Source organism: Streptomyces sp. NPDC031554, from assembly GCF_055580685.1.
On sequence record NZ_JBVIKX010000014.1, the window covers coordinates 56,295 to 112,563 of the forward strand.

50 protein-coding genes and 1 pseudogene (2 of these 51 only partly in view) are annotated in these 56,269 nt (G+C 72.1%); 22 read left to right on the forward strand and 29 right to left on the reverse strand.

The window, feature by feature from the left end; all coding sequences use genetic code 11:
- Together ACZ5FU_RS29665 and ACZ5FU_RS29670 are read right to left on the reverse strand one after the other, a co-directional pair.
- Positions 1-903, reverse strand: partial view of a S66 peptidase family protein gene (locus ACZ5FU_RS29665; protein ID WP_451529732.1) — the 5' portion only. The gene continues 87 nt to the left of window position 1, outside the view; only the first 903 of its 990 coding nucleotides appear in the window; its start codon is at positions 901-903; its stop codon lies off the left edge, out of view.
- Positions 904-1,255: 352 nt separating this feature from the next.
- Positions 1,256-1,900, reverse strand: a complete 645-nt coding sequence (locus tag ACZ5FU_RS29670) for a dihydrofolate reductase family protein (RefSeq protein WP_469047438.1) — start codon at positions 1,898-1,900, stop codon at positions 1,256-1,258.
- A 321-nt stretch (positions 1,901-2,221) separates the two neighbouring features.
- Here ACZ5FU_RS29670 and ACZ5FU_RS29675 point away from each other — a divergent pair, with 321 nt between their 5' ends.
- Positions 2,222-2,353 carry a helix-turn-helix domain-containing protein gene (locus ACZ5FU_RS29675; RefSeq protein WP_469047440.1) on the forward strand — a complete coding sequence of 44 codons (132 nt, stop codon included), beginning with the start codon at positions 2,222-2,224 and terminating at the stop codon, positions 2,351-2,353.
- 62 nt (positions 2,354-2,415) lie between these two features.
- Here ACZ5FU_RS29675 and ACZ5FU_RS29680 read toward each other — a convergent pair whose 3' ends face one another.
- Positions 2,416-3,189, reverse strand: coding sequence for an intradiol ring-cleavage dioxygenase (locus ACZ5FU_RS29680; RefSeq protein WP_451529729.1), 774 nt, complete (start codon positions 3,187-3,189; stop codon positions 2,416-2,418).
- 241 nt (positions 3,190-3,430) lie between these two features.
- Here ACZ5FU_RS29680 and ACZ5FU_RS29685 point away from each other — a divergent pair, with 241 nt between their 5' ends.
- Both ACZ5FU_RS29685 and ACZ5FU_RS29690 read left to right on the forward strand, forming a co-directional pair.
- The gene (locus ACZ5FU_RS29685) at positions 3,431-4,402 is read left to right on the forward strand and encodes an arabinan endo-1,5-alpha-L-arabinosidase (protein ID WP_451529728.1); all 972 of its coding nucleotides are present in this window, start codon (positions 3,431-3,433) and stop codon (positions 4,400-4,402) included.
- Entirely contained in the window at positions 4,384-5,820 is a 1,437-nt protein-coding gene (locus ACZ5FU_RS29690; RefSeq protein WP_468835912.1) for a family 43 glycosylhydrolase, read from the forward strand. Before ACZ5FU_RS29685 ends, ACZ5FU_RS29690 begins: the two co-directional genes overlap by 19 nt.
- Before the next feature lie 125 nt (positions 5,821-5,945).
- Here the strand turns inward: ACZ5FU_RS29690 and ACZ5FU_RS29695 are convergent, their stop codons facing one another.
- From ACZ5FU_RS29695 to ACZ5FU_RS29730, 8 genes are all read right to left on the reverse strand, one after another.
- Positions 5,946-7,640: a pyridoxal phosphate-dependent aminotransferase gene (locus ACZ5FU_RS29695; protein WP_468835908.1), complete on the reverse strand. Its 1,695-nt coding sequence runs from the start codon at positions 7,638-7,640 to the stop codon at positions 5,946-5,948.
- A 223-nt stretch (positions 7,641-7,863) separates the two neighbouring features.
- Entirely contained in the window at positions 7,864-9,042 is a 1,179-nt protein-coding gene (locus ACZ5FU_RS29700; protein ID WP_469047441.1) for an aldose epimerase family protein, read from the reverse strand.
- 62 nt (positions 9,043-9,104) lie between these two features.
- Positions 9,105-10,349 (reverse strand): multiple monosaccharide ABC transporter permease, encoded by a 1,245-nt coding sequence (mmsB, locus tag ACZ5FU_RS29705; RefSeq protein ID WP_451529724.1) that lies wholly within the window; start codon positions 10,347-10,349, stop codon positions 9,105-9,107.
- Positions 10,346-11,896 carry a multiple monosaccharide ABC transporter ATP-binding protein gene (gene mmsA, locus ACZ5FU_RS29710; protein WP_451529723.1) on the reverse strand — a complete coding sequence of 517 codons (1,551 nt, stop codon included), beginning with the start codon at positions 11,894-11,896 and terminating at the stop codon, positions 10,346-10,348. The genes mmsB and mmsA overlap by 4 nt, the downstream gene beginning before the upstream one ends.
- A 33-nt stretch (positions 11,897-11,929) precedes the next feature.
- Positions 11,930-13,036: a multiple monosaccharide ABC transporter substrate-binding protein gene (gene chvE, locus ACZ5FU_RS29715; RefSeq protein ID WP_451529722.1), complete on the reverse strand. Its 1,107-nt coding sequence runs from the start codon at positions 13,034-13,036 to the stop codon at positions 11,930-11,932.
- A gap of 143 nt (positions 13,037-13,179) precedes the next feature.
- Positions 13,180-14,151 (reverse strand): hypothetical protein, encoded by a 972-nt coding sequence (locus tag ACZ5FU_RS29720; RefSeq protein ID WP_451529721.1) that lies wholly within the window; start codon positions 14,149-14,151, stop codon positions 13,180-13,182.
- 181 nt (positions 14,152-14,332) lie between these two features.
- Positions 14,333-15,337 carry a zinc-dependent alcohol dehydrogenase gene (locus ACZ5FU_RS29725; RefSeq protein WP_451529720.1) on the reverse strand — a complete coding sequence of 335 codons (1,005 nt, stop codon included), beginning with the start codon at positions 15,335-15,337 and terminating at the stop codon, positions 14,333-14,335.
- Positions 15,334-16,494 (reverse strand): mandelate racemase/muconate lactonizing enzyme family protein, encoded by a 1,161-nt coding sequence (locus tag ACZ5FU_RS29730; protein ID WP_451529719.1) that lies wholly within the window; start codon positions 16,492-16,494, stop codon positions 15,334-15,336. The genes ACZ5FU_RS29725 and ACZ5FU_RS29730 overlap by 4 nt, the downstream gene beginning before the upstream one ends.
- A gap of 281 nt (positions 16,495-16,775) precedes the next feature.
- Here ACZ5FU_RS29730 and ACZ5FU_RS29735 point away from each other — a divergent pair, with 281 nt between their 5' ends.
- The gene (locus ACZ5FU_RS29735) at positions 16,776-17,669 is read left to right on the forward strand and encodes an SCO2400 family protein (protein ID WP_451776338.1); all 894 of its coding nucleotides are present in this window, start codon (positions 16,776-16,778) and stop codon (positions 17,667-17,669) included.
- A 533-nt stretch (positions 17,670-18,202) separates the two neighbouring features.
- Here the strand turns inward: ACZ5FU_RS29735 and ACZ5FU_RS29740 are convergent.
- A complete protein-coding gene (locus ACZ5FU_RS29740) occupies positions 18,203-18,652 on the reverse strand; it encodes a MarR family winged helix-turn-helix transcriptional regulator (protein ID WP_451529717.1) in 450 nt (149 codons plus the stop codon).
- 127 nt (positions 18,653-18,779) lie between these two features.
- Between ACZ5FU_RS29740 and ACZ5FU_RS29745 the strand changes: the two genes are divergently transcribed.
- Positions 18,780-19,802 carry an NADP-dependent oxidoreductase gene (locus tag ACZ5FU_RS29745; RefSeq protein ID WP_451529716.1) on the forward strand — a complete coding sequence of 341 codons (1,023 nt, stop codon included), beginning with the start codon at positions 18,780-18,782 and terminating at the stop codon, positions 19,800-19,802.
- Positions 19,803-20,078: 276 nt separating this feature from the next.
- Positions 20,079-20,888: an EI24 domain-containing protein gene (locus ACZ5FU_RS29750; protein WP_451776341.1), complete on the forward strand. Its 810-nt coding sequence runs from the start codon at positions 20,079-20,081 to the stop codon at positions 20,886-20,888.
- A gap of 121 nt (positions 20,889-21,009) precedes the next feature.
- On the opposite strand, the gene ACZ5FU_RS29755 is transcribed toward ACZ5FU_RS29750, so the two are convergent.
- Entirely contained in the window at positions 21,010-21,576 is a 567-nt protein-coding gene (locus ACZ5FU_RS29755; RefSeq protein WP_451529714.1) for a TetR/AcrR family transcriptional regulator, read from the reverse strand.
- A gap of 135 nt (positions 21,577-21,711) precedes the next feature.
- Between ACZ5FU_RS29755 and ACZ5FU_RS29760 the strand changes: the two genes are divergently transcribed.
- Positions 21,712-24,129: a beta-glucosidase gene (locus ACZ5FU_RS29760; RefSeq protein ID WP_469047443.1), complete on the forward strand. Its 2,418-nt coding sequence runs from the start codon at positions 21,712-21,714 to the stop codon at positions 24,127-24,129.
- Positions 24,130-24,227: 98 nt separating this feature from the next.
- Here the strand turns inward: ACZ5FU_RS29760 and ACZ5FU_RS29765 are convergent, their stop codons facing one another.
- On the reverse strand, positions 24,228-25,199 hold the full coding sequence (locus tag ACZ5FU_RS29765) for an aldose epimerase family protein (protein WP_469047445.1): 972 nt from the start codon (positions 25,197-25,199) through the stop codon (positions 24,228-24,230).
- Between the two features lie 15 nt (positions 25,200-25,214).
- Positions 25,215-26,117, reverse strand: a complete 903-nt coding sequence (locus tag ACZ5FU_RS29770; RefSeq protein WP_451529711.1) for an SGNH/GDSL hydrolase family protein — start codon at positions 26,115-26,117, stop codon at positions 25,215-25,217.
- Between the two features lie 300 nt (positions 26,118-26,417).
- Between ACZ5FU_RS29770 and ACZ5FU_RS29775 the strand changes: the two genes are divergently transcribed.
- Positions 26,418-26,912, forward strand: coding sequence for a DUF3145 domain-containing protein (locus tag ACZ5FU_RS29775; protein ID WP_451529710.1), 495 nt, complete (start codon positions 26,418-26,420; stop codon positions 26,910-26,912).
- A gap of 143 nt (positions 26,913-27,055) precedes the next feature.
- On the opposite strand, the gene ACZ5FU_RS29780 is transcribed toward ACZ5FU_RS29775, so the two are convergent.
- The 5 genes from ACZ5FU_RS29780 to ACZ5FU_RS29800 all read right to left on the reverse strand — a co-directional run bounded on the left by ACZ5FU_RS29780 (position 27,056) and on the right by ACZ5FU_RS29800 (position 31,991).
- Positions 27,056-28,348 (reverse strand): beta-ketoacyl-[acyl-carrier-protein] synthase family protein, encoded by a 1,293-nt coding sequence (locus ACZ5FU_RS29780; RefSeq protein WP_451529709.1) that lies wholly within the window; start codon positions 28,346-28,348, stop codon positions 27,056-27,058.
- An 85-nt stretch (positions 28,349-28,433) separates the two neighbouring features.
- Entirely contained in the window at positions 28,434-28,682 is a 249-nt protein-coding gene (locus tag ACZ5FU_RS29785; protein ID WP_366057748.1) for an acyl carrier protein, read from the reverse strand.
- A gap of 81 nt (positions 28,683-28,763) precedes the next feature.
- Complete coding sequence (locus tag ACZ5FU_RS29790) at positions 28,764-29,765, reverse strand: ketoacyl-ACP synthase III (protein WP_451529708.1); 1,002 nt, start codon at positions 29,763-29,765, stop codon at positions 28,764-28,766.
- Positions 29,766-29,781: 16 nt separating this feature from the next.
- Complete coding sequence (locus tag ACZ5FU_RS29795; protein WP_469047447.1) at positions 29,782-30,696, reverse strand: ACP S-malonyltransferase; 915 nt, start codon at positions 30,694-30,696, stop codon at positions 29,782-29,784.
- An 89-nt stretch (positions 30,697-30,785) separates the two neighbouring features.
- Complete coding sequence (locus ACZ5FU_RS29800; protein ID WP_451529706.1) at positions 30,786-31,991, reverse strand: PucR family transcriptional regulator; 1,206 nt, start codon at positions 31,989-31,991, stop codon at positions 30,786-30,788.
- A gap of 93 nt (positions 31,992-32,084) precedes the next feature.
- Between ACZ5FU_RS29800 and ACZ5FU_RS29805 the strand changes: the two genes are divergently transcribed.
- Positions 32,085-32,744, forward strand: a complete 660-nt coding sequence (locus tag ACZ5FU_RS29805; RefSeq protein WP_451776351.1) for a pirin family protein — start codon at positions 32,085-32,087, stop codon at positions 32,742-32,744.
- An 11-nt stretch (positions 32,745-32,755) separates the two neighbouring features.
- On the opposite strand, the gene ACZ5FU_RS29810 is transcribed toward ACZ5FU_RS29805, so the two are convergent.
- Together ACZ5FU_RS29810 and ACZ5FU_RS29815 are read right to left on the reverse strand one after the other, a co-directional pair.
- A complete protein-coding gene (locus ACZ5FU_RS29810; protein ID WP_451529704.1) occupies positions 32,756-34,549 on the reverse strand; it encodes a serine/threonine-protein kinase in 1,794 nt (597 codons plus the stop codon).
- 72 nt (positions 34,550-34,621) lie between these two features.
- Positions 34,622-35,458 carry a serine hydrolase domain-containing protein gene (locus ACZ5FU_RS29815; RefSeq protein ID WP_451529703.1) on the reverse strand — a complete coding sequence of 279 codons (837 nt, stop codon included), beginning with the start codon at positions 35,456-35,458 and terminating at the stop codon, positions 34,622-34,624.
- A 76-nt stretch (positions 35,459-35,534) separates the two neighbouring features.
- On the opposite strand from ACZ5FU_RS29815, the gene ACZ5FU_RS29820 reads away from it, so the two are divergent.
- Positions 35,535-36,029, forward strand: coding sequence for a MerR family transcriptional regulator (locus tag ACZ5FU_RS29820; protein ID WP_451529702.1), 495 nt, complete (start codon positions 35,535-35,537; stop codon positions 36,027-36,029).
- The gene (locus ACZ5FU_RS29825) at positions 36,026-37,051 is read left to right on the forward strand and encodes an aldo/keto reductase (RefSeq protein WP_451529701.1); all 1,026 of its coding nucleotides are present in this window, start codon (positions 36,026-36,028) and stop codon (positions 37,049-37,051) included. The genes ACZ5FU_RS29820 and ACZ5FU_RS29825 overlap by 4 nt, the downstream gene beginning before the upstream one ends.
- A gap of 117 nt (positions 37,052-37,168) precedes the next feature.
- On the opposite strand, the gene ACZ5FU_RS29830 is transcribed toward ACZ5FU_RS29825, so the two are convergent.
- From ACZ5FU_RS29830 to ACZ5FU_RS29840, 3 genes are all read right to left on the reverse strand, one after another.
- Entirely contained in the window at positions 37,169-38,044 is an 876-nt protein-coding gene (locus ACZ5FU_RS29830) for a DUF4429 domain-containing protein (protein WP_451529700.1), read from the reverse strand.
- Positions 38,045-38,110: 66 nt separating this feature from the next.
- Positions 38,111-39,328 (reverse strand): alpha/beta hydrolase, encoded by a 1,218-nt coding sequence (locus tag ACZ5FU_RS29835; protein WP_451529699.1) that lies wholly within the window; start codon positions 39,326-39,328, stop codon positions 38,111-38,113.
- 185 nt (positions 39,329-39,513) lie between these two features.
- On the reverse strand, positions 39,514-40,161 hold the full coding sequence (locus ACZ5FU_RS29840; protein ID WP_451529698.1) for a TetR/AcrR family transcriptional regulator: 648 nt from the start codon (positions 40,159-40,161) through the stop codon (positions 39,514-39,516).
- A 114-nt stretch (positions 40,162-40,275) separates the two neighbouring features.
- Between ACZ5FU_RS29840 and ACZ5FU_RS29845 the strand changes: the two genes are divergently transcribed.
- Both ACZ5FU_RS29845 and ACZ5FU_RS29850 read left to right on the forward strand, forming a co-directional pair.
- Positions 40,276-41,895, forward strand: coding sequence for an MFS transporter (locus ACZ5FU_RS29845; protein WP_451529697.1), 1,620 nt, complete (start codon positions 40,276-40,278; stop codon positions 41,893-41,895).
- A gap of 302 nt (positions 41,896-42,197) precedes the next feature.
- Positions 42,198-42,503, forward strand: a complete 306-nt coding sequence (locus ACZ5FU_RS29850) for a small hydrophobic protein (RefSeq protein ID WP_451529696.1) — start codon at positions 42,198-42,200, stop codon at positions 42,501-42,503.
- Between the two features lie 100 nt (positions 42,504-42,603).
- On the opposite strand, the pseudogene ACZ5FU_RS29855 reads toward ACZ5FU_RS29850, so the two are convergent.
- Positions 42,604-42,726: pseudogene (locus ACZ5FU_RS29855) on the reverse strand (ion channel); the annotation flags it as partial.
- Positions 42,727-42,831: 105 nt separating this feature from the next.
- Entirely contained in the window at positions 42,832-45,564 is a 2,733-nt protein-coding gene (gene aceE, locus ACZ5FU_RS29860; RefSeq protein WP_451529695.1) for a pyruvate dehydrogenase (acetyl-transferring), homodimeric type, read from the reverse strand.
- A gap of 389 nt (positions 45,565-45,953) precedes the next feature.
- Between aceE and ACZ5FU_RS29865 the strand changes: the two genes are divergently transcribed.
- From ACZ5FU_RS29865 to ACZ5FU_RS29890, 6 genes are all read left to right on the forward strand, one after another.
- Positions 45,954-46,391 (forward strand): DUF3052 domain-containing protein, encoded by a 438-nt coding sequence (locus ACZ5FU_RS29865; RefSeq protein WP_451529694.1) that lies wholly within the window; start codon positions 45,954-45,956, stop codon positions 46,389-46,391.
- Between the two features lie 203 nt (positions 46,392-46,594).
- On the forward strand, positions 46,595-47,050 hold the full coding sequence (locus ACZ5FU_RS29870) for a peroxiredoxin (RefSeq protein WP_451529693.1): 456 nt from the start codon (positions 46,595-46,597) through the stop codon (positions 47,048-47,050).
- 177 nt (positions 47,051-47,227) lie between these two features.
- Complete coding sequence (locus ACZ5FU_RS29875) at positions 47,228-47,803, forward strand: calcium homeostasis/redox stress adaptation protein (RefSeq protein ID WP_451529692.1); 576 nt, start codon at positions 47,228-47,230, stop codon at positions 47,801-47,803.
- A gap of 121 nt (positions 47,804-47,924) precedes the next feature.
- The gene (locus ACZ5FU_RS29880; protein WP_451529691.1) at positions 47,925-48,500 is read left to right on the forward strand and encodes a TerD family protein; all 576 of its coding nucleotides are present in this window, start codon (positions 47,925-47,927) and stop codon (positions 48,498-48,500) included.
- 80 nt (positions 48,501-48,580) lie between these two features.
- On the forward strand, positions 48,581-49,726 hold the full coding sequence (locus tag ACZ5FU_RS29885) for a DUF475 domain-containing protein (protein WP_451529690.1): 1,146 nt from the start codon (positions 48,581-48,583) through the stop codon (positions 49,724-49,726).
- A gap of 130 nt (positions 49,727-49,856) precedes the next feature.
- Positions 49,857-50,594 carry a TerD family protein gene (locus ACZ5FU_RS29890; RefSeq protein ID WP_451529743.1) on the forward strand — a complete coding sequence of 246 codons (738 nt, stop codon included), beginning with the start codon at positions 49,857-49,859 and terminating at the stop codon, positions 50,592-50,594.
- Between the two features lie 94 nt (positions 50,595-50,688).
- Here ACZ5FU_RS29890 and ACZ5FU_RS29895 read toward each other — a convergent pair whose 3' ends face one another.
- Positions 50,689-51,456, reverse strand: a complete 768-nt coding sequence (locus ACZ5FU_RS29895) for a TerD family protein (protein WP_451529689.1) — start codon at positions 51,454-51,456, stop codon at positions 50,689-50,691.
- 213 nt (positions 51,457-51,669) lie between these two features.
- Here ACZ5FU_RS29895 and ACZ5FU_RS29900 point away from each other — a divergent pair, with 213 nt between their 5' ends.
- Genes ACZ5FU_RS29900 through ACZ5FU_RS29910 form a run of 3 tightly spaced genes read left to right on the forward strand, consistent with a single transcriptional unit; the run spans position 51,670 to position 56,207 of the window.
- Positions 51,670-52,836 (forward strand): HpcH/HpaI aldolase/citrate lyase family protein, encoded by a 1,167-nt coding sequence (locus ACZ5FU_RS29900; protein ID WP_451529688.1) that lies wholly within the window; start codon positions 51,670-51,672, stop codon positions 52,834-52,836.
- 33 nt (positions 52,837-52,869) lie between these two features.
- Positions 52,870-55,398, forward strand: a complete 2,529-nt coding sequence (locus tag ACZ5FU_RS29905; RefSeq protein ID WP_451529687.1) for a phosphoribosyltransferase — start codon at positions 52,870-52,872, stop codon at positions 55,396-55,398.
- Positions 55,398-56,207 (forward strand): HAD family hydrolase, encoded by an 810-nt coding sequence (locus ACZ5FU_RS29910; RefSeq protein ID WP_451529686.1) that lies wholly within the window; start codon positions 55,398-55,400, stop codon positions 56,205-56,207. The genes ACZ5FU_RS29905 and ACZ5FU_RS29910 overlap by 1 nt, the downstream gene beginning before the upstream one ends.
- A 2-nt stretch (positions 56,208-56,209) precedes the next feature.
- Here the strand turns inward: ACZ5FU_RS29910 and ACZ5FU_RS29915 are convergent, their stop codons facing one another.
- Positions 56,210-56,269, reverse strand: partial view of an FmdB family zinc ribbon protein gene (locus ACZ5FU_RS29915; protein ID WP_356559505.1) — the end only. 153 nt of this gene lie beyond the right edge of the window; 60 of the gene's 213 nt are visible here — the last part of the coding sequence; its start codon lies off the right edge, out of view; the stop codon is at positions 56,210-56,212.

Here is a 56,269-nt window from a genome sequence, read left to right on the forward strand (position 1 = left end):
GTTCGGCGAGTGGTGACCGAAGTCGACCTGGGCGAGAACCGGGATGTCCCGCGGGCCCAGGACGTCGAGCACCACGTCGCGCAGGTCCGCGCGCCCTCCGCCGCCCTCGTGGGGCGCGACCTCGGTCGGGATGCCGACCACCATGCCCGCGATCCGGTCCAGCACCCCGGACAGCCGCAGGGTGTGCAGGTCGTTCCAGATCCGCGAGACCGGCCGCTGCAGCTCCTCCCAGAACAGCACGGCGCCATCGAACTGTTCGGCGGCGGGCGCGAACGGTGTCGCCTGCAGCAGGACCAGGCGGTTCAGCAGGCCGCCGAACAGCGGTCCCCGCGCGCTGCCCGGCCGCCAGGTCTCCCACGCCTCCCTCGCCGGCAGTGGCCCCGGCGCCTCGGCCTTGGTGAGCACACGGGTGTAGAGGTCGACGAGCTCGGAGCGACGCGCCTCGTCGCCCAGCGTGTACCAGTCGCCGCCGAAACCGTGGGTGGCGATGTCGGCGTGGAAGCCGACGAGGCCGGTCCTGGCGTGCAGCGCCATGTGCAGCAGCGAGATGTCGCTGTAGCCGATGATCGGTTTCGGGTCGGCCCGGATCGCGTCCAGATCGATCAGATCGAGATAGCCGATGGTCGCCTGTCCACCGGTGTGCGCGACGACGGCCCGCACCTGCGGGTCCCGGAGCAGGGCGTTGAGCTCGTCGGCCTGCTCCGCCGGAGTGCCCGAGGCCCACCAGCGGCTCCGCGCCGGGTCGACCATCGGGCTGACCCGCACGCGGAAACCCATCCGCTCGAGTATCGCCACACCGCGGGCGAGCAGGGGCTCCTCACCCGGCTCGAGCGGGCCCGAGGGCGCGGCGACGACCACGAGGTCACCGGGGCGCAGCGCGCGGGGCCGAAGGATCGCAGGCACGGGGCTTCCTCCTTGTTGATCGACAATGGCGGGCAACAAGGTCCGTGCCGCCGGTATTCCGCCGCACCGGCAGGAACGGGCCGGGCCCCGGGCCCCGGCCCCCAGGCTCCCGAGCCCCGGCCCCCAGGCTCCCGAGCCCCGGCCCCCAGGCTCCCGGGCCCCGGCCGGGCCCACCGGCCGCCTCCACACCGATCGCCTCCCCACGGACCGGCGGGCGGGCCGCCGACGTGCGGGTCACCGACGTGCGGGTCACCGACGGGCCGGCCACCGACGTACGGACCACCGACCGACGGGGGTACCCCGCCGCGGACGCCCCGCGCGGTGGCGGCCCGAACGCGACGGGGCCCTCGCGTCACCGTCGCCAGAACAGGTGGTGCGTCACGCCGCTCGGGCTGGGCACGACCTCCAGGTGGAACCGGTCGAGCAGCTCGTCGGGGGACTCCCACAGCCGCAGTCCGGACCCGAGCCGCACCGGCGCGACCGCCACGTGCAGGGTGTCGACGAGGTCGGCGTCGAGGAACTGCCGGACGACGGTGACGCCGCCGCCGAGCCGGACGTCCTTGCCCCGGGCCGCCTCCCGCGCCCGTTCGAGGACCGCGCCGGGTTCGCCGCCGACGAAGTGGAACGTGGTGTCGGAGAGCGTGAACGACGGACGCTCGTGGTGGGTCATGACGAACACCGGCGTGCGGAACGGCGGCTCCTCCCCCCACCAGCCGCGCCAGTCGTGGTCCTGCCAGGGCCCCCGCTGGGGCCCGAACTTGTTGCGGCCCATGATCTCGGCACCGATGTTGCGCGCGAAGTCCCGCGTGAAGTAGTCGTCGAGACCCCGGCTCCCCCCGGGATCCGTGCGCATGGGCCAGCTCGCCGTGGCCCCGGCCCAGGCGAACAGCCGCCCGGGATCGACATGGCCGAACGGTTGTTCGAGAGTCTGGTGCTCACCGGCACCGATCCCGTCGCTCGAGACGCCGAAGTTCATCACTCGCAGCAGTTGATCCACGGTTTTCCTCACCAGGTCCTGTCGCGTCGTCGTGCGGGGGGACCCCGCACACCATGACGTCGAACGGGACGCCGCCGGATCGACAGCCACCGGCGAATTCGTTCCAGGACGCGTCAGGGAGGAGCGGGCGCCGCGCACCCGTGCCCTGCCGGAAAATCCCGTGCCGGTCGGGTGCGCGTCTCTTTGACGTGTGCGCATGAGCGAGGACACGTGGACGGGAGTGCGCGAGCGGGTGCTCCGGCTGGCCGAACACCCGGAAGCGGAAAAGGTGTTCGGGGCGCGGGGGCACGGTTTCCGCCTCGGCCCGGTCATGGCGGTGGCATGCGGCAGCCGCAGATCTCCCGGATCGAGGGTGGCGGCACCGTGCCCGCCATCCCCCTCCTGCGGCGACTGGCCCGGGCCATGGACGCCGAACTGGCCATCGGGCTCACGCCGCACCACGAAGCCGCCTGACCGGTGAGGACGCGGCCCCGGACCGGGCGCCGCCGCACCCGCGGCGACGCCCGGCGCGGGGGTCAGCGTTCGACGCCCAGGGTGAGCGTCCCGGTGTAGCCCGCGGCGGGGGTGCTGCCCAGGGCGGTGAGGGTGAGCAGGCCCGAGGCGGCGCCTCCCCCGTCGTAGATGGAGTCCCGGGCGAGGGTGGTGCGGGTGACCGTGTTCGTCGAGTACGGCGAGACGCGCGCGACCGCCGTCGTGACCGTCTCGTTGAAGAAGAGCTGGCCGGTGTGGAGCTCCTGGCCACCGGTGAAGTGACCGTCGGAGGTCACGGTGACGTTCGTGTGGACCTTGACGTGGATGTGGACGCAGCGGCCCCGGTACCAGCCCGGGTAGACGGTCGTGATCGTCGCGACGCCGTTGGAGCCGGTGAGCACGCCGCCGCGCAGGAAGGTGCCGCTGTCGGGCTCGTTGTGGCCGTTGTTGCCGACGAAGCCGGAGTACTCGCCGAGCGCGTCGGCGTGCCACAGCTCGACCAGGGCGTTCGTGAGCGGCACGCAGGTGTCGTCGTCGACGACGGTGAGGGTCAGCTTCAGCGGGATGCCCGCCTTGGCCTCGGTGATGTCGGCGCGGACGTACTGTCCGTCGAGGTAGTAGGGCCCTTCGGTCATCTCCTTGGTGAGGGTGCACACGGCCGCGGCGGCCACGGGGGCGGTGTCCGGCGCGGCCGGGGCGGCCGGCGTTTTGGGGGCGGCGGCCGCGCCGACGGCCAGGGCGGCGGCGGTGGCACCGGTGGCGGCCAGGACGGTCCGGCGTCCGACGGAGGGGTGGGGTGTACCCGAGGTGTCTGTCATGAGCACGGCACCGTAGGGAGGGTTCCTGTCGGCGGGCTGTCAGTTGGGCAAAATGACGCATCGTCAAGTCGCTTGCAGGACAGGAGGATCGGTGAGCGCCGGGGGTGCGTGAGGTTTCGCAAAAGTTTCGGTGGCGACGCGGGCCATTGACGCGTGAGGGGTTCGATCCTACGGTCCCGTCCGACGACGCGACTGCCGTTCGACATCTCGGACGACGTACCCCCACTGAAGGAGCGTCCGCATGAGCCGCATCCCCCGCAGGGCCGCGCTGCTGGCCGTCCCGGCCGCAGTGATGCTCGCCCTGACCCCCACCGCCGCCTCCGCCTACCCCAACCCCGGCACGGTCACCGGGTCCACGGTCGTCCACGACCCGACGATGATCCGCACCTCCGCCGGCCGCTACCTCCTCTACGCCACGGGCGGCGGCCTGTCCCACCGCACCTCCACCGACCGCATCGCCTTCGGCGCGGGCGGCGACGCCTTCACCGTCAAGCCGGGCTGGTGGTCCTCGTACGGGGCGACCGAGGCCTGGGCGCCCGACATCTCCTACCGGGGCGGCAAGTACCTGATGTACTACGCCGTCTCCACCTTCGGCTCCAACAGGTCCGCGATCGGCCTGGCCGGTTCGGCCACCGGACTGCCCGGCTCCTGGAGCGACTACGGAACCGTCTACACCTCCGCCGCCTCCAGCGACTACAACGCCATCGACCCCAACCTCTTCGTCGACGACAACGGCAAGTGGTGGCTTTCCTTCGGCAGCTGGTGGACCGGCCTGAAGATGATCCAGATCGACCCGTCGACGGGCAAGCAGCTGTCGGGCAACACCACCCGCTACTCCCTCGCCTCCCGTCCGACCGGGACCAAGGCCGTCGAGGCGCCGTACATCGTCAAGCGCAACGGCTACTACTACCTCTTCGCCTCCTACGACACCTGCTGCGCGGGCACCGCATCCACCTACAAGGTCAAGGTCGGCCGCGCCACCGCCGTCACCGGGCCGTACTACGACAAGAACGGCGTCGCGCTCATGAACAACGGCGGCACGCCGGTCCTGGAGTCGCACGGTCGCTACATCGGTCCCGGCGGCCAGTCGATCATGAAGGACACCGACGGCGACCTGATCGTCTACCACTACTACGACGGCAACGACAACGGCACCCCCAAACTCGGCATCAACCTCCTGAACTGGAGCAGCGGATGGCCCGTCGCCTACTGACCCTGCTGGCCGCACTGCTGCTCGCGCTGGCCGTCGGGCAGCCCACCGCCAGTGCGGCCTCCTTCGCCAATCCCGTCAAGGCCCAGAAGGGCGCCGACCCCTGGATCACCTATCACGACGGCGACTACTACCTGGTGAGCACCAGTTGGACGAGCGTCATCACCGTCCGCAAGTCCGCCACCCTCGCCGGACTCGCCACCGCGCCCGGCGTCCAGGTCTGGCAGGGTGACGCGGCGAACCGCTGCTGCAACATCTGGGCCCCCGAACTGCACTTCCTCAACGGCCGCTGGTACCTCTACCACGTCGCCGGCCAGAACGTCGGCGACTACAACCCCACCCAGCGCACACACGTCCTGGAGAGCGCCGGCTCCGACCCCCTCGGCCCCTACACCTACCGCGGCCAGCTCAACTCCGCCTGGATGCTGGACCCGACGGTCGCGACGATCAACGGCCGGCTGTACCTGTTCGGCAGCGCGAGCGGCGGCGGGACGCAGAACCTCGTCGCGGCCCGCATGTCCAACCCCTACACCCTGGAGACCGGCTTCTCCACGATCTCGACGCCCACCCACTCCTGGGAGACGAGCGGGGGTTCCGTGAACGAGGGGCCGGAGATCCTCCAGCGCGGCGGACGGACCTTCCTCGTCTACTCCGCGAGCGGCTGCTGGACCCCCGACTACAAACTCGGCCAGCTCGCCCTCACCGGCGGCGACCCGCTCTCGGCGTCCTCCTGGACGAAGAAGTCGACCCCCGTCTTCCAGCGCAGCGACGCGAACGGCGTCTACGGCCCCGGCCACAACGGCTTCTTCACATCGCCCGACGGCACGGAGAGCTGGATCGTCTACCACGCCAACGACGCGGCGTCGGAAGGCTGCGACAACGGGCGTACGACCCGCGCGCAGAAGTTCACCTGGAACTCCGACGGTACGCCGAACCTCGGTACGCCGGTCCGCCTGGGCGCGAGCTGGGCGGGACCCTCCGGTGAGCCGTCGGCGGTCTCGACGACGTACACCGTGCGCAACCGCAACAGCGGGAAGTGCCTGGACGTCGCCGGGAGTTCCACCGCCGACGGGGCGAACGTGCAGCAGTACACCTGCAACGGCGGCGCGAACCAGCGGTGGCGGCTGGAGGACCAGAGTGACGACACCAGCAGGCTGGTGAACGTCGCCACCGGCAAGGTCCTGGACACCGCGGACTGCTCCACCGCCGACGGGGCCGACCTGCGGCAGTGGACGTGGCTGAACAACACGTGCCAGCGGTTCCGGTTCCTGGCGACGGACGGCGACCACGTCCGTATCGTCAACCAGGCCACCGGCAAGGTCGCCGACGTGGCGAACTGCTCGACGGCCGACGCGGCGGACGTGCGGCAGTGGACGTGGCTGAACAACACGTGCCAGCAGTGGCGGCTGACCCCGGCCTGACCCGCCCGGCGCCCCTCCCGTCCAGGGGGCTCAGCCCCCTGGACCCCGGCCCGCGCCCACCCGCCACCCCGCTCGGTGGACAAGGAGCAGCGGTCCCGGGTGTCTCGTCGCCGGGAGCGGCCGGGTCAGCCGACCTGGCCCATTCCCGCCGGGTTGGGCCAGCTCTGGGCGTTCGGCCAGCCGGTCGCCGCCGCGGGCGACAACCCGTTCGTGCCCCGCACCTGCGCGGCCGTCAGGCCACCGCGGGCCGGCACCCCCGGCGGGGTCGGCCCGCCGGGGCCGCCCATCGGCCCGGCGGCCGGTACGACCGGAGCGGCCGGTGCGACGGGCGCGGCCGTCGCCGGTGCCATCGCCGGTGCCATCGGAGGCTCCATCGCCGCCGCCGGAGCGACGGGCACGGGTATCTGCATCGGCGGCGGCACCGGAGCCATGGCGGCCGCCGCGGGCATGGGCGCCGGCACCGGAACCGACTGCGGGAACACCTGCGCCGCGGCCGGCACCGGCATCGGCACCGGAATCTGGGCGGCCGGAGCGACCGGCGCGGCCACGGGCATGGGCATCGGAGCCCCGCCTCCCGACGCCTGCGCCTGCGCCGCGAGCCCCTGCAGGCCCGCCCCGTTCGTCGCTCCCACCAGCCGGTCCACCGCCGCCGTACCGGAGCTGTAGCCGCTCCCGTTGCCCGGCTCCGGTACGACGGCTCCCCTCCTGGTCCCGTAGAGCACCTGTTCCAGGCCGGACACCAGGCGACGCACGTCCACCTGGGGGCGCACCACGAGCCGCAGGAAGCGGCTGGAGGATCCGATCTTGTTGCCGCACTCGCGCACCAGGATCCGGTGCTCGGTGAGCATCCGGTCGCGCACGACCGTCCCCTCGGCGCCCACGGGAAGGCGTACGAAGAGGAAGTTCCCCTGGGAGGGGTACACGGTCAGACCGGGCAGCGCGGAGAGCTGGCCGGCCATGTCGAGACGGTCCCGGCGTACCTGCATCAGGCTCTGCGCGTACTCGGCTCCGTGCTCCTTCAGCATGAACACCACGTGTTCGGCGAAGGAGTTGAGGTTCCACTTGGGCAGCATGGAGCGGATGCGGCCGGCCAGGGCCGGGTTGGCGACGAGGTAGCCGAAGCGGATGCCGTGCAGACCGAAGTTCTTGCCGAGGCTGCGCAGGACGATGACGTTCGGGCGCAGCATCGCCTCCTGGACCACCGAGGGTTCGGTCTCCGCGTCGGCGAACTCCAGGAACGACTCGTCGACGACGACCAGGTCCAGGTCGGCCATCGCGTCCATGAACTGCACCACGGCGTGCTTGTGCAGGAACCCGCCGTCGGGGTTGTTGGGGTTGCAGATGACGGCGACGCGGGTGCCGCGCGCGCGGATGAACTCGGCGTACTGCGCGAGGTCCAGGGCGAAGCCGCTGGACTCCTGGAGCGGGAACATGTCGACCCGCTTGCCGGTCTCCATGGGCTGGTCGGTCCAGCGGCCGAAGGTGGGGACGGGGACGGCGAGGGACTCGCGCACCAGCAGGTGGTCGATCCAGGTGATCAGCTCGGTGGAGCCGTTGCCCATCGCGACGGCCTGCGGCGGGAGCTGGAGCAGGCTGCACAGCTCGGCGGTGATCGTGTCGGCGCTGCTCGGGTAGTACGTGATGATGTCCCGCAGCCGGGCCGACATGTCGTCGAACATCTGCGGCGTGGGGAAGTACGGGTTGCAGGGGATGCAGAAGTCCACCGGGCCGCCCCCGTCGCCGCCCTCCCGCGTCAGCGCCGCCATCGACGGGCTGTGCGCGGCGGTGCTGCGGAACAACGAGGTGACGTTGTCGGCCATGGAACCTCCGTATGGGGCGGACCCGGCGGGGACGACCGGGTCCGTCGTCATGTGGGTGGCCCGCGCGGGGGAGCGCGGGCCACCTCTTCATACGGACGCCGCGGCGGCGCCGTTCAACCGTCGGGGAACCGGTCGGAGATCGTGTGCCGCCCGTGAAGGCGACGCCCGAGGAGGGGCCGCCCGGGACGGGGCGCCGGCCGGCGCGCGGCCGGCGCCCCGACGGTCAGCGGCCGAACGAGTGGACCGTCGTCGTGCGGTACGTCTGCCCGGGCCGCAGCACCGTCGAGGGGAACGACGGCTTGTTCGGCGAGTCCGGGAAGTGCTGCGTCTCCAGGCAGAGCGCGTCGCCCTGGCGGTAGACGGTGCCGCCGCTGCCGCCGCTGCCGACGAGCGTGCCGTCGAGGAAGTTGCCCGAGTAGAACTGCAGGCCGGGCTCGGTGGTGGAGATCGTCAGCGTGCGGCCCGAGGACGGGTCGTGCAGGGTGGCCACCGGCACGGGAGCCGTCGTGGTCCCCTTGTCGAGGACCCAGTTGTGGTCGAAGCCCTGGCCGTACAGGAGCTGCTGGTGGGCGACGCGGATGTCCTCGCCCACGGTCTTGGCGCGGCGGAAGTCGAAGGGGGTGCCGGCCACCCTCGCCAGCTCGCCGGTGGGGATCAGCCCCGAGTCGACGGGCGTGTAGCGGGAGCCGGCGATCTTCAGCCGGTGACCGTGGATCGAGCCGCTGTTCTCACCGGCGAGGTTCCAGTAGACGTGGCTGGTCAGGTTGACGACGGTGGCCTTGTCGGTGGTGGCCTCGTAGTCGACGCGCCAGTCGCCGTGCCGGGTGAGGGTGTAGGTGACCTTCACCCGGAGCGTGCCGGGGTAGCCCATCTCCCCGTCGGCGCTCGTGTAGTACAGGCGCAGGCCGACGTCCGAGCCCTTGGTGAACGGCTCGACGTCCCACACCCGCTTGTCGAAGCCCTGGGAACCGCCGTGCAGGGTGTTCGCGCCGTCGTTGACGTCGATCTGGTACGGCTTGCCGTCCAGGGTGAAGCGGCCCTTGCCGATCCGGTTGCCGTAGCGGCCGATCAGCGCGCCGAAGTACGGCGACTTCGCGACGTAGTCCGCGAGGTTCCCGAAGCCGAGGGAGACGTTCTCGTACCGGCCGTGCCGGTCGGGGATCTCCAGCGACTGGACGATGCCGCCGTAGGAGAGGACCTTCAGGCGGGTGCCGCCGTTGGACAGGGACCAGCTGTGCACCTTGGTGCCGTCGGCGAGCGTGCCGAACAACTTCCTCGTCGGCGTCCCACCGCCGGCGGAGTGCGCGCCACCGGTGGTGGCGTGCGCCGTTCCGCCGAGCGTGCTCGCGGCGATGCCCGCGGCCGCGGCTCCCGCGATGACCGTGCGTCGGTTCAGTTCCATGTGCGGCTCTCCCTTGATAAGGGCGGGCCCCGCCGGCTGTTCCGACGGGGCCCGAACCTGACTTACGAACCGGACTTGCGCTTGTTCCACACGTCGAACCCGACCGCTGCCAGCAGGGCGAGGCCCTTGATGACCTGTTGCCAGTCGGTGCCGACGCTCAGGAGGTTCATGCCGTTGTTCAGCACGCCGAGGACGAGACCGCCGATGATCGCGCCGAGGACGGTTCCGACACCGCCGCTCATGGACGCGCCACCGATGAACGCCGAGGCGATGGCCTCGAGTTCGTAGTTCAGGCCCGCCTTCGGAGAGGCCGCGTTCAGACGGGCGGCGACCACCAGACCCGCCAGGGCCGCGAGCACGCCCATGTTCAGGAAGACGTAGAAGGTGACCTTCTTGTCCTTGACGCCGGACAGCTTCGCGGCCGGCAGGTTGCCGCCGATCGCGTAGATGTGGCGGCCGAAGATCGAGTTGCGCATCACGTAGCCGTAGCCGACCACCAGCACGCCCAGGATGATCAGCACGATCGGCGCGCCCTTGTAGCTGGCGAGCAGCAGGGTCACGACGAGCAGCGCGGAGACGATCGCGACGAGCTTCAGCAGGAAGATGTTGCGCGGCAGGATCTCCAGCGAGAACTCCTGCTGGCGCTTGCGGTCCCGGATCTCCTGCAGGACCACGAACGCGATCAGGACGATGCCCAGCAGCAGGGTGAGGTTGTGGTAGTTGGTCTCGGGACCGGTCTCCGGCAGGAAGCCGTTGCCGATCTTCTGCAGGCCGCCGGGGAAGGGACCGAGGGTCTGCCCCTCCAGCAGGATCTCCGTGACACCGCGGAAGGTCAGCATCCCGGCGAGGGTGACGATGAACGACGGTATGCCGAGATAGGCGATGAAGAAGCCCTGGACCGATCCCGCCACGGCGCCCACGATCAGGCACAGCACCACGGCGACGGGCCAGGAGACGTCGTGCTGCACCGTCAGCACGGCCGCGAAGGCGCCGACGAACGCGGTCAGCGAGCCGACCGACAGGTCGATGTGGCCCGCGATGATGACGAGCATCATGCCGATCGCGAGGATCAGGATGTAGCTGTTCTGCAGCACCAGGTTGGAGACGTTGCGCGGCAGCAGCAGGTCGCCGTCGGTCCACACCGCGAACAGCACCACGATCAGGCCGAGGGCGATCAGCATGCCGTACTGCCGCATGTTGCGGCGCATGCCGTCCAGCATCAGCTGGAACAGGCCCCCGCCGGCCGCGCCCCCGCTCTTGCCGGGCGGCGCGGGGGCCGGGCTCTTGGCGGTCACATCCGTGCTCATCGGGTTACCTCTTTGTCCTTCGTCATCTGACGCATCAGCGATTCCTGCGTGGCCTCGGCACGCGGGAACTCACCCGTCAGCCGCCCCGCGGCCATCGTGTAGATGCGGTCGCACATGCCGAGCAGCTCCGGCAGCTCGGAGGAGATGAAGACGACCGCCTTGCCCTCGGCGGCCAGCTTGTCGATGACCGTGTAGATCTCGTACTTGGCACCCACGTCGATACCGCGCGTGGGCTCGTCCAGGATCAGCACGTCGGGCCCCGCGAAGATCCACTTGCTCAGGACGACCTTCTGCTGGTTGCCGCCCGACAGCTTGCCCACCGGCTCGAAGACGGTCGGCGCCTTGATGTTCATGGACGTGCGGTACCGCTCGGCGACCTGCCGCTCCTCGTGCTCGTCGACCACACCGCGCTTGGCGACCTTGCCCAGCGCGCTGAGCGAGATGTTGCGGTTGATGGTGTCGATGAGGTTGAGGCCGTAGTGCTTGCGGTCCTCGGTGACGTACGCGATCCCGTGCCTGACCGCCTCGGGGACGGTCTTGGTGCGGATCTCCGTGCCGTCCTTGAGGACCGTGCCGGCGGCGTGCCGGCCGTACGTCCGCCCGAAGACGCTCATCGCGAGTTCGGTGCGGCCGGCGCCCATCAGGCCCGCGATGCCGACGATCTCCCCGCGCCGCACGTGGATCGACACGTCGTCGACCACCTTGCGCTGCTGGTCGATCGGGTGGTGCACGGTCCAGTTGCGGATCTCCAGGGCCGGGGCCGCGCCCTGCTCCGCCTCGTGCGGGGTCCGCTCGGGGAAGCGGTGGTCCAGGTCGCGGCCCACCATGCCGGAGATGATCCGGTCCTCGGTGGTGTCGGCGGCCTTCACGTCGAGGGTCTCGATGGACCGCCCGTCGCGGATGATCGTCACCGAGTCGGCGACCTTGCGGATCTCGTTCAGCTTGTGGGAGATGATGATCGAGGTGATGCCCTGCTTCTTCAACTCCAGTATCAAGTCGAGGAGTTTGCCGCTGTCCTCGTCGTTGAGGGCCGCGGTCGGCTCGTCGAGGATGAGCAGCTTCACCTTCTTCGACAGCGCCTTCGCGATCTCCACCAGCTGCTGCTTGCCCACGCCGATGTCGGAGACGCGGGTCTCGGGGTGATCGCTCAGACCGACCCGGCGCAGCAGCTCGGAGGCGTGCCGCAGGGTCTGGTTCCAGTCGATCAGCCCGCGCTTGGCGTGCTCGTTGCCGAGGAAGATGTTCTCCGCCAGCGACAGGAACGGCACCAGTGCCAGCTCCTGGTGGATGATCACGATGCCGTGCTGCTCGCTCGCCCGGATGTCCTTGAAGTGGCAGACCTCTCCCTCGAAGAGGATCTCGCCCTCGTAACTGCCGTGCGGATGGACGCCGGAGAGCACCTTCATCAAGGTGGACTTGCCGGCGCCGTTCTCCCCGCAGATGGCGTGGACCTCGCCCTGCCGGACGGTCAGTGAGACGTCCGACAGCGCCTTGACGCCGGGAAAGGTCTTGACGATCGAGCGCATTTCCAGGACGGGTCCCGCCATGGTCGTGCCTTCCAATCCTTGAGGGGGCGGGGGCTACTTGAGCTGGTCGGCCGTGTAGTAGCCGCCGTCGACCAGGACCTTCTGGTAGTTGCCCTTGTCCACGCTGACCGGCTCCAGCAGGTAGGCCGGGACGACCTTCGCGCCGTTGTCGTAGGTCTTGGTGTCGTTGACCTCGGGCTCCTTGTCGTTCAGGACCGCGTCGACCATGTTGGAGGCGACCTTGGCCAGCTCGCGCAGGTCCTTGTAGACGGTCTGCGTCTGGTCGCCGGCGATGATCGACTTCACCGAGGCCAGCTCGGCGTCCTGGCCGGTGAGGACCGGCAGCGGCTTGTTCGCGGAACCGTAGTTGTCCGACTTCAGCGCCGACAGGATGCCGATGGAGATGCCGTCGTACGGCGACAGGACCGCGTCGACCTTCTCGCTCTTGTACGACTTGGTCAGGATGTCGTCCATGCGGCGCTGGGCGGTGGCGCCGTCCCAGCGCAGGGTGGTCACCTGGGTGAGCTGGGTCTGGCCCGACCGCACCACGAGCTTCTTGCTGTCGATGTACGGCTGGAGCACGCTCATCGCGCCGTTGAAGAAGTACTTGGTGTTGTTGTCGTCGTTGGAGCCGGCGAACAGCTCGATGTTGAAGGGGCCCTTGCCGCTCTTCAGGCCGAGCTTGTCGACGATGTAGTTCGCCTGCAGCTCGCCGACCTTGGAGTTGTCGAAGGAGGCGTAGTAGCTGACGTTCTCGCTGCCGAGGATCAGGCGGTCGTAGGAGATGACCGGGATGTCCGCGTCCTTGGCCTGCTGGAGAACGTTGTCGAGCGACTTGTTGTCGATCGCCGCGACGATCAGCGCCTTGACGCCCTGCGCGATCAGGTTCTCGATCTGCGAGACCTGCTGGTCGGGCTTGTCCTCGCCGTAGACCAGCTTGGTCTTGTAGCCCTTGGCCTGGAGGTCCTTCTCGACGTTCTTGCCGTCGGAGATCCAGCGCTCGGAGGACTTGGTCGGCATCGCGATGCCGATCGTGCCGCCCTTGCTGTCACCCTTGTTCTCCTCGCTGCCGCCCTCGCCGCTCTGGCCGCAGGCGGACAGGGTCAGTGCGAGGGAGGCGGCGCCGGCGACGGCGGCGAGTGCGGCTCTGCGGTTACCCATGATCATCATCCTTGATGTGTGTGCAGGGTTCGTTCGGTCTCGCGGTGCGACGGCGCTCCCGGCGGTTTCTCCGAAGACCGAGGAGAGGTGTGTGGGATTCTGCGCGCCTGTGTCGTCTTCTGTGAAGCAGGGTTTCCGTAACGTTATGACTGGATGTCGAACCTGCTGAGTTCGCCGGGCAGTCGGGAGCCGAGCGGGGCCATGTGACCGTCCGCCCCGTGCCGCGCGAGCAGGTCGAGGGCCAGCCGGCCGCGCCGCACCCGCTCGCGCGCCGTGGACAGCGTCACTTCGCGCAGGTGGTGGCCGTACGGGTAGATGGCGGGGGCCTTGGAGAGGCCGAACTTCAGGTACAGCGGTGCGCCGCGCCGGATCAGCTCGGCGACCTCGTACATCCGGACGTACCCGCCGAGATCGTCGGGGGCCTCGATGTACATGTCCATGGGAGCGGCCGACACCCGTCGGATCTCCGTGAGGTGATCGAGCGTCAGGTCGCTGGGCACGTTGACCGAGTCGGCGCCCAGCCGCTCGTAGACCGCGTAGGCGGCCGGGTTGACGGGGCCGATCAGCGCCGAGACCTTGAGCGTGGTGTCGGCCGGGATGAGGCCGGTCGCCCGCGCCCGGTGCAGCGTCCACAGCACGCCCTCGTCGGCGACGAGAAGGCACTTCACGCCCAGCTCCGTGGCCCGCACGGCGTCTTCGACGCATCCGGCGACCGCGTCGTGGCCGCGGGCCCGCAGGCCCCCGCCGCGCGAGTCGGTGCGCGTCGAGCCGCCGATGTCCCACGTGCCGCGCGGCCCGGTGAACAGGCACAGCTCGATGTCGCGCTCGTTCGTCGCGTCGACCATCTCGGTGATCTCGGCGTCGGTCAGCATCCACACGCCGCTGCCCTGGCTGATCCGGTGGATCGGCACGTCGAGCCGCGAGGCCTCCTTCAGGACGACGCCCAGCGCCTCGGGGCCCTCGCACGAGGGGATCTCGGTGCGCCAGCGGCCGCCGCCCGGGAAGGAGTGGGTGGAGGTGTCGGCGGGGTCCGGGGCGGGCGCGCCCAGGCCGAGCGCGGTGAGCACCTGCTCACCGGGTCGACGGGCGGCCGTAGCGGAGGCGTCGGTCGTCACAAGCTGTCCTTCGTGTTCGGTATGTCGGACGAGGTTCGCGGCTCAAGGTGTGGGGGGCGGGGGTGCACGCCGGTGCGCGGGCCGTCAGGTCGCCCGCGCACCGGCGTGCGGCTGGGGTACTCCGTCCGGACCGGGTGCGGTGCCAGGACCCGCGAGCCCGGCCCGGCCCGGACGGGAGGCGCTAGGGGCGGAGCAGCACCTTGCCCACCTTCGGGTCGCCGGAGCCGACCAGCCCGATCGCCTCGGAGAACTCGGCGAGCGGCAGCTCGTGCGTGACCAGCGGCAGCGGATCGAGCAGTCCGGCCCCGAACACCCGGACCGTGTGCGACCAGGCGTCGGGCGGCGCACCGAAGACGGTGTGCACCTCCAGCTGCCGCACGACCAGATCCGTCGGGTCCAGGCCGTCGGCGCCCGGAGCGGGGATGCCCGTCAGGACGAGCCGGCCGCCGCGCCGCAGCAGGGCGGCGGCGGTGCGGGCGGCCGAGGCGGAGCCGGCGGTCTCGATCACCACGTCGAAGTCGTCCGGCAGCTGCTGGTCCCTGGTGCGGAAGTCGGTGGCGCCGAACCGCCGGGACAGCGCCTCCCGGTCGTCGCGGGTGCCGACGACCAGCAGCTCGGCCGGCGAGCCCGCCCGCAGGAACTGCACGGCGAACATGCCCAGCGTCCCGGTGCCGACCACGGCGACCCGCTCGCCCGGCAGGGCGCGCGCCTTGATCGCGGCGGCCGCGATGCAGGCGGCCGGCTCCAGCAGGGCCGCCGCCGTGAGGTCGGCGTCCTGGGCCAGCACGTGCAGCAGCCGGGCCGGCAGGGTCAGCGTGGCCGCCATCGCGCCCGGCTGGGTGAAACCGGTCTCCTCGTACCCGTCCGAGCACAGCGTCGTCTCACCCGCGTGGCAGCGGTCGCACACCTGGCAGTTGCGGAACCCCTCTCCGACCACCTTGCGGCCGACGAGCGAGACCGGCACTCCGGCGCCCACCGCCTCGACCGTCCCGGACCACTCGTGGCCGGGCGTGAGCGGGTAACGGACGTAGCCCTCGGGCCGGTTGCCCTGGTACACCTCGCGGTCGCTGCCGCAGATGCCCACGGCGTGCACCCGCACCAGCGCCTCGCCGGGCTCGGGCGGGCGGGGCGTGTGCGCGGCGAGCCGGTGCTCGCCGGGCGCCTCGACGACGACGGCGGTGCTCACTGCCCGGTGCCCTTCGGCTTGCGCTGCTCCCAGCCGTCGGCCCACAGGTCGAAGCGGGCCTGCTGCTGGGGGAACTCGGCGGCGGCGTCCACGTCCAGCTCGACCCCGAGACCGGGGGCGTCGGAGAGGTGGAAGTAGCCGTCGACGACCTGCGGGGCTCCCTTGACGACCTTCTTGATCTCCGAGTCCGCGAAGTCGTTGAAGTGCTCGAGGACCTTGAAGTTCGGGGAGCTGAAGCCGACCTGGAGGGAGGCCGCGGTCAGGACGGGCCCGCCGACGTTGTGCGGGGCGACCAGCATGTAGTGGGTCTCGGCGGTCGCGGCGAGCTTGCGCGTCTCCCAGATGCCGCCGATGTGGCCGACGTCGGGCTGGATGATGTCGACCGCCTGGCTCTCGAACAGCTCGCGGAACTCGATCCGGTCGTGGATGCGCTCACCGGTGGCCATGGGGATGTCCACCTTGGCGGCGACCTTCTCCAGCGCCTTGAGGTTCTCCGGCGGGACCGGCTCCTCCAGCCAGGCCGGCTTGAAGGGCGCCAGCTCGTTCGCCAGCCGGACCGCGGTCGACGGCGAGAACCGGCCGTGCATCTCCAGCATCAGCTCCGCGTCCGGCCCGATGGCGTCGCGCACGGCCTCGATGAGGGAGACGGCGTACAGGGTCTGCGCGTGGTCCAGCTCGAAGTGCCCGGTGCCGAAGGGGTCGATCTTCAGCGCCTTGTACCCGCGCTCCATGACCTGCTGGGCGGCCTTGTGGTACGCCTCCGGCGTGCGCTCGGTGGTGTACCAGCCGTTGGCGTACGCCTTGACCTTGTCGGTGACCTTGCCGCCGAGCAGCTGCCAGACGGGGACGCCGAGGGCCTTGCCCTTGATGTCCCAGCACGCCATCTCGACGACGGCGATGCCGGACATCACGATCTCGCCCGCCCGGCCGTAGTCGCCGTACTTCATGCGGCGCACGAGGTCCTCGACAGCGAACGGGTCGGAGCCGAGAATGTGGTTGGCCTCGGCTTCCTTCAGATAGCCGAGCAGCGCGTCGGTGTGGCCCAGCATGCGGGTCTCACCCACACCCGTGATGCCCTCGTCGGTGTGCACCTGCACGTAGGTCAGGTTGCGCCAAGGCGTCCCCACCACGTGGGTGCTGATTCCGGTGATGCGCACGGAGATTGCCCTTCAGCTGTTCGAGATTTCGTCACACGTTCGAAATGCTGGCGTGACAGTAAGGACGGTGTGAGGGGGGTGTCAATGGGGTGGACGCAGACAGGTTTCGACAGTTTCGGACGGGGCTTTCGATTGCGGGGCGAGGCGGGGCGAGGCGGACGGCCGCGGTCCGGTCGCGGGTGATAGCTCAAGGTAGCCGCACCGGAACAGTCGGTTTCCCACACAACTTTCACAGGCGGCCCTAGGAACGTCACGCTCCGGGAACTTAGTCTTCCCGCGTCATGGATTACTGCCACCCGTGCCGTCGGCACCTCAACGGCGCCCTCGCCTGCCCGGGGTGCGGCACCCCCGCCGACCGGTCGTCCACACGGCGTCGGGAGGCCCACGAGCCGGAGCCCCACGCCCCTGACTCCGCTCAGGAACCCGTGCGGCAGGAGCGTGCTCCCGCCGCGGACCGGGGCGCACCCGAGACCGCCGAGCCCTCCGGGACCGGCGTCGGCCCCCAGGCCTCCGGGTCCGGGTCCGGGCCCGGCGTCGAGCCCGACGCCGAGGACGGCTCCGCGCTCCCCGCCGGCGGTCGCGCCGCCCGCCGCCGTGAGCAGGGCCGCGGCCGGGGCGGCGGGGAACGCGGACCGGCCGGCGAGGGCCCCGCCGGGAGCGAGGCGAGCCGTCGCGATCGCAAGGCCGCCGCGCACCGCCGTCGCCGTCGCCGCACCCTCCTCCTCGCCGCCGGTCTCCTGCTCGCCGCGGGTGGCCTGAGCCTGGCCGAACTCGGCATCGACGCACCGGGGTTCGGCTCCTCCTCGAACCCGGCGGCGGCGGGCGGGGAGTCCTCGCCGATCGAGTCCGAGGAGTCGCCGGACGTCACGGCCGAGCCCGTCGGCGCCACGAAGGGGGAGGGTGGGGCGACGGCCTCCCCGGACTCGTCGGCCTCGGCCTCGGATTCCGCCTCGCCGTCACCGTCGGCGTCGGCGTCGCCCAGCGAGTCGGAGACGGCCCCGGACGGCACGGACCCGGACCCGCAGACGGCCCCCGCCCCCGGCACGCCCCCCGCGGCCTCCACCCCGGCGGACCCCGACCCCGGCACCCCCTCGGCCGACCCGACCACCTCCGGCCCGGAACCGCAACCGTCACCGTCGGAAACGTGCAACCGGTTCCTGTGGTGGTGCACCTAGGGCCACGCCGCGGACGCGGGTCCCGGCATGCGCTCCCACGTCCCACGGAGGAAGCGCCTCCGGCGGTGTCGCCCGTCGGTCGCCCGCCCCCGGCCGCGCTCGGCCGAGCGTGCGGGGCACCCGACGCGTCGGGCGCCCTCCTCGGCCCCGCGGCCGCACCGGCCGACCCCGCCGACCCGAGCCGCACGGCACCGCCGGCCTCCTGAGGGCTGATCCCGACGACGGGCCCTGGCGGCACCGGCTCCCGCGGGGCCTGCCGCCGCTTTGCGGCGCGGCCCGGTGACCGACGGCACGGCCGGCCCGGCGGCCTGGGGCTGAGGCGGTCCGGGGCGAAGGAGGTCCGGCGGGAGGTCCGGGGCGACGGCGAGGGCCCGCTCCGGTCCGGAGTGCGCCGCTGACGCGACGGCGGACTCTCCGCCCCGTGGCGTCGTCCGGTGCGGGAGGTGTCCGGTGCGGGAGGGTCCGGCCGTCCGGCCCCGGCGGGCGGCGTCGGCCACCCGCCCCGGCGGACGGCGCCCGGCCCCGCCCGCCGCCTACCGGCCCTCGTCCGCTCCCAGCATCCGGCGCAACAGGCCCCGCAGCGCCAGCTGTTCCTCCTCGGCCAGCTCGGCGAGCGGCTCGCGGGCGAACCGCAGGGTCTCCCGCAGGTCCTTGGCCGTCCGGCGCCCCTCGTCCGTCACCGCGGCCAGCTTCACCCGGCGGTCGGCCGGGTCGGGCCGGCGTTCCACCAGCCCGCGAGCCTCCAGGCGGTCGACGATGCCCGTCACGTTGGACGGCTCGCACTTCAGCTTCACCGCCAGCTTCCGCATCGGCAGCGGCTCCAGGGAGAGCAGGCTGAGCAGCCGGGCCTGCGCGCCGGTGAGGGAGTGCCCGGCGGCGGCCTCCTCGTAGTCCTGGTGGAAACGCGCCACGACCTCGCCGATCAGCTCGACGACCTCCAGGGTGAGGGGGTCGGGCCGACGGGTTCTCCGAGGTGTGGACATGACGCTCAGGGTACCCGCTTACTTGACATCATGAAATATCCAGGCGCATGGTTGTTTCAGTTACTGAAGTATTTGCGCCGCGGCACCCGCAGCACACGCGCCGCACCGGCACACAAGGAAGGGCCTCATGTCCGACACCCCCGCGCTCCCGTCCGTCAGCCGCGAATGGCGTCTGCTCAGCCGTCCCGTCGGCTGGCCCAAGGCCGAGGACTTCGAGCTGGCCGAGGCGGAGATCCGGCAGCCCGGTCCCGGCGAGGTGCTCGTCCGCAACGCGTACCTCTCCGTCGACCCGTACATGCGCGGCCGGATGAGCGCCGCCAAGTCCTACACGGCCCCCTACGAGCTGGGGAAGGCCATGCAGGGCGGCGCGGTCGGCGAGGTCGTCGCCTCGCAGGCCGAGGGCGTCGCCGTGGGCGACCACGTGCTGCACTTCGGCGGCTGGCGCGAGTACGCCACGGTCAACGCCGCGCAGGCCGTCAAGGTCGACCCCGAGGCCGCCCCGCTCTCCACCTACCTGGGCGTCCTCGGCATGACCGGCCTCACCGCCTACGCCGGCCTGCTGCGCACCGCCGCCCTCAAGGAGGGCGACGTCGTCTTCGTCTCCGGCGCGGCCGGCGCGGTCGGCAGCCAGGTCGGCCAGATCGCCAAGCTCAAGGGCGCCTCGCGGGTGATCGGCTCGGCCGGCTCCGACGAGAAGGTCAAGCTCCTGGTCGAGGAGTACGGCTTCGACGCGGCGTTCAACTACAAGAACGGCTCCGTGGCCGAGCAGCTGCGCGAGGCCGCCCCGGACGGCATCGACGTCTACTTCGACAACGTCGGCGGCGACCACCTGGAGGCCGCGATCGGCTCCCTGAACCAGGGCGGACGCATCGCCGTCTGCGGCATGATCTCGCTCTACAACAACACCGAGCCCGCCCCCGGCCCGCGCAACCTCGTCCGCCTCATCCAGACCCGCGGCCGCATCGAGGGCTTCCTCGTCGGCGACCACTACGACCTCCAGCCCCAGTTCGTCCAGGAGGTCGGCCCCTGGGTCGCCTCGGGCGCCCTGAAGCACCGCGAGACGGTCGTCGAGGGCATCGAGAACAACCTGGAGGCGTTCTTCGGAGTGCTCCGGGGCGACAACACGGGCAAGATGATCGTCAAGCTGTAACCGCCCGCCCGCCCGCCCGCCGCGGCCCTGAGCCCGGTCGGGCGGCGGGAGGCCGGACGCGAGGGCGGGCGCGGGTGTTTCCGCCCTCGCCCCGGAGCCCGCGGCCCGGTCCGGCCGAGCGGTGGCCCGCGGCCCGGCCGGACGGCGGGCGTACGCGGACCCGCGGCGGGGTCCCGGGCGGGCACGCCGGCCGTCCCGCACGGCCTCCCGGCGAGGCGCCCGGCGTGCGGTCCCGGCGGCTCGGATGTCATGCCCGCGCCCCGATAGAATTCGGCCATGCGCGATCTTGGGGTGGGATTCGGATACCTCCTGAAGGGCCACCGCTGGGTGGCCCGGCACGGGAAGCAGTACGGGTTCGGGCTCGTGCCCGGCCTGATCACGCTCGTCCTGTACGCGGGCGCGCTGGTGGCGCTCGGCGTGTGGGGCGAGGACTTCGTGGGCTGGGCGACTCCCTTCGCCGACGACTGGTCGAGCCCCTGGGGCGGACTGTTCCGCGGGTTCCTGACGGCCGTGCTGTTCGCGCTCGGCCTGCTGCTCGCCGTGGTGACCTTCACCGCGGTCACGCTGCTGATCGGCCAGCCCTTCTACGAGAGCCTCTCCGAGCGGGTCGACCGCGACGTCTCGCCCGACGGCTCGGCCCCGGTGTCCGGACTGCCGCTCTGGCGCGAGCTGTGGATCTCGGCCCGCGACAGCCTGCGGATCCTGCTGCGCGCGCTGCTGTGGGGCGTGCTGCTCTTCGCGCTCGGCTTCGTCCCGTTCCTCGGCCAGACCGTCGTGCCGGTGATCGGCCTCTTCGTCACCGGCTTCTTCCTGACCGAGGAACTGACGTCCGTCGCCCTCCAGCGCCGGACCGTCGACGTCCGCTCCCGGCTGGTCCTGCTCCGCTCCCGCCGGACCCTCGTCTGGGGCTTCGGCACGCCCCTCGCGCTCGCGTTCCTGGTCCCCCTCGTCGCGGTGTTCCTGATGCCGGGTGCGGTGGCGGGCGCGACGCTCATGGCGCGGGACCTGATGGGCGAGGAGACCGTGGGCGACGACGAGACGGAGGAGCCGGACACCACCGTGCAGCCGCCGCAGCGGCCGTACTGACCGACCGCCCGACCGCCCGACCGCCCGACCGCCCGACCGCCCGACCGCCCGACCGCCCGACCGCCCGACCGCCCGCCCGACCGCCCGCCCGACCGCCCCCGGGCACCCGGCCCGTCGGCCGTCAGTCCACGTCCTCGCCCAGCAGGCGCAGGAAGTCGCGGAAGGCGCCCGGCATGTCCACCGACTCCGGGTCCAAGAGCCACTGGTACTGGAGGCCGTCCATCACCGCCACCAGCAGTGGAGCGGTCCGCTCCGGGGTGAGGCCGTTGGGCAGGCGGTCGCCGTACTCGGCGCGCAGGACCGCCGCCGTGTTCGCCCGCACCTGCCGGTACCGGTCGGTGAAGTACGTCCGCGCCGGATGCCCCTCGGTGACGCTCTCGCCGAGGAGCGCGGAGAAGGTCTGGATGATGCCGGGCCGCATCGCGTTGTACTCGACCAGCGAGCACAGCAGGTCGATCCGCCACCGGGTGTGCGGCATCGCGTCCCACTGGTCGCGTTCCTCCAGCACCGCGACCAGCAGCGCGTCCTTCGTGGGGAAGTGGTGCAGCAGCCCCTGCTGGGTCAGCCCGACCCGCTCGGCCACCGCCGCCAGGCTCGCGCCCCGGTAGCCGCGTTCGGCGATCACCTCCAGGGCCGCCCGCACGATCTTGGCGCGCCGCTCCTCGCTCCTGGTCGTCCTGGCGTTCATGCCGGCCACCGTACGGCATCGACACCCGCGAATGTAACGGCAGGGTCTCGAAACCTACCGCTCCACAGGCGGCCGATGCACGATGGGGAACACCACCGCACAGCACCGCACAGGAATTCAACGAGGAGGCCCGCGATGGCGGACATCGAGGCGGCCGTCGAGGCGGCCCTCGGCAAGCTCGACCTGGACGCCAAGGCCCGGCTGCTGGCCGGCCAGGACATGTGGTCCCTGCCCGCCCTCCCCGAGATCGGCCTCGCGTCCCTCGTGATGTCCGACGGCCCGATCGGCGTCCGGGGCGTGCGCTGGACCTCCGACGACCCCTCCGTCGCGCTGCCGTCCCCGACCGCCCTCGCCGCCACCTGGGACCCCGGCCTCGCCCACCGCGCCGGGGTGCTCCTCGCCCAGGAGGCCCGCCGCAAGGGCGTCCACGTCCTGCTCGCCCCGACCGTCAACCTGCACCGCTCCCCGCTCGGCGGCCGCCACTTCGAGGCCTACAGCGAGGACCCCCACCTGACGGGACGGATCGGGAGCGGGTACGTGCGCGGCGTGCAGGAAGGCGGCGTCGGCACCACCGTCAAGCACTTCGTCGCCAACGACGCCGAGACCGACCGCTTCACCGTGAACAACCTGGTCGGCGAACGCGCCCTGCGCGAGCTGTACCTGGCCCCCTTCGAGGCCATCGTCGCCGAGGCCCGTCCGTGGGGCGTCATGACCGCCTACAACACGGTCAACGGCACCACGATGACCGAGCACCACCACCTGGTGAACGAGGTCCTGCGCGGCGAATGGGGCTTCGACGGCTTCAACGTCTCCGACTGGACGGCCGCCCGGGACACCGTCGGCGCCCTCCGCGGCGGCCTCGACGTGGCCATGCCCGGACCGGCGACCGTCTACGGCGAGGCCCTCGCCCGGGCGGTGCGCGAGGGCCGCCTCGACGAGCCCGAGGTCGACGAGGCCGTACGCCGCGTCCTGCGCCTGGCCGCCCGCGTGGGCGCCCTCGCGGACGTCGAACCCGCCGTCCCCGTGCCGCCCGCGCCCGTCCACGGCGAGTCCCTGGCCCGCGAACTCGCCCGCCGCTCCTTCGTCCTGGTCCGCAACGAGCGCGCGGTGCTGCCCCTGCGGCCCGGCCGCACGGTCGCCCTCGTCGGCGCCGCCGCCCGCGACGCCCGCGTCCTCGGCGGCGGCTCCGCCACCGTCTTCCCCGCCCGTGTCGTCTCCCCGCTCGACGGCCTCACCGCCGCCCTCCCCGAGGGCGCCCTCAGCTACTCCCTCGGCGCCGACCCGACCACCGAACTCGCTTTCGCCGACAAGGGGTTCACGCTGCGGGCCGTCTGCCGGGACGCCGCCGGGACCGTCCTGGGCACCGGCTCGGCCCCCGGCGGGCAGATCCGCTGGACGGGCGACGACCTCCCCGACGGCGTCACCTCCGACACCCTGCACACCGTGGAACTGACCGGCACCTTCACCCCGCGCGCGAGCGGCCGGCACACCTTCGGCGTCAAGGGCGTCGGCGCCTTCACCCTCACCGTCGCCGGCACTACCCACTTCGACGGCACCCAGGAGCCGGCCGACGCCGGCGACCCCTTCGAGGCGGCCTTCGGCTCCCCGGTGCCCCGCGCCGAGACCGAACTGACCGCCGGGGAGACGGTCGACGTCTCCCTCACCCACGTCGTCCGGTTCCCCGCGCGCCTGCCGCTGAAGGTCGTCGCCTTCGCACTCGCCCACCAGGAGCCCCCGCGGGACCCGGACGAACTGATCGCCGAGGCGGTGGAGGCCGCCCGCGCCGCCGACACCGCCGTGGTCGTCGTCGCCACCACCGACCGCGTCGAGTCCGAGGGCTTCGACCGCACCGACCTGCGCCTGCCCGGCCGCCAGGACGACCTGGTGCGGGCCGTGGCCGCCGCCAACCCGGACACCGTCGTGGTCGTCAACTCCGGCTCCCCGGTGGAACTGCCGTGGCGCGAGGACGTCGCCGCCGTGCTGCTGAGCTGGTTCCCCGGCCAGGAGGGCGGCGCCGCCCTCGCCGACGTCCTCACCGGCGCCCACGAGCCCGGCGGGCGCCTGCCCACCACCTGGGGCTCCCTCGCCGACGCCCCGGTCACCCGGGTCGCTCCGGCCGACGGCGAACTCCCCTACGACGAGGGCGTCTTCATCGGCTACCGCGCCTGGGAGAAGGAGGGCCGCACCCCGGCCTACCCCTTCGGCCACGGCCTCGGCTACACCGACTGGACCTACGAATCGGTCGAGACGGACGGGACGAACGTCGCCGTCCGCCTGCGCAACACCGGCGGACGGGCGGGCCGCGAGGTCGTCCAGGTCTACCTCGCGCCCACCGAACCCGACGCCGCCCGCCCGGCCCGCTGGCTGGCCGGCTTCGCCGGCGTCGAGGCCGGACCGGGGGAGAGCGCCGAGGCCGTCGTCACCCTCCCGCGCCGCGCGTTCGAGATCTGGGACGAGGCCGCCGGGCGGTGGTCCTTTGTGAAGGGTTCGTACGAAATCCAGGTGGGTAGGTCTCTCGCGGACCGCAGGATCACCGCGACGATTAACGTCTGACGCGGGCCCCGCGCCCCACGAGCAGCCCCGGTCCGGGACCTGACCCCTGGACCGGGGCTATGCGCGTTCCGGCACCGCGCCCACCGCGCCCACCGCGCCTACCGCGCCGAGAACCCGTACACCGTCTCCGACCGGTACACCTCGCCCGGCCGCAGCGCGGTGCCGGGGAACTCCGGCCGGTTCGGGGAGTCCGGGAAGTGCTGGGTCTCCAGCGCGACGCCCCGGCCGGGGCCGAACGGCTCGCCCAGGTGGTCGGCGGTGTACACCTGGACGCCCGGCTCGGTCGTGGCCACCGTCAGCACCCGGCCGGACGCCGGGTCGTACAGCTCGGCCACCTCCACCGGCCCGTCCGTGACCCCCTTGTCGAGCACGAAGTTGTGGTCGAGGCCCCCGCCGATCTCGCGGGCGGTGCGGAAGTCGAAGCGGGTGTCCGTCACGTCCGCCCGCTCGCCCGTGGGGATCAGGCCGTCGTCGACCGGTGTGTACCGGGAGGCGGCCAGCCGCAGTCGGTGCCCGCCCGCACCGCCCGCGCCGCTGAGGTTGAAGTAGCTGTGGTTGGTCAGGTTCACCACCGTCGGCCGGTCCGTGACCGCCTCGTACGCCAGCCGCAGCGCCCCCGACGCGTCCAGCGTGTAGGTGGCCGTGACCTCCAGCCGGCCGGGGAAGCCCTCCTCGCCGTGCGGGCTGACCCGGCTCAGCCGCAGCCCGTGCTCCACCGGCTCCACGTCCCACACCCGCTTGTCGAAACCGCGCGCCCCGCCGTGCAGCACGTTCGGCCCCTCGTTCGGCGTGAGGGCGTGGCTCACCCCGTCCAGGGAGAAGCGGGCCCGGGCGATCCGGTTGGCGTACCGCCCGACCAGCGCGCCGAGGAAGGGCTCCGGATGCGTGACGTAGCCGTCCAGGTCCACGAACCCCAGCACCACGTCCGTGCCGCGCCCCTCCCGGTCCGGGACCTCCACCGACTGCACGATCCCGCCGTAGGACAGGACCCGCACCCGCACGCCGGCCCGCTCCAGGGTCCAGCGGCGCACGGGGGTGCCGTCGGAAAGTGTTCCGAAGTGTTCGCTCATGGGGGAAACCCTAAGTCACGTGTCGCGGGCGGTGATCCGGCGGTAGGCGATCTCGGCCAGCCTGGCCTGCCCGTTCTTGCTCGGGTGGAACCAGTCCCAGGGGCTCAGCTGGTCGGTCCCGAAGCGGAACCCGTACACCGCGCCGCCGTCGAACCGGCACCGCGTGTCCTTGGCGCAGACCTCCTCCAGCACCGTGTTGTAGTCCTCCACCCGCTGCCGCACGGTCTCCCGCCGCAGGTTCGCCGCCGCGTCCAGCGCGTCCGCGTCCCCCAGCATCGACGGGCAGATCCCCAGCTTCCACACCTGCTTGCCCAGCACGTTCGTCCGCCCCTGCGACCACAGCCGCTTCAGGTTCGGCACGCTCGCCACGTACACCTGCGCCTTCGGCGCGGTCCGGCGCAGGGTGCGCAGCGACTCCTCGAACCCCGCCCGGAAGTCGGCCACCGGCGTCATCGCCTCCGCCGTCACCCGGCAGGCGTCGTTGGCCCCCGCCATCACCGTCACCAGCGCGGGCCCGCGCGCCGCCGCCCGCGCCATCTGCGCCGGCAGATCCGCCATCCGCGCCCCGGTCGCCGCGTAGTTCCAGCTGTGCGTGGCCGCCCTCGCCCCCAGCAGCCGTACGGCCAGACTGTTCACCTCGCCGCTGTCGCCGGTCGCCCAGGACACCTCGGGGCAGTCCGCCAGCACCGAGCACGCGTCGAAGCCGCGCGTGATGGAGTCGCCCACGGCCGCCAGCGAGGCGGGACTGGTGTCCCACACCGGGGTCGGCGACGCCGACGGCCTCGCCTCGCGCGCACCCGACGCACCCGGCCCCTCCCCGCCCGGCGCGTCACAGCCGGCCGCGCCCAGCACGACCGCGGTCGTCAACACGGCCGTCAACGCGGCCACGGCCCGCGAGCGGCGGCTTCGCTTCCGCATCCTCTGCTGTCCCCTCGGTCGTCCCGCTCGTCCCGCTCGTCCCGCTCGTCGCACCGGTCCCCGGCCGGACGGTCCACCGGCCCACCCAGGACAACGTCCGGGAGTTCCCGGGCCGGCGGGAGACGACGGACCGGGCCGGTACAGGCGTCCTGCCGGGTGAATGGAGGCCCTTCGGCGGCCCGGGACCGACGGTACGTCACACTCCTTGCGCCGTCGCACGGTAGCCTCGCCCTCAACGTGGCTGCCGCCGCAGCCGCCATGCCAGCCAGCACGACTGGCCCGCTCTGTCCGGAGGTACCGGTGACGACACGTGGGGTTCTGTACGTGCACTCCGCGCCGCGCGCGCTGTGCCCGCACGTCGAGTGGGCCGTCGCCGGGGTGCTCGGCACCCGCGTCGGCCTCGACTGGATCCGGCAGCCCGCCGCGCCCGGCACCTGGCGCTCGGAGTTCTCCTGGCAGGGCGAGGCCGGCACCGCCTCCAAGCTCGCCTCCGCCCTGCGCGGCTGGCACCTGATGCGCTTCGAGGTCACCGCCGAGCCCTGTGCCACCGCCGAGGGCGAGCGCTACAGCTGCACCCCCGACCTCGGCATCTTCCACGCCGTCACCGGCATCCACGGCGACATCCTCATCCCCGAGGACCGCCTGCGCGCCGCCCTGACCCGCTCCCAGCGCGGCGAGACGGACCTGGAGGCGGAGATCGCCAAGCTCCTGGGCAAGCCCTGGGACGACGAACTGGAGCCGTTCCGCTACGCCGGTGAGGGCGCCCCGGTGAGGTGGCTCCACCAGGTCGTGTGACACGCGGTACCCCGGACGGGGGCACCGGACGCGGGGAACACACGAAGCCCGCGGGACACGCGGGGAGAGCGGAGAGCACGGAGAACGCGAAGAAGGGGCCCCACCTCCCGGGTGGGGCCCCTTCACGCGCGTACAGGCGGTTCTCAGACCGTCCGGAACGCCAGCACCACGTTGTGCCCGCCGAACCCGAACGAATCGTTCAGCGCGGCGATACGGCCCTCCACGGGCAGCTTGCGCGCCTCGCCGCGGACGATGTCCGCGTTCGCCTCGGCCTCGGGGTCGAGGTTCTCGACGTTGATGGTCGGCGGAGCCACCCGGTGGTACAGCGCGAGGACCGTCGCCACCGACTCCACACCGCCGGCGCCGCCGAGCAGGTGACCGGTCATCGACTTCGTCGCCGAGACCGCCATGTGGTCGGCGTCGTCGCCGAACACCTTGCGCAGCGCCTTCAGCTCGGCCACGTCACCGGCGGGCGTCGACGTCGCGTGCGCGTTGACGTGCACGATCTCCGCCGGGTCGAGGTCGGTGCGCTCCAGCAGGTTCTGCAGGGCGTGCGCGATGCCGCGGCCCTCCGGCTCCGGCTGCACGATGTCGTGGGCGTCGGCGGAGATGCCCTGGCCGACCGCCTCGGCATACACCCGCGCCCCGCGCGCGGCGGCGTGCTCGGCGGACTCCAGGACGATCACACCGGCGCCCTCGCCGAGCACGAAGCCGTCGCGCGCGGTGTCGTAGGGACGCGAGGCGCCCCGCGGGTCGTCGTTGTTCTTGGACATCGCCATCATGTTGCCGAACGCGGCGATCGGCAGCGGGTGGATCGCCGCCTCCGTGCCGCCGGCGACGACGACGTCGGCGCGGCCGGTGCGGATCATCTCGATGGCGTAACCGATGGCCTCGGCTCCCGACGCGCACGCCGAGACCGGCGTGTGCACACCCGCGCGGGCGCCCACGAGCAGACCCACGTTGGCGGACGGGCTGTTCGGCATCAGCATGGGCACGGTGTGCGGGGAGACGCGGCGGACGCCCTTCTCCTTCAGCACGTCGTACTGGTCCAGCAGGGTCGTCACACCGCCGATGCCGGAGGCGATGACCGCGCCGAGCCGGTCCGGGTCCACGGAGGCACCCGACGCGGCGTCGGACGCCCCGTCGGCCGTCCTCGGCGCGAAACCGGCGTCCCTCCAGGCCTCCTGGGCCGCGATCAGCGCGAACTGCGCCGAGCGGTCCAGCTTGCGGGCCTGCGGCCGCGGGATGACCTCGGTGGGCTCCACGGCGATCTGCGCCGCGATGCGGACGGCCTGGTCGGCCGCCCAGTCCTGCTCCAGGGGCGTGACGCCGGACTTGCCGGCGATCAGGCCTTCCCAGGTAGAGGCTGCGTCGCCACCCAGCGGTGTGGTTGCGCCGATACCGGTGACGACCACGGTGCGATTGGTCGGGCTCACGGGAATTCTTTCTCCAACGATCGGGATTCAGCGGCGCCACCGCCGGGTGGCGGGGCAGGCCGGATCATCCGGCCCCAGCAGTGACTCAGTCCTGGTGCTTGAGGATGTAGTTCGTCGCGTCGCCGACCGTCTTGAGGTCCTTGACGTCCTCGTCGGGGATCTTGACGTCGAAGCGCTCTTCGGCGGCGACGACGACCTCGACCATGGACAGCGAGTCGACGTCCAGGTCGTCGGTGAAGGACTTGTCCAGCTGGACGTCCTCGACCGGGATCCCGGCGATCTCGTTCACGATCTCCGCGAGACCGGCGACGATCTCTTCCTGAGTGGCGGCCATGTCGGCGCTCCTTCGTTGGTGTTCCAGAGGGTGTGGCATTGGTGTCTTCCGTCCCGGACCGCGTGATCCGGCACGGAGTGCCTAGGGGAGGGTAACGACCGTCGCTGCGTACACGAGACCCGCCCCGAATCCGATGACGAGCGCGGTGTCGCCGCTCTTGGCCTCGCCGGTCGCCAGGAGCCGCTCCATGGCGAGCGGGATCGAGGCGGCCGAGGTGTTCCCGGTGGTCCGCACGTCACGCGCGACCGTGACGGACTCCGGCAGCTTGAGGGTCTTCACCATCGAGTCGATGATGCGCTCGTTGGCCTGGTGCGGGATGAAGACGTCGAGGTCGGCGGAGCTTATCCCGGCGGCGTCCAGCGCCTGCTGGGCGACCTTCGCCATCTCGAACACGGCCCAGCGGAAGACCGCCTGGCCTTCCTGGGTGATCGCCGGGAACTTCGCGACCTCGCCGTCGCGGTAGTCCGTCCACGGCACGGTCTGCTTGATGGTCTCCGACTTGTCGCCCTCGGAACCCCACACCGTCGGGCCGATCGCCGGCTCCTTCGACGGGCCGACCACGACCGCGCCCGCGCCGTCACCGAACAGGAAGGCGGTGGCCCGGTCCTCCAGGTCGGTCAGGTCGGACAACCGCTCCACGCCGATGACCAGGACGTACTCGGCGGAGCCCTCGACGACCATGCCCTTGGCGAGCGTCAGGCCGTAGCCGAAGCCCGCGCAGCCGGCCGAGATGTCGAAGGCGGCGGCCTTGTCCGTGCCGAGCTTGTCGGCGATCTCGGTGGCCACGGCCGGGGTCTGCTTGAAGTGCGACACGGTCGAGACGACCACGGCGCCGATCTGCGCGGCGGCGATCCCGGCGTCGGCGATCGCCTTGCCGGCCGCCTCGACCGACATGGCGGCGACGGTCTCCTCGTCGTTCGCCCAGTGCCGCGTCTCGATGCCGGAACGCGAGCGGATCCACTCGTCGGAGGAGTCGATCGTCTCGAGGATCACCTCGTTGGGCACCACACGGGTGGGCCGGTAACCGCCCACGCCGAGGATGCGCGCGTACGGGGCGCCCTTGCTGGGCTTGATCTTCGCCATGCTCGTCGGCTCCTTGTCAGGCACTGTGCTCGGCGATGACCTCGCGGGCCGCGTCGAGATCGTCGGGGGTCTTCAGCGCCAGCGTCTTCACGCCGGGCAGGGCACGCTTGGCCAGACCGGTGAGCGTACCGCCGGGGCACACCTCGATCAGCGCCGTCACGCCGAGCTGCCGGAAGGTCTCCATGCACAGGTCCCAGCGGACCGGGTTGGCGACCTGGCCGACCAGCCGGTCGAGGACCTCGGCGCCGGTGGCCACCGTGCGCCCGTCCTTGTTGGAGACGTAGGCGATCTCCGGGTCGGCGGGGGACAGCTCCTTGGCGGCGGCAGCCAGCGTCTCGACCGCGGGGGCCATGTGGTGCGTGTGGAACGCGCCCGCGACCTTCAGCGGAACGACCTTGCGGACGCCCTCCGGCTTGTCCTCGCCGAGCGCGGCGAGCTGCTCCAGCGTGCCCGCGGCGACGATCTGGCCGGCACCGTTGACGTTCGCCGGGGTCAGCCCCAGCTTCTCCAGGTGCGCCACGGAGACGTCGGGGTCGCCGCCGAGCAGCGCCGACATGCCGGTCCCGGTGATCGCGGCGGCCTCGGCCATGGCCAGGCCCCGCTTGCGCACGAGGGTCAGCGCGGCGGTGTCGTCGAGGACGCCCGCGAAGGTGGCGGCGGTGATCTCGCCGACGCTGTGGCCCGCGACCGCGCCGGGGGTCACGTCGCCGAGCGCCGCGGCCGACAGGATTCCGGCCGCGACGAGCAGCGGCTGCGCCACCGCGGTGTCACGGATCTGGTCCGCGTCGGCCTGTGTGCCGTAGTGGGCGAGGTCCAGCCCGATGGCGTCCGACCACGCGCCGACACGGTCGGCGGCGCCGGGCAGTTCGAGCCAGGGGGTCAGGAAGCCGGGCGTCTGTGCGCCCTGGCCGGGAGCGACGAGTACGAGCACTCTCACACTCTCTCTTGGGGACGGGCACGGCCGCCCGTGGGGACAGGGACGAAGAACGGCAGGGGGTTTTGTGGGCCCCCCACAAAACGCTAGCTCTTGGGGTCTCCGTCGACGAGACGTCCCAGGATCAGCGCGATGCGCAAGGTGAACGCAGAGCGTACATCCGACGGCGACCAGCCGGTGACGTCAGTCACACGTCGAAGCCGGTAGCGCACGGTGTTGGGATGGACGAACAGCATCCGCGCCGCGCCCTCCAGACTGGACGCCTGTTCCAGATAGACGGCCAGCGTCTCCAGGAGCGCCGAGCCCGCCTCCTCCAGCGGTCTGTAGATCTCCTCCACCAACTGGTCGCGCGCGCCGGGATCACCGGCGATGGCGCGCTCCGGCAGCAGATCGTCCGCCAGCACCGGGCGCGGCGCGTCCTGCCAGGCGGAGCACGCCTTGAGCCCCGCCGCGGCGGCCTGCGCGGACCGGGTCGCGGCCGGCAGGTCGGGCACCACGGGGCCCGCGACGACCGGTCCCGCGGCGAACGGCCCGATCAGGGACCTGGCCACGGCCATCGGGTCGTCGCTGCCGCCGGCGATGACGACGAGACGGGAGCCGAGCACCCCGGTCAGCACCTGGAGCTTGGCGTGCCGCGAGGCCCGCCGGATCGCCTCCACCGTCAGCTCGGAGTCCCCGTCCGGCGCCGTTCCCAGGACCACGCACACGTGCTCGGGCGAGTTCCAGCCCAGGGCGGCGGCCCGGCTGACGGCGCCCTCGTCGGCCTCACCGCTGAGCACGGCGTTCACGACGAGCGACTCCAGCCGCGCGTCCCACGCGCCGCGTGCCTCGGCGGCCTGGGCGTAGACCTGGGCGGTGGCGAACGCGATCTCGCGGGCGTACACCAGGAGCGCCTCGCGCAGCACGTTCTCGTCGCCGGGGGCGGCGACCTCGTCGATCGCGCTCTCCATCACCTCGATGGTGGTGCGCACCATCTCGACGGTCTGGCGCAGCGTGATGGCCCGGGTCAGCTCGCGGGGCGCGGTCCCGAACACGTCGGTGGAGATGGCCTGCGGGGCGTCGGGACGCCGGAACCACTCCGTGAACGCGGCGATGCCCGCCTGGGCCACCAGCCCGATCCAGGAACGGTTCTCCGGGGGCATCGCCCGGTACCACGGCAGCGTCTCGTCCATGCGCGTGATGGCCTGGGCGGCGAGGCTCCCGGAGGACTTCTCCAGCCGCTTCAGGGTCGCGAGGTGCGTGTGGGCGACGGGTACTGCGGCTCGGTTGTCGTGGGATTCGGGTTCAGGCACGTGGACAAGACTGCCTCATCGGGACGCGCGCATGCGTCGGCGGGTCGCCGGTGCGGTCCCCGTCCGGCCGGCGGCGGGTCTACCGTGGTCGGCGTGATCGACGTACGCCGCGCCGACGAGCGCTACCCCGGCGGGGACCCGGCGGCCGGCATCGAGACCCGCCACGCCTTCTCCTTCGGCCCCCACTACGACCCCGGCAACCTCCGCTTCGGCGCCCTGGTCGCCTGCAACGAGGAGCGCCTGGCGCCCGGCGCCGGCTTCGACGAGCACCCCCACAGCCACACCGAGATCGTGACGTGGGTGGTCGAGGGCGAGCTGACCCACCGGGACTCCCGCGGCCACGAGACGCGGGTGCGCCCCGGCGACGTGCAGCGGCTCAGTTCGGCGGCCGGGGTGCGGCACGTCGAGCGCAACGACGGCACGGCACCGCTGACCTTCGTGCAGATGTGGCTGGCCCCGCTGCGACCGGGCGGCGAGCCGGCCTACGACCTCGTCCGCGGCATCGCCGACGCCACGCCGTACGCCGTCCCGGAGGCGGGCGCGATGCTGCACGTGCGGCGGCTGGCGCCCGGGGAGCGGACCGCCGTGCCGGACGCGGCGCGGGTCCACGTCCACGTCGTCGGCGGCACGGTCCGGCTCGGCCCGCACGAGCTGGGGCCGGGGGACGCGGTGCGCGCCGCCGACGAGGAGGACCTCGACCTGGTGGCCGGCGCGGGCCCGGCCGAGGTGCTGATCTGGGCGATGGAGGCCTGAGCTGGGCCGCGTCAGTCGGCGGCGGGCTCCTCGGCGTTGCGCCAGATCGTCAGGTCCACCGAGACGAAGTCGCTGGGGTCGTTCTCCGGTGCCCTGCCCTTGAAGGTGACCAGGGCGATGTGGCCGGAGGAGCTGTGCACGCACAGCTGCGACCCCTCGGACACCTGGGAGAGCTCGATCTCCTTGGTGTACCGGGTCTCGGCGCGGCAGGTGGCCAGGGAGCCCTTCTGGGCGTTGTTCAGCAGGACGACCTTCTCGCCGCCGCTGCCCAGCAGGGGGTCGTTGCCCGAGCCGTTGCCGTCGTAGTAGTAGAGGTCGCTGTCCGACTCGTAGCGGGGGCTGCTGCCGTCGGGGGCGTCGAACGGCTTCGGCGGCGCGTCCGCGAACCGCACGGAGTAGCTCTCGGGGATGTTGACGCCCCGGTAGGTGACCGGAGTGGGGTCGGGCCGCGTCCGGGTGCTCTCCAGGTCGCTACCGCTGTCCGTGCCACCGCTCGGGGCGGAGCCGTCGCCGTAGGAGTCGTAGCTGTCCCCGGACGAATCGGAGGAGTCTCCGAGGTCGCCGAGGGCCGACGCGCAGCTGCCGAGCCAGAACAGGCCCACCACCACCGCGGCGGCGATCCCGATCCACTTGCCGGCCTGGTTCCGCTTCGGCGGCAGCGGCAGCGGCCGCCAGGCGGGCTGCTGGTGGGCGAAGGGCGGCCGCGGCGCGGCCGGCGGCCCGTACGACGGCGGGAACGGGGCCTGCGGCCGGGGCAGCGGGACGACGGGGCCGAAGGAGGGCGTCGCGGTCGTGGGGGCCGCGTGCACGGGCGCGGGTGCCGGGGTGTGCGGTGCCGGGGTCGGGTCGACCGGGGTGACCGGTGCGGTGGGCGTGGGGGCGGGGGCCGACGCCAGCGCGGCCGACGCCGACACCCGCTCGGTGATCTGCGCGGCGATGGCCTCCGGCAGCCACGAGCCGGACTGGCGCAGCGGCGTCGGCGACGCCTCCTGGCACAGGGCGATGATCTCGGCGGGGGAGGGGCGTTCGGCCGGGTCCTTGGCCAGGCAGCGGGCGAGGAAGCCGAGGTGCCCGGGGAGTCCGTCGAGATCGGGTTCCTCGTGGACGATCCGGTACAGCACCGCGTGCGAGGGCCCGTTCCCGTACGCGCCGGTGCCGCGCGCCGCGTACACGGCCACCTGTCCGAGCGCGAAGACGTCCGAGGCGGCCGTGACCTTCTTGCCGGCGCCCTGCTCGGGCGACATGAACGTGGGGGTGCCGATGGAGACGCCGGTGCCGGTCAGCTCGGTGGCGTCGGCGGCGCGGGCGATGCCGAAGTCGATGACCCGCGGGCCGTCGGAGGCGAGCAGCACGTTGGACGGCTTGAGGTCGCGGTGGACGATGTCCGCCCGGTGGATCACCGACAGCGCCTCGGCCATCCCCGCCAGCAGCAGCAGGACCGACTCCGCCGGCAGCGGCCCGTGCTCGCCGACGGCCGCGGCCAGCGAGGGCCCGGCCACGTAGGCGGTGGCCAGCCAGGGCCGGTCGCCCTCGGTGTCGTAGTCGATGACCGGCGCGGTGTAGAGGCCCTGCACGCGCTGCGCGGCCCGCACCTCCTGGCGGAACCGGCGGCGGAACTCGGGGTCCTCGCCCAGTTCCGGACGGATCGTCTTGAGCGCGATGGGGTGCCCGCCGGGCGTGTACGACAGGTACACCGTGCCCATGCCGCCCGCGCCGAGCCGCGCCGCCAGCCGGTAGCCCGCCACCGACGTCGGGTCGCCGCCCTCCAACGGGCGGAACTCGAGGCCCCGTTGAACGCCTGTCATTGCTCTCCCCCGAGGTCCGCGCAGTGGGTGCTGTGTGCAGAGGGAGGTTAGCGGAGGAGGGCGGCCCGGGGCTCAGCGGGCGGGACCGGAGCCCCGCAGCTCGCCGAGCACCGCGTCCGTGAACACCGGCCACGCCTCGACGGCCCAGGGCCCGAACGCCCGGTCCGTCAGGGCGACGCAGGCCGCTCCCGCGTCGGGGTCGACCCACAGGAACGTGCCGGACTGCCCGAAGTGCCCGAACGTCCGCGGCGAGGACGAACCGCCCGTCCAGTGCGGCGACTTGGAGTCCCGGATCTCGAAGCCGAGTCCCCAGTCGTTGGGGTTCTGGTGGCCGTATCCCGGCAACACGCCCTTGGTGCCGGGGTATTGGACGGTCATCGCCGCCGCCACCGTCCGCGGGTCCAGCAACCGGGGGGCCTGCACCTCGGCGGCGAACCGGAGCAGGTCCTCGACGCTCGACACGCCGTCCTTCGCGGGCGAGCCCTCCAGCGAGGTCACCGTCATCCCCAGCGGCTCCAGCACCGCCTGCCGCAGGTACTCCGCGAACGGGATGTCCGTCGCCTTCGCGATGTGGTCCCCGAGCTGCTCGAAACCGGCGTTGGAGTACAGCCGCCGCTCACCGGGGGCCGACGTCGTCCGGTGCTCGTCGAAGGCCAGCCCCGAGGTGTGCGCGAGGAGGTGGCGGACGGTGGCCCCGGGCGGCCCGGCCGGCTCGTCCAGTTCGATCGCCCCCTCCTCGTACGCGACGAGGGCGGCGTACGCGGTCAGCGGCTTGGTCACGGAGGCCAGCGGGAAACGCCGGCCGGCGGGGCCGTGCGTGCCCAGGACCGTACCGTCGGCCCGGACGACGCCCGCCGCGGCGGAGGGGACCGGCCAGTTCTCGATCAGCGTGAGGCTCGTGAGCGACATGGCCGTGAGCCTACCTTCGGCCTTCTTGCCGCGTTCGCTTGCCTGGAGTGCGCTCGAAGGTCCTAGCGTGGGGGCCATGACGGTGTTGCAGACCACACCCGTGACCACAGGAACAGAAGAAGAGGACCCGGCCCCCGCCGACGTCTGCGCCGCCCCGCCGCCGGGGCGTCCCCGCCCCGACGGGCGGGACAGCTACACGATCAGCGAGGTGGTCGCCCTCACCGGCCTGACGGCGCACACCCTGCGCTGGTACGAGCGGATCGGGCTGATGGCCCACGTCGACCGCTCGCACACCGGCCAGCGCCGTTACAGCAACCGCGACCTGGACTGGCTCGACCTCGTCGGCAAGCTGCGGCTGACCGGCATGCCGGTGGCCGACATGGTCCGGTACGCGGAGCTGGTGCGGGAGGGCGAGGACACCTTCGGCGAGCGGCGCGAGCTGCTCGAACGGACCCGCCGGGATGTCCGGGCGCGCATCGCCGAGCTCCGGGACACGCTCGCCGTACTCGACCGGAAGATCACGTTCTACTCGGACGCCACCGGGGCGTACGAAGCGGAGAGGACCCGATGACCGACAGCAGGATCCCCACGGCACGACTCGGCGACACGGGCCCCGAGGTGGGCCTCCAGGGCCTCGGCTGCATGGGAATGAGCTTCGCCTACGGCCCCTCCGACGCGAAGGAGTCACGGGCCGCCCTGGAGCGCGCCCTGGAGCTGGGCGTCACGCTGTACGACACGGCGGACGCGTACGGCGCCGGCGCCAACGAGGAGTTCCTCGCCCCCTTCTTCCGGGCGCACCGCGACGAGGTGGTCGTCGCCACCAAGTTCGCCCTGTCGATCCCGGCGGACGACCCGACCCGCCGGGTCGTCCGCAACGACGCGCCCTACGTCCGCCGGGCCGTCGAGGCCAGCCTGAAGCGCCTCGACGTCGACGTCATCGACCTGTACTACATGCACCGGCGCGACCCCGAGGTGCCGGTCGAGGACACCGTCGGGGTGATGGCCGAGCTGGTGCGCGAGGGCAAGGTCAGGCACCTGGGCCTGAGCGAGGTCACGGCCGACGAGCTGCGGACCGCGCAGGGCGTGCACCCGATCGCCGCCGTGCAGTCGGAGTGGTCGCTGTTCAGCCGGGACATCGAGGACCGGGTGGTGCCGGCCGCCCGCGAGCTGGGCGTGGCGCTCGTGCCGTACTCCCCGCTCGGCCGGGGCTTCCTCACCGGCTCCTTCGCCGACGCCGACAAGGACCTCACCGCCGACGACTTCCGTCGTCAGCAGCCCCGCTTCACCGGCGAGAACGCGGCGGCCAACGCGGCCCTGCTGGAACCGGTCCGCGCGGTCGCCCGGGCCCACGACGCCACCCCGGCCCAGATAGCGCTGGCCTGGGTCCAGCTGCGGGCCGGCGTCCACGGCCTGCCGGTCGTGCCGATCCCGGGGACCCGCAGGGCGGGCCGGGTGGAGGAGAACGTACGGGCGACGGCCCTGGAGCTGAGCGCGGACGACCTGGCGCTCCTGGAGCCGATCGCCGGCAGGGTCGCGGGCGACCGGTACGCCGACATGGCGTTCACCTCGGCCGGCCGGGAGGCCCGCTCCTGACGGGGGTCCGCTCCTGGCGGGAGGCCCGCTCCTGGCGGGAGGCCCGCTCCTGGCGGGAGGCTCGCTCCTGGCGGGCGCCTCTCCTGGTGGGTGTCCGCCGCTCCCGTCGGGCGGGCGCTACAGCTCCGCGAGCAGTTCCGCCTTCTTCGCGGCGAACTCCTCGTCGGTGACCAGCCCGGCCCGGTGGAGTTCGCCGAGGTGACGGATCCGCTCGGCCACGTCCGCCGGGCCGCTCCGCTCGGCCACGTCCGCCGGGCCGCGGCGCGGGCCCGGAGCCGCCACCGCGAGCGCGGGTGCGGGCCCGCGCTCGCGCACCGCGGCCAGCACGGCGGCCGCGAACGGCAGCGACTCGTGCACGGCGCCGTACCCCGGCCCGAACACCACGGAGGCCGGGTCCTGGTCCGGCCGCGCCGGCGGGTCCTGCGCGCGCAGCAGCCGCAGGTGTCCCCCGAAGCCTTCGGGGGAGCGCCACCGCACCCCGCTCAGCGCGGACACGGCGAAACTCTGGTCGCCGGCCTTCCACTTCGCGGACGAGGCGCCCGTCCGGGACCAGCGGAACCGTACGGTCCGCCCGTCGAAGGACGCCTTCGCGTCGTAGGCCTTGAACGCCAGCGGAACCTCCGGCGCGGCCACCAGGAACCTCCCGGCCGGCCCGGACTCCGTCAGCCCCGCGCGCAGTGCGTCGGCGTACTGCTCCGCGAGCGCCTCCCGCCCGGCGGGCAGCACCAGCCGGTACGGGTCCGAGGACTCCTTCAGCTGCCCCGCCGCGGCCTCGGTCAGCGGATCGGCGCCGGGCCGCGGCGTGAGGCGCAGCACCACCGTCCCGTGCCTGCCCGGTTCGAGCACGACCGTCTCGACGGCCGCCAGCGGGACGCGGCGCCCGCCCAGCGCGGAGAGCAGCCGGGGGGTGCGGATGCCCCGTTCGTAGCGGATGAGGACGGAGTCGGACGTGAGCTCCCAGGCGGCATGAGATCCGGCCAGTACGTCACCCATGCGGCTCATCGTATGCGGCACCCGCTTTTCCGTCCCCTCCCCGTGCGCACCGCAATTCCTGCGCCGCTACGCGCGTTCGGCCGCCGTCGTGCCGGACAGACCCTCCCGGCACGCGTCGTCCTCCCCGGCGCACCGCACCGCGTCGTAGGCGCCGGTGCCGATGTCCGCGAAGTTGCGCAGGCTGTCCGTGCCGGGCACGAAGTAGCCCCCGTGGCCCTCGGCCTCGCGGGCCGACAGCACCCGCGCGCCGAATCCGGAGCCCACCGGGTCCTCGCCGTGCCCCAGACCGCCCAGCTCCAGGTAGGGCACGTCCTGCACCCAGTCGTCGGAGTCCCGCATCGCCCACACCCGGGCGTCGGTGTCCAGCTGCGCGGCGTTCTCCACCCGCATCCCGGGGCTGCCGGCCACGGCGATGTCGGCGACCCGGTCCGGCAGCGCGTGCGCGGCGACCCCGCACACCACGGAGCCGTAGCTGTGGCAGAACAGGGAGACGGGGGAGCTGCCGGGCAGGCCGCGCACCAGGGCGTCCAGCCGTACGGCGCCGCGCTCCGCGCGCATCGCGGTGGCCGAGTCGATGCCGAGCCCGGCCGGCGAGGTGTAGTCGGCCCAGGCGATGACGGCCGTGCGCGTCGTGGGGCGCACCTCGCGCTCGGCCGCGTACAGCGCCTCGGCCATGCCGACGGGCGCCGAGTACCTGCGGTTGGTGCGCTGGAAGGTGAGCAGCGCCGTGTCCACGCCGGGGACGACGACGGAGACGCGTTCGGCCCGGTCGAGGTCGCCGAACACCTCGGCGACCCGGCCGGTGCCCTCCGGGTCGAAGGCGAGGATCTGGCGGTCGGCGTCGGTCATCGACTCGAAGCGGTGCATGCGCCGCCCGGCCTCGTACTGCCCGGCGGGCGAGAGCCGCTCGTCCCGCGTCCGGGCCCGCTCGACCCCGATCTGCTCCTGGAGCGCGATGCGGTTGGCGCGGTAGCGCAGCACGGCGGGGGCGCCGTTCATGTTGCCGACGGCGAGGGGGTAGCGCTCGGCGAGCCCGGCGCGCTGGGCCGCGGTGAGCGAGGCGAAGAACGCCGAGAGCCGGGCCGGGCCGGCCTGCGGGTCGGGCAGCCGCCGCCCGGCGACCCGGCCGTGCTCCCAGGCGGTGAGCGAGGCCTTGAGCGCGCCGGTCCCCCCGTTCCGGTGCACGGCCGTCCAGCCGGTGGTGGCCAGCATCACGAACACCACGGCCAGTGCGAGCAGCGCGCGCGATGCCGTCAGTTGCGGGGAGGTCTCGAAGGAAGTCACTGGGAGGACACACTAGGAGAACGAGAAGGTCTCGGGCGACATGAGTGACGCGGATCACGTTTGATCCAGGGCGATGGTGGGCATGACACGCCTCGGGCCCTGCGTCGTCCGGCGACCGCGCGGAGGGCGTCGCGCCACGGCGCGCACCCGCGGCGGACCCCCGCCGCACACCGGCCCACCGCAGGTCACGGCCCGGCGCGCCAGCTGCCCAGCAGGGCCGGCCCCACCTGGTCGAGGTGCCGGGACGTGAGAGCGCGCATCCCCTCCGGGCTGAAGTCGCCGCCCGCGGCCCACCGGCGTTCCGTGACCCGCATCACCGCGCCGAAGAGGGCCACCGCCAGCCGAGGCCGGGGGTCGGCGTCCACGTCGAGCCCCTCCCGCTCCGCGAGCACCCGCGCGATCGTCTCCTCGGTCTCCGCGGAGCGCCGCAGGTGGGCGGCGAGCAGGACCGGGGTCGACTCGATCACCCGGTGCATGCGCAGGTACAGCTCGACGGGCACGACCGACTCGACGGCCTCGCTGAGCGAGCTCCAGCCCTCCAGGACGGCCTGCCGCAGGGCCTCCATCGGCGCCTCGTGGGCCGGGCGGGCCCGCACCCCCTCCACGAAGCGCGCCACCGTGACGCCCTCCAGGGCGAGGGCGGCCTCCTCCTTGCCGGCGAAGTGGCGGAAGAAGGTGCGCTGCGAGACGTCCACGGCCTCCGCGATCTCGTCGACGGTCGTCCGTTCGTACCCCTGCGAGGTGAACAGGCCGACGGCCGCCCGCAGCAGCTCGTCGCGGGTGCGGCGCTTCTTCATCTCCCGCAGTCCCGGCCGCGGCGCGGTGGTCTCCATGCGCCCTTCTCCTTCTTTCACCGGTCGCCCTGTGGACGAGGGGCGGCGAGGTGTCAGTTGCCGACTTGTGAATAAGTTTGTCATCTGTCAGTGGCTGTCATTAGCCTCGAACGCATGACTAGTCAGACCACCATCGACACGACGGGACCGGGGGACAAGTCGTCCTCCACCCCGTCGGACCAGCCACCGGCCAAGGGGCTGCGCGGCCATCCGTGGTTCACGCTCATCACCGTCGCCGTCGGGGTGATGATGGTGGCCCTCGACGGCACGATCGTGGCCATCGCCAACCCGGCCATCGCCAAGGACCTCGGCGCCACCTTCGCCGAGGTGCAGTGGATCACCAACGCCTACTTCCTCGCCCTCGCGGTCTCCCTCATCACCGCGGGCAAGCTCGGTGACCGCTTCGGCCACCGCCAGACCTTCCTGATAGGCGTCGTCGGCTTCGCCGCCGCCTCCGGCGCGATCGGCCTGTCCGACAGCATCGCGCTCGTCGTCACCTTCCGCGTCCTGCAGGGCCTGTTCGGCGCCCTGCTCATGCCGGCCGCGCTCGGCCTGCTCCGCGCCACCTTCCCGGCCGAGAAGCTCAACATGGCCATCGGCATCTGGGGCATGGTCATCGGCGCCTCCACCGCGGGCGGCCCGATCCTCGGCGGCGTCCTCGTCGAGCACGTCAACTGGCAGTCGGTGTTCTTCATCAACGTGCCCGTCGGCGTCCTCGCCGTCGCCCTGGGCGCGGTGATGCTGCTCGACCACCGCGCCGAGAACGCCCCCCGCTCCTTCGACATCCTCGGCATCGTGCTGCTCTCCGGCGCGATGTTCTGCCTGGTGTGGGCCCTCATCAAGGCCCCGGAGTGGGGCTGGGGAGACGGTCTGACCTGGACGTTCATCGGCGTCTCCGTGCTGCTGTTCGCCGGCTTCGCGGCGTGGGAGAACTTCGTTTCGGAACCGCTCATTCCGCTGGGTCTGTTCCGCTCGGTGCCGCTGTCCGCCGGTGTCGTCCTCATGGTGATGATGGCCATCGCCTTCATGGGCGGCCTCTTCTTCGTGACGTTCTACCTCCAGAACGTGCACGGCATGAGCCCGATCGACGCCGGTCTGCACCTGCTCCCGCTCACCGGGATGATGATCGTCGGCTCCCCGCTCGCGGGCGCGATGATCACCAAGGTCGGCCCGCGCATCCCGCTGGCCGGCGGCATGGTCTGCGTGGCGGTCGCCATGTTCGGCATGTCCACCCTGGAGACGGGGACCACCAGCCTGGTGATGTCCGTCTGGTTCGCCCTGCTCGGCCTCGGCCTCGCCCCCGTCATGGTCGGTGCCACCGAGGTCATCGTCGGCAACGCCCCCATGGAGCTGTCCGGGGTCGCCGGCGGCCTCCAGCAGGCGGCCATGCAGATCGGTGGCAGCCTCGGTACGGCCGTCCTCGGCGCGGTGATGGCGTCCAAGGTCGACAGCGACCTGGCCGGCAACTGGGCCGACGCCGGCCTGCCCGCCCTCCCCCCGGAGCAGCAGGCCCAGGCCTCCGAGGCGGTGCAGGTGGGAGTGGCCCCGGTGGCGGAGGGCACGCCCGCGGGGATCGCGGCGAAGATCACCGACGTCGCCCACGACACCTTCATCTCCGGGATGAGCCTCGCCTCACTCGTCGCGGCCGGGGTCGCGACGGTCGCCGTGTTCGTCGCACTGCTGACCAAGCGGGGGGAGAACGCGGAGGCGGGCGCCGGGGTCGGTCACATCTGACGGTCCCCGGTCCTGGCGGTGCGCCCGGTCCCGACCGGGCGCACCGGTCCTGAGGCGACGCCCCGGCTCTGATCCGACGTCAGCGGGATGCCCCCGTCAGGGCGAGGGGCCCCGGGGTCTCCCGTCTTCGGCGCGCGCCGCAGGTCACCGTGGGTCAAGCCCTCCAGAGGGGAGGGTGGCCGGGGCCGCGGCGCGCCGCCGGAGGGGGACGGTGCGCCCCCGTCCGGCCCCATTCGCTGCATAACCGGCGTCAGGGGGGTACCCGAACCATCGAAGCAGCCCCGGAACCAAGGGAGTTGACGATGGCGGGCTTCGGACACGGAACGCGCAGGCACCCCCGCTCACGTGGCCGGACGTGGTCAGGGAGCGGGCCGGACAGCGCGACGCTCGGCATCGTCGGTCTGGTCTGCGCGGTCGCCGGATTCTTCGCGCTCGGGATCGTCCTCGGTCCCGCGGCGATCGTCTGCGGCTGGCTGGCCATGGGCCGCAGCTGGGCGGGTCCCCGCCCGGTACCGGCCCTGGTCGCCGTGGTCCTCGGCGCGATCGACACCCTGCTCGCGCTGGTGTGGCTCACGGGCGCGGGAATGACGGGCAACGGACTGCTGTGAGGTGAGGGCCCCGCGGGGGTGTTCCCACCCTCGCGGCCTCCCCCCGTTCCCCTCCTGCCCCGAACCAGGGGCCGAGGCCCGCGGGCCTCGGCCCCTGGTTCGCAGATCTCCGCCCCGATCCCGTGGTCGGCGCGTGGTCCCCGTACCCCGCGGTCGTCATCGCCGTGAAAGACCGCCACAGGGCGTCATCCAGCGTCCGGATGTTCCCTTCCGGGGAGTCCCGCATCGATCGACGGCCCACGCCCGCGCCGTGAAGAACGGAGTGGGGGCGGCGGGCCCCCGGGCCCGCCGCCCCCTCCGTCCGACCGGTTCCGGCCGGGCCCGACCGTTACGCGTCCCCGCCCGCCGGCCCCGGATCGGCCGATGCCACGTCCAGCAACTGGTACCGGTCGACGGCCTGCTTCAGTGCCGACCGGTCGACCTTGCCCTCCTTGGCCAGTTCGGTCAGCACCGCGAGCACCACCGACTGCGCGTCGATGTGGAAGAAGCGGCGCGCGGCCCCGCGGGTGTCCGCGAAGCCGAAGCCGTCCGCGCCCAGCGACTGGTAGCGCCCCGGCACCCAGCGCGCGATCTGGTCCGGCACCGACCGCATCCAGTCGGAGACGGCCACGAACGGCCCCTGCGCCCCGGTCAGCTTGCGCGTCACGTACGGCACGCGCTGCTCCTCCTCCGGGTGCAGCAGGTTGTACCGCTCGACCTCGACGGCCTCGCGCCGCAGCTCGTTCCAGGAGGTCGCCGACCAGACGTCGGCGCGCACGTCCCAGTCCTCGGCGAGGATCCGCTGCGCCTCCACGGCCCAGGGGACGGCCACGCCCGAGGCGAGGATCTGCGCCGGGATCGACCCCGAGGTGCCCCGGCTGAAGCGGTGCACGCCCTTGAGGATGCCCTCGACGTCCACGTCCTCCGGCTCGGCCGGGTGCTGGATCGGCTCGTTGTAGACGGTCAGGTAGTAGAAGACGTCCTCGCTGTCCGGGCCGTACATCCGGCGCAGGCCGTCCTGGACGATGTGCGCGATCTCGAAGCCGAACGCCGGGTCGTACGCCACACAGCCCGGATTCGTCGAGGCGAGCAGCTGCGAGTGCCCGTCGGCGTGCTGGAGGCCCTCACCGGTCAGCGTCGTACGGCCGGCGGTCGCGCCCAGCACGAAGCCACGCGCCAGCTGGTCCGACATCTGCCAGAACTGGTCGCCGGTGCGCTGGAAACCGAACATCGAGTAGAAGACGTACACCGGGATCAGCGGCTCGCCGTGCGTGGCGTACGCCGAGCCGGCCGCGATCAGCGAGGCCGTGCAGCCCGCCTCGGAGATCCCGTCGTGCAGCATCTGGCCGGTCGGCGACTCCTTGTACGCGAGCAGCAGCTCGCGGTCGACCGACTCGTACTGCTGGCCCAGCGGGTTGTAGATCTTCGCACTCGGGAAGAACGAGTCCATGCCGAAGGTGCGGTACTCGTCCGGCGCGATCAGCACGAACCGACGGCCCAGTTCCTTGTCCCGCATGAGGTCCTTGAGGAGCCGCACGAAGGCCATGGTCGTGGCGATGGACTGCTGGCCGGAGCCCTTCTTCACCGACGCGTACGTCTTGTCGTCGGGCAGTGCCAGCGGCCGCGCGCGCACGACCCGGGTCGGGACGTACCCGCCGAGCCCCTTGCGCCGGTCGTGCATGTACTGGAGCTCCTCGGAGTCGCGCCCCGGGTGGTAGTACGGCGGCGCGCCGCCCTCCAGCTCCTTGTCGGAGACGGGGATGTGGAGCCGGTCGCGGAAGCCCTTGAGGTCGTCGACCGTCAGCTTCTTCATCTGGTGCGTGGCGTTGCGGCCCTCGAAGTTGGGCCCGAGGGTCCAGCCCTTGACCGTCTTCGCCAGGATGACCGTCGGCTGGCCGGTGTGCTCCACGGCCGCCTTGAACGCCGCGTAGATCTTCCGGTGGTCGTGGCCGCCGCGGCCGAGGTGCAGGATCTGGTCGTCGGTCATGCCCTCGACCATCGCGCGCAGCCGGTGGTCGTCACCGAAGAAGTGGTCGCGGATGTACGCGCCGGACTCGGTGGCGTAGGTCTGGAACTGGCCGTCCGGGGTGGTGTTCATCCTGTTGACGAGGGTGCCGTCGCGGTCCTGGGCGAGCAGCGGGTCCCAGGTGCGGTCCCAGATCAGCTTGATCACGTTCCAACCGGCGCCCCGGAAGACCGACTCCAGCTCCTGGATGACCTTGCCGTTGCCGCGCACCGGGCCGTCGAGCCGCTGGAGGTTGCAGTTGACGACGAAGGTCAGGTTGTCCAGGCCCTCGCGGGCGGCGATGGTCAGCTGGCCGAGCGACTCGGGCTCGTCCATCTCGCCGTCACCGAGGAAGGCCCACACGTGCGACTTCGACGTGTCGGCGATCCCGCGCGCGTGCATGTAGCGGTTCATCCGCGCCTGGTAGATCGCGCCGATCGGCCCGAGGCCCATCGACACGGTCGGGAACTCCCAGAAGTCCGGCATCAGCCGCGGGTGCGGGTAGGAGGACAGCCCGTGCGGCGCCTTCGACCTCTCCTGGCGGAACGCGTCGAGGTTCTGTTCGCTCAGCCGGTCGAGCAGGTACGCGCGCGCGTAGATGCCGGGGGAGGCGTGACCCTGGAAGAAGACCTGGTCACCGCCGTCGCCCTCGTCCTTGCCGCGGAAGAAGTGGTTGAAGCCCACGTCGTACAGCGACGCCGAGGAGGCGAACGTGGCGATGTGGCCGCCGACGCCGATCCCCGGCCGCTGCGCGCGCGAGACCATCACGGCCGCGTTCCAGCGGGTCGCGTTGAGGATCCTGCGCTCGATCTCCTCGTTGCCCGGGAAGAACGGCTCGGCCCGCGTGGGGATGGTGTTGACGTAGTCCGTGCTGCGCATCTCGGGCACGGCCACGCGCTTCTCGCGGGCCCGCTCGATCAGGCGCAGCATGAGGTAGCGGGCCCGCTCCCGGCCGCGCTCGTCCACTGCGGCGTCGAGGGAGTCGAGCCACTCCTGGGTCTCCTCGGGATCGAAGTCAGGAACCTGACTCGGAAGGCCGCCAATGATGATCGGGTTGCGATCGGATCCGGAAGCCACGCTGGTCCTTACCTGTCAGAGGGGCTGTGGGGCTGTGGGGGATGTGCGGGAGGCTGATGTCCCGTTCGTGCTCCAGTACCTGCACCGCCCCCATCGTGTACCTAGGCGCCGCAAACGTCATCTCTACCCCGAGGTAACCGGCACCCGTCCGAGTCTCGTACCCTTGGATGGTTCTCAAATACGCAAACGGGGCACATAGGTGTGGTGCACGTCACCCACCGTCCCGATCGCGTGCCTGGAGTTGCGGCGACACCGCCGGGATCGTCACCGTTTCGGCGGTCCGAACCGCCGGGTACTTGCGCGATCCGTCCCGCCCGTGTGGACTACGGCCAATGCTTCGCGCACGCGCGTGGCTGAGTTATTCCCGAAACATGATCAGGAGGCAACCCGTGAGCGCGACCGCGGACCACGCGGAGGAGCGGACGAGCCCTGCCGTCAGGCTGGGGTTCCAGCCCGAGCAGGTGGTCCAGGAGATCGGCTACGACGACGACGTCGACCAGGAGCTCCGCGAGTCCATCGAGGAAGTCATCGGCAGCGACCTGGTGGACGAGGACTACGACGACGTTGCCGACGCCGTGGTGCTCTGGTTCCGCGACGATGACGGCGACCTGACGGATGCGCTGGTGGACGCCACCACGTACATCGAGGAAGGCGGCTCGATCCTCCTCCTGACGCCGAAGACCGGCCGGACGGGGTACGTGGAACCGAGCGACATCTCCGAAGCCGCGACGACGGCGGGCCTGTCGGCCAGCAAGAGCGTCAGCGTGGGCAAGGACTGGAGCGGCAGCCGGCTGGTGACGCCCAAGGCGGCCAAGACCAAGAAGTGACCTCGCCCCCGTGGTGACCCCGTCGAGGCGGCGGGGATCCGCGACGACCCCCCTCTCGACCCCCGTGGACGGGCCGATCCCGCATCGGCCCGTCCACGGGTGCGTGGCGGCCGCTGCGTAGGGTGGTTCCCGGCGTTCCGGGCGGGTTCTCACCCGAATGCCGCAACCGGCTCCGGCGAAGCCCCAGGAAAGGGTTCCAGACGATGGCGATCCAGGTCGGCGACAAGGCCCCCGACTTCGAGCTCAAGGACAACCACGGCCGCTCCGTGAAGCTCTCCGACTTCCGCGGTGAGAACGTCGTCCTGCTCTTCTACCCCTTCGCCTTCACCGGTGTGTGCACCGGTGAACTGTGCGAGGTGCGCGACAACCTGCCGAAGTTCTCCGAGCGCGACACGCAGGTGCTCGCCGTCTCCAACGACTCCATCCACACCCTGCGCGTCTTCGCCGAGCAGGAAGGCCTGGAGTACCCGCTGCTGAGCGACTTCTGGCCGCACGGCGAGGTCTCCCGCGCCTACGGCGTCTTCGCCGAGGACAAGGGCTGCGCGGTGCGCGGCACCTTCGTCATCGACAAGGAGGGCGTCGTGCGCTGGACCGTCGTCAACGCGCTGCCCGACGCCCGCGACCTCGGCGCCTACGTCTCGGCGCTCGACGCGCTCTGATCCCGGCCGCCACGCCCGCACTGCCCGCTCCGCGACCGGTGCCGGGCCGGGCCCGACACCGGTGATTCTTCGGCCCCGGGGCCTGCGAGGGGCGGGAACCCCTCACTAGGATCGAATCGTTGATCCGATATCCGACGCACGAGGGGCTCCCCGCCCCCGGACACCAATGGAGGACTCGTGGGAGTCAGCCTCAGCAAGGGCGGCAATGTCTCGCTGACCAAGGAGGCCCCGGGCCTGACCGCGGTCATCGTCGGTCTGGGGTGGGACGTGCGCACCACGACCGGCACCGACTTCGACCTGGACGCGAGCGCGCTGCTGCTGAACAACACCGGCAAGGTCGCCAGCGACGCCAACTTCGTCTTCTTCAACAACCTCAAGAGCCCCGACGGCTCCGTCGAGCACACCGGTGACAACATCACCGGCGAGGGCGAGGGCGACGACGAGCAGATCAAGGTCAACCTCGCGGCCGTGCCGGCCGAGGTCGAGAAGATCGTCTTCCCGGTCTCGATCTACGACGCCGAGAACCGCCAGCAGTCCTTCGGCCAGGTGCGCAACGCGTTCATCCGCGTCGTCAACCAGGCCGGCGAGGCGGAGATCGCGCGGTACGACCTGAGCGAGGACGCCTCCACGGAGACCGCCATGGTCTTCGGCGAGCTGTACCGGCACGGCGCGGAGTGGAAGTTCCGCGCCATCGGCCAGGGCTACGCCTCGGGCCTGCGCGGCATCGCGCAGGACTTCGGCGTCAACGTCTGAGCCGACCCCGTGGGACGCCGTCCCCCATGACCTGACGGCTTCGTCCGGCGCCGCACCGTTTACGGGCGGCGCCGGACGTGCAGGACAACCGAAGAAGCACCACCAAGGGGAGGACCAGCACATGGGTGTCACGCTCGCCAAGGGAGGAAACGTCTCCCTGTCCAAGGTCGCGCCGAACCTCACTCAGGTGATGGTCGGCCTCGGCTGGGACGCGCGCTCCACCACCGGAGCCCCCTTCGACCTGGACGCCAGCGCGCTGCTGTGCACCGGCGGACGGGTCATGGGCGACGAGTGGTTCGTCTTCTACAACCAGCTCACGAGCCCCGACGGCTCCGTCGAGCACACCGGCGACAACCTCACCGGTGAGGGCGACGGCGACGACGAGTCGCTCCTCGTCGACCTCGGCAGGGTGCCCGCCCAGTGCGACAAGATCGTCTTCCCCGTCTCCATCCACCTGGCCGACGAGCGCGGCCAGACCTTCGGCCAGGTCGCCAACGCCTTCATCCGGGTCGTCAACCAGGCCGACGGCCAGGAACTCGCGCGCTACGACCTCAGCGAGGACGCCTCCACCGAAACCGCCATGATCTTCGGCGAGCTCTACCGTTACCAGGGCGAATGGAAGTTCCGTGCGGTGGGTCAGGGGTACGCGTCAGGACTTCGGGGCATCGCTCTAGACTTCGGAGTCAACGTTTCGTAAAGCCGCGTACGGCGCGGGGGAAACCCACCCCCAGGTTTCGCTTGGGGGGACCGGGGCCCAGAGACAGGATTGGGTAACCAGTGGTTCTGAAAACCTTCGGGTGGTCGTTCGCGGTCACCGCGCTCGGCCTCGTCGCAGCGGTGTTCTACGGGGGGTGGACCGCTTTCGGTGTCGTGGCGATCCTGTCCGTCCTCGAGATCTCGCTGTCCTTCGACAACGCAGTCGTCAACGCCGGAATCCTGAAGAAGATGAACGCCTTCTGGCAGCGCATCTTCCTCACCGTCGGCGTGCTGATCGCCGTCTTCGGCATGCGGCTGGTCTTCCCCGTCGTCATCGTCGCGGTCAGCGCCCAGCTCGGCCCCGTCGAGGCCGTCGACCTCGCCCTGACCGACAAGGACCGCTACCAGGAGCTCGTCACCGACGCGCATCCCTCGATCGCGGCCTTCGGCGGCATGTTCCTGCTGATGATCTTCCTGGACTTCATCTTCGAGGACCGCGACATCAAGTGGCTCGGCTGGCTGGAGCGCCCGCTGGCCAAGCTCGGCAAGGTCGACATGCTGTCGGTCTGCATCGCCCTGATCGTCCTGCTCGTCTCGGCCATGACCGTCGCCACCCACGCCCACCAGCACGGCGGCGCCCACGTCGACAAGGCCGAGACCGTGCTGATCTCCGGCATCGCCGGCCTGATCACCTACATGATCGTCGGCGGTCTCTCCGGCTACTTCGAGGACAAACTCGAGGAGGAGGAGGAACGCGAGCACGAGCAGGAGGAAGAGGCCAAGCGCACCGGGAAGAAGAAGTCCCCGGTCCTGCTGGCCGGCCAGGCCGCCTTCTTCATGTTCCTCTACCTCGAGGTCCTGGACGCCTCCTTCTCCTTCGACGGCGTCATCGGCGCCTTCGCCATCACCAACGACATCGTCCTGATGGCCCTCGGCCTGGGCATCGGCGCCATGTACGTCCGCTCCCTGACCGTCTACCTGGTCCGCCAGGGCACCCTCGACGACTACGTCTACCTCGAGCACGGCGCGCACTACGCGATCGGCGCCCTCGCCGTCCTCCTCCTCGTCACCATCCAGTACGAGATCCACGAGGTCATCACCGGCCTCGTCGGCGTCCTCCTGATCGCCTGGTCCTTCTGGTCCTCGGTACGCCGCAACAAGGCACTCGCGGCCGCCGGCGGAGACGCGGGCTCCGACGAGAAGACCGAGGTCCCCTCCGGGGTGTGATCAGCTTCCCGGTGAGGAACGCTCTGAGCGGGGCGGTCGTCGAGGACAGGTCCTCGGCGCCGTCCCGCCGGTCGTTTCCGGAGGACCGTGCGGGCAGGCGCTTTTTCGGACGTGGGACATGGGGGCGGTAATGGGCTTCTTCGACGGACTGTGGCCCGGCCGGGCCACCGACTTCGACTCGGGCAGCGCGGCGAGCAACGCGATAGAGCTGACCAAACGGCACAGCCAGGTCTCGCTCACCAAGCAGGACGCCGCCACCGGGCACCTGCGCGTCAACCTGGCCTGGCGGATGCGCACCTCCGACTTCGGCGGCCCCCCGCGGGAGAGCCTGCTGCGCCACCCCCTCAAGGCGCTGCGCCCGCCGGAGGTCGTCGGGCACAGTCAGAGCATGGTCAACGTCGACCTGGACCTGGGCTGCCTGTACGAGCTGGCGGACGGGACCAAGGGCGTCGTCCAGCCGCTCGGCGGCCTGCTCGGCGAGATCAACGCGGCGCCGTACGTGAAGCTGAGCGGTGACGACCGGTTCGGGTCGGCGTCCGGCGAGACGATGTACGTCAACCTGGACCACAAGGACGAGATCAAGCGGCTGCTGGTGTTCGTCTACATCTACGACCAGACGCCGGCCTTCGACCGCACGCACGCGGTCGTCACCCTCTACCCGAGCAACGGGCCGCGCATCGAGATAGGCCTCGACGAGCGGCACCCCCAGGCCCGCTCGTGCGCGGTGGTGATGATCGAGAACGTGAAGGGGGAGCTGATGGTCCGGCGCGAGGTGAGGTTCGTGTACGGCTTCCAGGCCGAGCTGGACCGGCTGTACGGATGGGGACTGCAGTGGGGCCGGGGCTACAAGACGAAGGCCGAGCGCTGACCGCCGGCCGCCCCGCCCGCCCCGGACCCGCGGGGCGTCCCGGACCCGCGGGACGCGCGCACCGTCCACGCCGCCCCCGCGGTCCGCGCCGCCCTCACCGTCCGATGAACTGAGGTCCCTGGGGCGGCATGCGGAACTCCCCGGCGGGGGCCGCCCCGGCCTGCTGGGCGTCCGGGTAGCCGTAGCCGTACGTCGGCAGGGAGGCCGGGTAGCCGTAGGCCGCGGCGGGCTGCTGCGGGACGGCCGCCGTGGGCTGCTCGGGCGGCAGCGGCTGGGAGACGCCGGTCGGGGAAGCCGTCCCGGTGTCGGCGGCGGCCTCCTCCGACTCGTCGACGGAGATCCCGAAGTCGGTGGCGAGGCCCTTGAGGCCGTTGGAGTAGCCCTCGCCGAGCGCCCGGAACTTCCAGCCCTCCCCGCGGCGGTACAGCTCGCCGCAGATCAGCGCGGTCTCCTCGCCGGTCTCGGGGCGGATGTCGAAGGTGGCCAGCGGCTCGCCCTCGACGGCCGCGTCGTACAGCAGGATGCTGAGGGCCCGTACGCGGTCGAAGGCGGCGCCGTCCGCCGAAGCGACCAGCAGGATCTGGCCGACGTCGGACTCGACACCGGCCAGATCCGTCTGGATCGTGTCGGTGAGGCCCTCGGCACCCCGCTTCTTGCCGAGCCGCCAGACCTTCCCGGAAGGGTGCCGGGGCTGGTTGTAGAAGACGAAGTCCTCGTCGGATCGCACACGACCCTCGGGGCCGAGGAGCAGCGCGGAGGCGTCGACGTCCGGGACCCCCTGCCCGGGGGTCCAGCGCAGCACGGCCCGCACGGTGGTGGTCTTCAGCGGGACGTTCGACCCTTTCAGCATCGCGTGCGTCATGCGCCCATCCTGCCCTCTCGGTTCTGCTCACGACAATGCGGGTACACGGCGGCCGGTGGCCCCCGACGGGAGAAACCGGCTCGTGCCGGGTTGTGCCGCTCTGCGTTACCTGAAATTCATGACCGGTGGGAACCCACGACATGGGTCTCTACGTACTATTACCGGCCACCTCTTGCCGAATCCACACGCTCGACCTGTACCACGGGGAGTCATATGCGCCATTTCGGGCACCTTGCGCCTGAGGTGCGGCAGCGCCTGTTCCACCGGGAGCCGTGCGTGTTCGACACGGACTCGCCGGCCCGGACGCTGTCCGCCGCCCTCGGGGCCACGCTCTACAGTCCGGCCACCCGGCCCCGGCTGGCCGAGGACATCCTGAAGCAGACCGGGCGCGGCGTGGTGTCCATGGTGCTCTGCCTGGAGGACTCCATCGGCGACGAGGACGTCGCCGAGGGCGAGGAGAACCTCGTCCGCCAGTTCACCGACCTGGCCGCCCGCCCCGGCGTGGAGCCGCCGCTGCTGTTCATCCGCGTCCGCACACCCGAGCAGATCCCGGACCTGGTCCGGCGCCTGGGCCCGGCCGTGCGGCTGCTCAGCGGGTTCGTGTTCCCGAAGTTCACCGAGGAGCGCGGCATCCCCTTCCTGGAGGCCCTGACCGGCGCCGAGCAGGCCGGCGGCCGGCGGCTGTTCGGCATGCCCGTCCTGGAGACGCCCGAGCTGATGTACCGCGAGTCGCGGGTGGAGGCCCTGGAGGGCATCGCCCGCGCCGTCGAGAAGTACCGCAGCCGCGTCCTCGCCCTGCGCCTCGGCGTGACCGACTTCTGCTCCTCCTACGGCCTGCGCCGCGCCCCCGACATGACCGCCTACGACGTCCAGATCGTCGCCTCCGTGATCGCCGACGTGGTGAACATGCTGGGGCGGGCGGACGGCACCGGGTTCACCGTGACCGGGCCGGTGTGGGAGTACTTCCGCGTCCCCGAGCGCATGTTCAAGCCGATGCTGCGGCACAGCCCCTTCCTGGAGGGACAGGCCGTCGAGCTGCGTGAGAAACTGATCGAACACGCGATGGACGGCCTGCTGCGCGAGATCTCCCTCGACCACGCCAACGGCCTGCTGGGCAAGACCTGCATCCACCCCTCGCACGTACCGGCCGTGCACGCGCTGTCCGTGGTCAGCCACGAGGAGTACAGCGACGCGGCCGACATCCTGCGGCCGGAGCGCGGCGGCGGGGGCGTGATGAGGTCGGCGTACACGAACAAGATGAACGAGGTGAAGCCGCACCGGGCCTGGGCCGAGCGGACGATGCTGCGCGCCGAGGTCTTCGGCGTCGCCCGCGAGGACGTCAGCTTCGTCGACCTGCTCGCCGCGGGCATACCCGGCTGAACCCCGACCCACCTCCTGACGACATAGGGACGCATGAACAACGCAGTGAACGACGGGGTCTGGTCCGGGAGCTGGGTCGCCGAGCGGCTCGGCGTCCACCTCGTGGGCGACGACGGGCTGACCGACCTGCTGGGGCTGGCCCTGCGCCGCAACCCCAAGCGGGCCCACCTGCTCGTCTCCCACGTCCTGGGCAAGCACGTCCCCCAGTCGCCGGCGGTGGTGCACGGACACGGCCTCGCCCTGGGCCGCCGGGTGGCGGAACTGCTCGGCGAGGAGGCCGCCGGGGCCGTCGTCCTCGGGTACGCGGAGACGGCCACCGGCCTCGGGCACTCCGTCGCCGACGGCATCGGCCCGGCGCCCTACCTGCACTCCACCCGGCGCCCCGTCCCCGGTGTCGTCCCGGCGGGCGGCTTCGAGGAGTCCCACTCGCACGCCACCTCCCACCTGCTGCTGCCGGAGGACCCCGCGCTCCTGGTCGGCGACGGCCCGCTGGTCCTCGTCGACGACGAGTTCTCCACCGGCAACACCGTCCTGAACACCATCCGCGACCTGCACGAGCGCTACCCGCGCCGCCGGTACGTCGTCGTGGCCCTCGTCGACATGCGCTCCCCGGCCGACGCCGGGCGCCTGGAGGCCTTCGCCCGCGAGATCGACGCCCGCGTCGACCTGGTGACGGCGGCCTCGGGCACGGTCCGGCTCCCGGAGGGAGTGCTGGAGAAGGGGCGGGAACTGGTGGCGCGCCACGAGGCGGAATCCGCGGGGGCGCCGGAGGGCGCCCCGGACGGACCCGCCGCGGGCACGCGGCCGGCCCCCGCCGACGGGCACCCGGACGGCGGGCACCCGGGCGAGGGGCGCACCCGCCCGTGGCTCACCCGCGTCGACCTGCGCTGGCCCCGCGGCCTGCCCGACGGCGGCCGCCACGGCTTCACCCCGCAGCACCGCGCCCTGCTCGAGGACGCCCTGCCCGCGATGGCGGCACGGCTCGCCGAGGCCCTGCCGCCGGACGCACGCCGCGTGCACGTCCTCGGCTTCGAGGAACTGATGTACGCGCCGCTGCGGCTGGCCGGTGAGCTGGAGCGGACCGGGGACGCCGAGGTGCGCTTCTCCACCACCACCCGCTCACCCGTCCTCGCGGTCGACGACCCCGGTTACGCGATACGCAGCCGGATCGTCTTCCCCGCCCACGACGATCCGGCCGACGGCCCCGGCGAGCGCTACGCCTACAACGTCGCGGGCGCCGGCTTCGACGCCGTGGTCGCCGTCGTCGACTCCGTCGCCGACACCCCGGCGCTGCACGCCCCGGGCGGCCTCCTCGACCGGCTCGCCGCGCACACCCCGCACGTCGTCCTCGCGGTCGTGCCCAGTCACGTCCCCGAGCCGCTGTACGTACCCGAAAGGCCCGCCATGCTGCCCGACCCCCTCCGTGGTCCCGCCTTCTCCTCGTACGCGCCCGAGGAGGTCGGCTGGCTGCTCCAGGACCTCTCCGACGTGGCGCTGGAGGCGCCGACCGAGGAGCGCGAGGAGGCCGTCCAGAGCGGCGGTGCGCACTACGCGGAGTCGCTGCCGGTCGAGTACCAGCCCAGCGAGCAGTACCAGGCGCTGTTCCACGCGGCCCTGGAGACGTCCGCGGCCCGGCTGGCGCAGGCCGTCGGCGCGGTGACGGACCTGGTGATCGCCGAGCGGTCCCCCCGCCCGGTGCTCGTCTCCCTGGCCCGCGCCGGCACCCCGGTGGGCGTGCTGATGCGCCGCTGGGCGCAGTACCGGCACGGCCTGGAGCTGCCGCACTACGCGGTGTCCATCGTCCGCGGCCGCGGCATCGACGCCAACGCGCTGCGCTGGCTGGCCCGGCACCACGACCCGGCGGACGTCGTCTTCGTGGACGGCTGGACCGGCAAGGGTGCGATCACCCGCGAACTGGCGGCTGCCATAGAGGAGTTCGAGGCGGCGGGCGGCGCGGCCGGCTTCGACCCGGAGATCGCGGTGCTGGCCGACCCGGGCTCCTGCGTGCGGACGTACGGCACCCGGGAGGACTTCCTGATCCCGTCCGCCTGTCTCAACTCCACCGTGTCCGGCCTGATATCGCGGACCGTGCTGCGCGCCGACCTGGTCGGCCCGGACGACTTCCACGGCGCGAAGTTCTACCGCGAACTGGCCGGCGCGGACGTGTCGGGAGCCTTCCTGGACGCCGTCACGGCCCGCTTCCCGGAGGTCGCGGACGCCGTGGACCAGACGGTGAAGGAGCTGCTCGCGGCCGACCGGGCACCGACCTGGGAGGGCTGGGCCGCGGTCGAGCGGATCAGCGGGGAGTACGGCATCCACGACGTGAACCTGGTCAAGCCCGGGGTCGGCGAGACCACCCGGGTGCTGCTGCGCCGGGTGCCGTGGAAGATCCTGGCGCGGGCCGGGGCGGGCGCCGACCTGGACCACGTCCGGCTCCTCGCCGGCCAGCGCGGCGTACCGGTGGAGGAGGTCGGCGACCTGCCGTACAGCTGTGTGGGGCTGATCCACCCGCAGTACACGCGCGGCGCGACCGGCGCCGACGGCAAGGCGGTGACCCTCTGATGTCCGTGCTGGTGGCGAGCGACCTCGACCGTACGCTCATCTACTCCGCGGCGGCCCTCGCGCTGACCATGCCGGACGCGCGGGCTCCCCGGCTGCTGTGCGTGGAGGTGCACGAGAGCCGTCCGCTGTCGTACATGACGGAGACGGCGGCGCGGCTGCTGTCCGAGCTCGGGGACGCGGCGGTGTTCGTGCCGACGACCACCCGGACCCGCAAGCAGTACCAGCGCATCAACCTGCCGGGACCGCCGCCGGCCTACGCGATCTGCGCGAACGGCGGCCACCTGCTGGTCGACGGGGTGTCCGACCCGGACTGGAAGGCCGTGGTGGACGCGCGGCTGGCCGACGAGTGCGCGCCGCTCGCGGAGGTGCAGGCGCACCTCGCGGCCTTCGCCGACCCGCTCTGGCTGCGCAAGGAGCGCATCGCCGAGGACCTGTTCGCCTACCTGGTGGTGGAGCGCGAGCTGCTGCCCGAGGAGTGGGTGAAGGAACTGGCGGTCTGGGCGGAGAACCGCGGCTGGACCGTGTCGCTCCAGGGCCGCAAGATCTACGCCGTGCCCAAGCCGCTGACCAAGAGCGCGGCCGTGCGCGAGGTGGCCCGCCGCACCGGCGCCGAGCTGACGCTGACGGCCGGCGACTCCCTGCTCGACGCCGATCTGCTGCTGGCGTCGGACCGGGGCTGGCGCCCCGGCCACGGCGAGCTGCACGAGGCGGTCTGGACGGCGCCGCAGGTCACGGCGCTGCCCGAGCGCGGGGTGCTGGCGGGAGAGCGGATCCTGCGGGAGTTCCTGAAGGGCGCCCGCGGGGAATAGGGTCAGCCGCAGCAGCCCCCGCCGCAGCAGCCGCCCCCGCCGCCCGCCTTGGGCGCGGGGGC

Bases quoted from the DNA above. Each gene is read 5' to 3' on its own strand.
- ACZ5FU_RS29785 (WP_366057748.1), bottom strand. From the start codon at position 28,682: ATGGCCGCCACTCAGGAAGAGATCGTCGCCGGTCTCGCGGAGATCGTG.
- mmsA (WP_451529723.1), bottom strand. From the start codon at position 11,896: ATGGCGGGACCCGTCCTGGAAATGCGCTCGATCGTCAAGACCTTTCCC.
- ACZ5FU_RS29900 (WP_451529688.1), top strand. From the start codon at position 51,670: ATGCGCCATTTCGGGCACCTTGCGCCTGAGGTGCGGCAGCGCCTGTTC.
- ACZ5FU_RS29755 (WP_451529714.1), bottom strand. From the start codon at position 21,576: ATGAACGCCAGGACGACCAGGAGCGAGGAGCGGCGCGCCAAGATCGTG.
- ACZ5FU_RS29845 (WP_451529697.1), top strand. From the start codon at position 40,276: ATGACTAGTCAGACCACCATCGACACGACGGGACCGGGGGACAAGTCG.
- ACZ5FU_RS29850 (WP_451529696.1), top strand. From the start codon at position 42,198: ATGGCGGGCTTCGGACACGGAACGCGCAGGCACCCCCGCTCACGTGGC.
- ACZ5FU_RS29890 (WP_451529743.1), top strand. From the start codon at position 49,857: ATGGGCTTCTTCGACGGACTGTGGCCCGGCCGGGCCACCGACTTCGAC.
- ACZ5FU_RS29870 (WP_451529693.1), top strand. From the start codon at position 46,595: ATGGCGATCCAGGTCGGCGACAAGGCCCCCGACTTCGAGCTCAAGGAC.
- ACZ5FU_RS29685 (WP_451529728.1), top strand. From the start codon at position 3,431: ATGAGCCGCATCCCCCGCAGGGCCGCGCTGCTGGCCGTCCCGGCCGCA.
- ACZ5FU_RS29815 (WP_451529703.1), bottom strand. From the start codon at position 35,458: ATGTCGCTCACGAGCCTCACGCTGATCGAGAACTGGCCGGTCCCCTCC.
- ACZ5FU_RS29750 (WP_451776341.1), top strand. From the start codon at position 20,079: ATGCGCGATCTTGGGGTGGGATTCGGATACCTCCTGAAGGGCCACCGC.
- ACZ5FU_RS29810 (WP_451529704.1), bottom strand. From the start codon at position 34,549: ATGACAGGCGTTCAACGGGGCCTCGAGTTCCGCCCGTTGGAGGGCGGC.
- ACZ5FU_RS29880 (WP_451529691.1), top strand. From the start codon at position 47,925: ATGGGTGTCACGCTCGCCAAGGGAGGAAACGTCTCCCTGTCCAAGGTC.
- ACZ5FU_RS29745 (WP_451529716.1), top strand. From the start codon at position 18,780: ATGTCCGACACCCCCGCGCTCCCGTCCGTCAGCCGCGAATGGCGTCTG.
- ACZ5FU_RS29770 (WP_451529711.1), bottom strand. From the start codon at position 26,117: ATGCGGAAGCGAAGCCGCCGCTCGCGGGCCGTGGCCGCGTTGACGGCC.
- ACZ5FU_RS29895 (WP_451529689.1), bottom strand. From the start codon at position 51,456: ATGACGCACGCGATGCTGAAAGGGTCGAACGTCCCGCTGAAGACCACC.
- ACZ5FU_RS29820 (WP_451529702.1), top strand. From the start codon at position 35,535: ATGACGGTGTTGCAGACCACACCCGTGACCACAGGAACAGAAGAAGAG.
- ACZ5FU_RS29790 (WP_451529708.1), bottom strand. From the start codon at position 29,765: ATGGCGAAGATCAAGCCCAGCAAGGGCGCCCCGTACGCGCGCATCCTC.
- ACZ5FU_RS29675 (WP_469047440.1), top strand. From the start codon at position 2,222: ATGCGGCAGCCGCAGATCTCCCGGATCGAGGGTGGCGGCACCGTGCCC.
- ACZ5FU_RS29910 (WP_451529686.1), top strand. From the start codon at position 55,398: ATGTCCGTGCTGGTGGCGAGCGACCTCGACCGTACGCTCATCTACTCC.
- mmsB (WP_451529724.1), bottom strand. From the start codon at position 10,349: ATGAGCACGGATGTGACCGCCAAGAGCCCGGCCCCCGCGCCGCCCGGC.
- ACZ5FU_RS29765 (WP_469047445.1), bottom strand. From the start codon at position 25,199: ATGAGCGAACACTTCGGAACACTTTCCGACGGCACCCCCGTGCGCCGC.
- ACZ5FU_RS29680 (WP_451529729.1), bottom strand. From the start codon at position 3,189: ATGACAGACACCTCGGGTACACCCCACCCCTCCGTCGGACGCCGGACC.
- ACZ5FU_RS29825 (WP_451529701.1), top strand. From the start codon at position 36,026: ATGACCGACAGCAGGATCCCCACGGCACGACTCGGCGACACGGGCCCC.
- ACZ5FU_RS29830 (WP_451529700.1), bottom strand. From the start codon at position 38,044: ATGGGTGACGTACTGGCCGGATCTCATGCCGCCTGGGAGCTCACGTCC.
- ACZ5FU_RS29700 (WP_469047441.1), bottom strand. From the start codon at position 9,042: ATGGAACTGAACCGACGCACGGTCATCGCGGGAGCCGCGGCCGCGGGC.
- ACZ5FU_RS29740 (WP_451529717.1), bottom strand. From the start codon at position 18,652: ATGTCCACACCTCGGAGAACCCGTCGGCCCGACCCCCTCACCCTGGAG.
- ACZ5FU_RS29840 (WP_451529698.1), bottom strand. From the start codon at position 40,161: ATGGAGACCACCGCGCCGCGGCCGGGACTGCGGGAGATGAAGAAGCGC.
- chvE (WP_451529722.1), bottom strand. From the start codon at position 13,036: ATGGGTAACCGCAGAGCCGCACTCGCCGCCGTCGCCGGCGCCGCCTCC.
- ACZ5FU_RS29905 (WP_451529687.1), top strand. From the start codon at position 52,870: ATGAACAACGCAGTGAACGACGGGGTCTGGTCCGGGAGCTGGGTCGCC.
- ACZ5FU_RS29690 (WP_468835912.1), top strand. From the start codon at position 4,384: ATGGCCCGTCGCCTACTGACCCTGCTGGCCGCACTGCTGCTCGCGCTG.
- ACZ5FU_RS29695 (WP_468835908.1), bottom strand. From the start codon at position 7,640: ATGGCCGACAACGTCACCTCGTTGTTCCGCAGCACCGCCGCGCACAGC.
- ACZ5FU_RS29760 (WP_469047443.1), top strand. From the start codon at position 21,712: ATGGCGGACATCGAGGCGGCCGTCGAGGCGGCCCTCGGCAAGCTCGAC.
- ACZ5FU_RS29735 (WP_451776338.1), top strand. From the start codon at position 16,776: ATGGATTACTGCCACCCGTGCCGTCGGCACCTCAACGGCGCCCTCGCC.